Consider the following 57,671-nt stretch of genomic DNA (forward strand, 5'->3'; position numbering starts at 1 on the left):
CCATGTGAGAGTAAGTCATCGCCAGCTCATTATTCTAAACACCCCCTTCAATAGAAGGGGGTGTTTTTTTATATATATAAATTGAAATAAATAATCATATAGACGATAAATTTTATGTGTTGAACAGTTATAGCAACCTCTCTTATCCATCTGATGCTCAAATTCATAAAATATGATTAGTTTCTATTGGTACATCTGTGTACATAGAAAAATGATCGCCTAATCAATTGGTCGTGGTTGTCTTTTAATGCTTTAAATAATGAGTGACTAAAATGCATGCGAGATGCAATAGAGGCATTTACATAATAAAAAGTAAGAGTGAAAAATATATTACTTAATTACTCATGAACAGAAGTTGCTTGAGAGGTCATGATATAGTGAATTTAAAAGTTTTAAATCCGAATATATTTAAGGATACGTGATGACCAATTCAGAAAAAAAAATTGAGTGTGATTATTCTCTTTATGTTGCCTCTAAAGCATCCCAAACAGGTCAATGGCTTGAAGTAAAAGATAAATTTAGCCAAAAAATATTTGCCCGAGTAGCCTTAGCAGATGCAAATACTTTAGAAAAAGCAATCCAATCTGCAATTGATGCAGAACAGGCGATGGCAAAATTAGAACCATTTCAAAAGCAAAAGATTTTATTACATTGTGTCAAACGCTTTAGCGAAATGAGAGAGGAATTAACTGCAATTTTGATTGCAGAGGGTGGAAAGCCATTAAAAGCAGCTCAGGCTGAAGTTGAGCGTCTTATAAATACCTTTCAAATCGCTGCTGATGCTGTTACACAAATGGACGATGGGCGTTTAATGCCATTGGCTGTAACAGCTGCTGCACAGGGTTACACAGGTATGATTAAACATGTTCCGATTGGTGCTATATCATTAATTAGTCCTTTTAATTTTCCACTTAATTTAACTGCTCATAAAATTGCACCTGCAATTGCAGCAGGGTGTCCTTTCGTACTGAAACCTGCGTCACTTACACCAGTTTCTGCTCTAAAAATTGCAGAAGTGTTGGCTGAAACTGATTTACCTCAAGGTGCATTTTCAGTTTTACCTTGTCCTCGCGAACAGGCAGATATCTTGGTAACCGATGACCGATTCAAATTACTCAGTTTTACTGGATCGGATGAAGTCGGTTGGGATATGAAAGCACGTGCTGGTCGAAAAAAAGTCACCTTAGAGCTTGGTGGAAATGCTGCTGTTTTAATTGAACCTGATACTGAAATATCTGATGTGTTAATTGATCGTCTTATTGGGGGAGCTTATAACCATGCAGGTCAAGTTTGTATTAGTGTCCAAAGAATTTTAGTCCATGAAAATATTTATACTGATTTAAAGAAGAAATTAATTTCCAAAATTAAAAAAATCAAAGCGAGCGATCCAAATTCAGACTTGACCTTATGTGGCCCTATGATCAAGGAGGGAGAAGCTAAAAGGCTTAAAAAATGGGTCGATAAAGCGGTAAAGAAAGGCGCCAAAGTTTTAGTCGAAGGTCAGGTAAAAGGGGCTTTATTTGATCCAATATTGCTAGAAAATGTTGATACGTCTTTAGAAATTTATAAAGATGAAGCTTTTGGGCCAGTAGCTATTCTAGAGAAGTATAAAGATTTTGAAAAAGGCATTGCTACAATTAATCAAAGTCGATTTGGTCTGCAAGCTGGCGTTTATACACAAAGTCTGAATAAAATGATGTATGCGTGGAATCATTTACATGTAGGTGGTGTCATCATTAATGATATTCCATCATTCCGTGTGGATAACATGCCTTATGGTGGTGTTAAAGATTCAGGTCTAGGTCGAGAAGGGATTCAATCAGCAATTCGAGATATGCAAGAAGAGCGATTGCTTGTGATTAAACAAGGATAAATTATTATTTATGTTAAAAGGAGCATAACGCTCCTTTTAAATTATTTAGTTTAGATTAACGCTGTGATTTAAAAATAAACATATTGAGTTAAAAATTAATCAATAAGAATAAAAAAATGATGAAACACAGTTTTTTCCTGAATTAATTACAGAAAAATCTGATTAAAAGCGCTATTGTTGATTCATTAAACATCCTTTATTTCATCTTTCTTTAACCAAGAATATTAAATAAGGGGTGGTTTGTAATTCGAAAAAAATGCTCAAAAGGCCGTTTCTGATTCAAACAACAAAATTTTAATGGTATGCAATTACTTGCGAGATAACATCAACAATAGCAGTAAGCGTGTACCCATTTACGGATTAGGTACTATATGACAGCTTCACGTGAAAATTGGAGCGCCAGATCAGGTTTTATTATTGCAGCTATTGGTTCTGCAGTAGGTTTAGGCAATATTTGGCGTTTTCCCTATGTCGCATATGAAAATGGTGGCGGGGCATTTTTAATCCCTTATCTGGTTGCAATTTTTGCTGCCGGTCTTCCACTTTTATTTTTAGATTATGCAGTTGGACATAAATACCGTAAGGCCCCACCTACAGCTTACAAGAAGTTGATGAATGGTGAATCATTGGGTTGGTGGCAAGTCGCTGTGACATTAATTATTGGTATTTACTATGCCAGTGTATTGTCATGGGCGGGTAGTTATATGTTCTACTCATTTGGTCAACAGTGGGGAAGTGATACAGAAAAATTCTTTTTCACCACCTATCTTCAGAATGGCGAAGGCTTAGCATTTGGATTTGTTCCGACCTTATTTATAGGTTTGGTTGTCGTTTGGGCGATCGTTATGTTCATCCTGTATGGTGGGGTGAAGAAAGGCGTGGAATTGTCGAATAAGATCTTTATGCCATTATTGGTGGTTTTATTTACGATTCTCGTGATTCAAGCTATTCGTTTACCAGGTGCTGTCCAAGGTTTAAATGCATTCTTTACACCAAACTGGGAAGCAATGGGCAACTATAAAGTGTGGTTAGCTGCATTTGGCCATATCTTTTTCTCGTTATCCGTTGGTTTCGGGATTATGTTGACCTACGCTTCGTATTTGAAGAAAAAAACGAATTTAACTGGTTCTGGACTAGTCGTTGCTCTTGCAAATTCATCTTTTGAAATTTTAGCTGGTATTGGGGTATTTGCAGCATTAGGTTTCATGGCCTACAGTGCGGGTGCTTCAGTTGACGATGTTGTATCTGGTGGTATTGGTTTAGCTTTTATCGCTTTCCCTAAAATCATTTCAAGCATGGGGGCTGGCGGAGACTTATTTGGCTTCTTGTTCTTTGCATCTTTAACAGTTGCAGGGATTACATCCATGGTCAGTATTCTTCAAGTTCCAATCGCAGGTTTCCAAGACAAGTTAGGATGGTCTCGTAAGAAGGCTGTGACAATTATTGCAGGTGGTTCAGCAATTGTTTCAACTTTATTGTTCTCAACTCACAGCGCGATTACGTTTGTCGATATTATCGATTACTTTGCCAATAATATTGGTATTGTCGCGGGTGGCTTATTATCAATCGTATTGGTGTCATGGTTCCGTCGACCGTTGTTAAAGCAACTTCAAGAGCATGTAAATCAATATGCTAGTATTAAGCTAGGTGCTGGTTGGAACTTCATGTTGACTGTAGTTACGCCAATCTCATTGTTAGCTGCGCTATTGATGACCTTGAAGTCAATATTTACTGAAGGTTATGGCGGTTATCCAATTGAGATTCTATTGCCAATTGGTGGCGGTGTAGTTGCAATCTTTGTATTCTGTGCGGTTGTTTTTAGTCGTCTAAAAGACAATGGACCTGAGGAGAAATAAGATGAATACTTCTGCTTTAATGATGCTTATTATCTCAACAGTGCTGTTATGGGGTGGTCTTATTTTAGCCATGATTCATTTGGCAAAAAACCCAGATGAGCTTGAAGATTAAACTACTTCAGATCAATATTAAAAAAGCCATGACACGAGTCATGGCTTTTTTATATGTCGGTAAATTAGAAATAAACTATCTTAAAAAATAGCATTAAATCTTTTGAATTAAACAATAATAGAATCCATCACCATGACCTTGTTGTGGCAATAACTGACGGCCGTGGATTTGTTCAATTCCCCAATTTACATTTAATTTGATTTCTTGAGCATCTGCATGCGTGTTGAAGAAATCAATCATTTGGTGTTCATTTTCAGCTTTCAAAATCGAGCAGGTAATATAAAGCATTGATCCGCCAACTTTGAGTTGTAGCCACATGTGATTCAGAATTTGTTTTTGAAGTTCAACCGTTTGTTGAATATCGGTAGATTGGCGAAGTAAACGAATATCTGGATGACGTCGTACAACTCCAATAGCAGAACACGGTGCATCAAGAATAATACAGTCAGCCTGTTCAGGTGCAGACCATACCGTAGCATCAGCAGTGAGTATTTCCACTGGAGCATACTGATTAAGTGCAAGACGCTCTAAGTTTTCACTTACGCGGCTTAAACGCTTTGTGTCGTGATCGATCGCATACAGCTTTTTAGGACGATAACACTCTAAAATATGTGCTGTTTTTCCACCTGGAGCCGCACATGCATCAATTACGATCTTATCATCAAGATTCGGCAACAAGGTCGCGCAAAGTTGAGCATGTTCATCCTGAACAGAAAAACCACCTTCTTCAAAGCCAGGGAGGTGAGGAATATGCACGGATTGATCTAAGATAATGCCTACATCGGACCATTCACATGGATGAGCATCAATCCCTTCTTCATCAAGAATATCTAAATATTCCTCACGGCTTACTTGTCGTTCATTTACACGTAGTGTCAAAGGCGCAGCCAGTTTAAGCTCAGCTGAAAGCATTTGAAGATGCTCTGGCCAATCTTTTTTCAAGCGTTTAAATAGCCAACTAGGTAAACCATGGGCTTGGTCTAATGCTTCGCCGAATTCTTCAGTTTCACGTGAAACACGACGTAGAATCGCATTCACGACGCCACTTAAAGCTTCAAAACCAAGTTGTTTGGTGGCTGTTACCGTTTCTGAGATAGCCGCATGTGCTGGAATACGTGTGCAAAGCAGTTGATATAAACCTAAATATAGGCAGCTTTCAACGGTTTCATTGTTGAGCGGTTTAGTCAGAAGAGGGAGAGTAATTGCTTTAAGTGCATGCCATTGGCGTAAAGTGCCTAAAGTCAATTCATGAAATAAGGCCCGATCACGCTCACCAACCAATGAAAGATGTTGGGAAAGAACAGAGGTGAGGGATTGCCCATTCTGAACGGCCAGTAATGTTTTAATCACATGTCCGCGTAAATTTAAATGAGAAGATTGTTGGCTCATGCGAAGATCTGTCCTGGCTGCAATTTTTGACTTTGTAGAATTTGTGCAGCATTGAGCGCTTTACCGCCTGGCCACTGAAGTTGAGTGAGGCAAATCACTTGATGATCACCACACACAACGTGAACACCATCCTGATCGACAGCGATGATTTCACCGATTTGTTGAGTTGATGGAGTGAGGGGAGAAAGTTTCGAATTCCAAATGCGTAAATTGTTGGTTTCATCAATAGGTGTGAAAGCTACGGGCCAAGGATTGAAAGCACGGATATTACGATCAATCGTCACAGCATCATTTGCCCAGTTAATTTGAGCTTCAGCCTTCGACAGTTTATGAGCATACACTGTAAGTGATTCATCTTGAACTTCACGTGTATCTAAATAATGCTTTAAAGTGTCTTCACTTTCTAAAACAGCGAGAGTGGCTTCAGCCCCTTGTTGAGCCAGTTTATCATGTAAGGTTGCGGAAGTATCTTCAGCCGTAATAGGACACATCGTTTTAAACATCATGTCACCAGTGTCTAGACCAGCTGCCATTTTCATGATCGTAATACCTGTTTCAGTATCACCTGTCGCGATAGCACGTTGAATAGGGGCTGCACCTCGCCAGCGAGGCAATAAGGAACCATGAATATTCAAGCAGCCGTATTTAGGTGTATCCAAAACGACTTGAGGCAAGATTAAACCGTATGCTGCGACCACCATCACATCAGCATTGAAAGACTTGAGTTCAGCTTGAGCAGCCAAACCTTCCTCAGTCGACGATTTAAAATGTAAAGGTTGGTAAACAGGAATATTGTGCTCAAGCGCCAATTGCTTTACCGCTGACGCTGTCAGTTTTTGTCCACGTCCTGCTTTACGGTCTGGCTGCGTATACACAGCAACAATTTCATGAGAAGTCTTTAGCAAAGCTGCTAATGCACTCGCTGCAAATTCAGGGGTTCCCGCAAAGATGATTTTCACTCAGACACTTCCAAAACAATATAAAGAACATTATATGCCAAAAGCGATTTTCGCCCAAATAAGGTCGTAATTTGAAACGTTTTCATGTGCATTTTGTGCTTAAGGTGTGATTAATAAAATTTATGTATTTTTAAAAAAAGATTCATGAAAGTTTTGTATTACGATTTCAGATAAGGGTTTATAGTAGATCACATCTCTTACATCGATTTAGATCGTTGAGGGCAAATCAGACCTATACGAACAATTGCAAGCAATGGTTAACTGTTAATCAGAAAGCTGTCATAATAGAAGTAAGGTTCAACTGATTTAGCCTTATATTTCAGTATCATTTAGCCAGATTGAATACATATTCATCGAGCTCAGCTTAAGTTGGAAATAAAAATGCCTGACTATCGTTCGAAAACATCAACACACGGAAGAAATATGGCGGGTGCACGTGGCTTATGGCGTGCAACTGGAATGAAAGACGAAGATTTTGGCAAACCAATTATTGCAGTAGTCAACTCATTCACACAATTCGTACCGGGTCATGTGCATCTTAAAGACTTAGGTCAGCTTGTTGCACGTCAGATTGAACAAGCGGGTGGTGTAGCTAAAGAATTTAATACAATCGCAGTAGACGACGGTATTGCAATGGGTCACGACGGAATGTTGTATTCATTACCATCGCGTGACTTGATTGCTGACTCAGTTGAATACATGGTCAATGCACACTGTGCAGATGCAATGGTTTGTATCTCGAACTGCGACAAAATCACACCGGGAATGTTGATGGCGGCAATGCGCTTAAACATTCCTGTTGTGTTTGTTTCAGGCGGTCCAATGGAAGCTGGTAAAGTCCAAATTCGTGGTGGTGAACAAGCAATTGACCTTGTGGATGCCATGATTGTTGCTGCAGATGACAACTACACAGATGAAGAAGTAAAAGCATACGAACGTTCTGCATGCCCGACTTGCGGTTCATGTTCAGGGATGTTTACTGCAAACTCAATGAACTGTTTGACAGAAGCATTAGGTTTATCATTACCGGGTAATGGTTCAACACTTGCAACGCATGCCAACCGTAAAAAACTATTTGAGCGTGCGGGTCAGTTGATTGTTGAAATCACAAAACGCCATTACGAACAAAATGATTACAGCGTATTACCACGCAACATTGCCCCTAAAGCTGCTTATGAAAATGCCATGACTTTAGATATCGCGATGGGTGGTTCTACCAATACAGTACTTCACTTATTAGCGGCTGCGCATGAAGCAGAAGTTGATTTTACAATGGACGATATCGATCGTTTATCACGTAAAGTGCCTGTACTGTGTAAAGTTGCACCTGCGGTTAAAAATGTTCACATGGAAGATGTCCACCGTGCAGGCGGTATCATGTCGATCCTTGGCGAACTAGACCGTGCAGGTTTGTTAGATACTTCTGTACCAACCGTACACGAAAAAACATTAAAAGACGCTTTAGATAAGTGGGACATTATTCGTACTGAAAATGAAGAGGTATATAACTTCTATAAATCAGCACCGGGCGGTGTACCAACACAAACAGCATTCTCACAAGACCGTTACTACACACGTCTTGATGGCGACCGTGAAAATGGCGTGATTCGTAATGCAGAACATGCTTTCTCTAAAGACGGCGGTTTAGCAGTCCTTTACGGTAACATCGCACTTGATGGTTGTATCGTAAAAACGGCTGGTGTAGATGACTCGATTCTGAAATTCAACGGTACAGCACGCGTATTTGAAAGCCAAGATGATGCAGTAGAAGCAATCTTAGGCGGCAAAATCGTAGCAGGTGACGTGGTTCTGATTCGTTACGAAGGTCCACAAGGTGGTCCGGGTATGCAAGAAATGCTGTATCCAACAAGCTACTTAAAATCAAAAGGCTTAGGTAAAGACTGTGCGCTTGTGACTGATGGTCGTTTCTCGGGTGGTTCATCAGGTCTTTCAATTGGTCACGTGTCTCCAGAAGCGGCTGAAGGCGGTGCAATTGCTTTAGTTGAAGATGGCGACCGTATCGAAATTGATATTCCAAACCGTACGATTCACTTAGCAGTTGCTGATGATGTATTGGCTGCGCGCCGTGAAGTACAAGAAGCTAAAGGTTGGAAGCCTGCGAAAGAGCGTCCACGTAAAGTATCTAAAGCACTGAAAGCGTATGCAATGCATGCAACAAGTGCTGCAAAAGGTGCGGTACGTGATATCTAATCTGCTTATAAACTAGATCAATCATGATTAAAAAGCATCCTTTGGGATGCTTTTTTAATCACTAAAAGTTTGAATTTCATCTGAAAGCGTCAATTACATTAATGACAATATTTGATAGAAAGGTCATAAATATTGATCAATTCTCTTTGTCTTGATATAAGTTTTGCTCGCGTTCAAACTTTTTTAGTTTTAAAAAAAGCGATGAATTCGATACTTTGAGCACATAATTTACCAGTAAAATCATCTGAGGCACATCTCATGTCATTGTTACGCCGTTGGTTTGATCCGCTACGATCGAGTTGGTTTTATCAGAAACCAAATCGTCAAGAGGTCTTGTCAACTGAGCAGGGTTTAACGATCTATCTTCGTTTAGATGATGTGTATAGTTATCTTGCAGTCCAGCAATTGGCACAATTAAATGACATTTTAAAAGATGAAATTAAGCCTTTAAAAATTGTTATCTCAGATACTGCTGCTGAAGCTCCAAATGATATGAGTCCTGAAGAGTGGCAAGATTACAGTCTACGTGATGCCCAAATTTTAGCGTACCAGCATCGTTTCGGATTCGATAATGAAAAGCCTGAAATACCAAGTGCTGAAGCGATTCAACAGGCAGAAACGATTTTACGAAATACCCCATTAACAGGTGAAAATTTTCTCTATTTATTGGAAGATGTCTTCCATATGTTGTGGCAACAGCAGTATGGAAAATTACGTACTTTGTATGTCATGGCTAGTCGACATCGAAAAGAACAACAAATCGCTGAGCGAACTTTTGATCACACGCCAGTTTTAGCAAGTTTTTTTGAGCTCGGTAATCGTCGGTATCATGCGGTAGATGATTTATTAAGATTGACCCGCCGTTTAAAACAACAAAGACTCTTGACCGGTAATCCTATTTTTCTCATCAATCATATTGAGTGGCGGGAACACCTAATGAATGATGCTGAAGAATTATCTGAGATTCAGGCGATGAATCCTGAGTTAGACCTCTATATTGCATTAGAAGATCCGATCTCTTGGTTATTATTAGCTTATATTAAAGAGGAACTTGCCGATTATTACGATATCCAACTTACCGTTTATCCATTGCAATATCAGGGACGAGATTTATTTGATTGGAGTTTGGCAACGCGTTTATCTAAACGAACAGAAGTAAAATTTACGCCGTTTTGCCGACCGACTCAGCAGGCGACATATGAAATAGCACGATTGTTTTACAGTGTGCCTGAGGATCAACGTCTTGATGCAATGTATGAAATCTTGCAGGCTGTTTGGAGTAAAGGTAAAGATCTATCGTATCGACCTCATATTCAAGCCTTAAAACAGAGCTTGAATATCACGACGCTCACTGAAGAGTCGATCAGTCAAAAGTTAGAAGAAAATCAATTACTCTGTGAGATGAAATCACAACCTGATTTACCAGTGCTTGAGCTTCGTATCGATGGAAAGAGTTATGTGTTTAATAGCTTATATCGTGTATGGATGATTGAAAGTATTTTCAGTAATGTGTTAGAACAAAAGTACAAAAGTGAAAATGAATCTGAACACAGGGATACCGAATCAATTGAAAATCAATAAAGAAAAATGCGAAACCCTTCAGCAAGCTCGAGCACAAATAGATTCAATTGATCAAGCCATAACAGAATTAATTGGTTTACGCCAATATTACGTAGATCAGGCAGTGCGATTTAAAAGAACTATCCAAGATGTACAGTCACCTGAACGTGTTGAAATAGTGATTGAAAAAATACGTGAATTGGCTACAAAGAATGGTGTGGATCCATTACTGATGGAAAAAATATATCGAGAGATGATTCAACACTTTATTCAAAGAGAGTTAAAAGAAATACGACCATAATAGTCGGAATTCTAATAAGAATGAGGAACTTAGTTTCCTCTTTTATTCATTGAAATTTACAAAATATATAGCCGATTTGTGAACTGGTTCAACAAAGCTTAGTGTTACAAAAAATAATATTAAGTTAACATTTGGATACATCACTTTTTAGACTGACGGTCGAAGGCGCTATGGATACCCAGTTACAATTAGAAAAAATAGTCAAGGATCTTGAAAACTATAAAGTAGCCATTGATGCACATTCAATTGTAGCCATAACAGATGCACGTGGCGTCATTACTCATGTCAATGAGAAGTTTTGTAATATCTCACAGTATTCTTATGAAGAACTGGTCGGATCAACACATAAAATTATTAATTCAGGCTATCACCCGAGAAGTTTTTTTAAATATATGTGGAAAGCCATTTCGAGTGGAGAAATTTGGAAAGGCGAAATTTGTAACCGAGCTAAAAATGGTTCTATATATTGGGTTGAAACCACGATTGTGCCGCTTAAAGATAATAATGGCGTTTTACAAAACTATATCTCCATTCGAACTGATATCACACAGCTAAAAAATTCCGAAGACCATGCACGTTATATGGCATTACATGATGAATTAACGGGATTGCCTAACCGCCGTTTTATGCAAGAACGCATGTTGGAGGTGATTGAATCATGTAAACAAAATGGTACACATAGTGCACTCATGATGTTGGATTTGGATAACTTCAAAAATATTAATGACACGTTAGGACACGATCGTGGAGATGACCTACTCAAAATGGTCTCGGTGCGCCTTATGGAGTGTGTGGCACAGCAGAATGCAATTGTCCGTCTTGGTGGAGACGAATTTTTAATTATTCTTTCAGATTTAGATCCAGATGAAACGATTGCTAATCAAGCAGTGATGCAAATCGCTGATAAAGTTCGTGCTGCATTAAATGAGCCTTTCGTATTAAAGGATAATAAAATTCATACTAGCTCTAGTATCGGAATTTTTATTTTCCGTAATTCAAAATTGCCAAAAAATGAGTTGCTTAAGTACGCCGACATGGCGCTGTATCAAGCTAAAGAAAATGGTAAAAACTGCATATGTGTTTTTGATCCTGAAATGGAACAAAGTGTTATTGCTAAAGCTGCTTTATTAAATGATTTAAGATTAGCTTTATTACGAGATGAGTTCCAACTTTATTATCAGATTTTAGTAAATCGCGAAGAGGAAGTGATTGGGTATGAGGCCTTGCTACGTTGGAGTCATCCTGAACACGGTTTGATTTTACCAGGTCGATTTATTGAAGAAGTAGAGAAAACTGATCTCATACATGATGTTGGTAATCGTGTATTAGTATTAGCATGCCAACAGTTAAAAGATTGGAGCCAATACCCAGAATCTTCAAACTGGACGATTTCAGTCAATATTAGTGTCGAACAATTCCGTAAGACTGACTTTGATAAAAATGTGCTTCGGATTATTGATGAAGCGGGAATTGATCCAACATTATTACGTTTAGAACTCACTGAAAGTATGTTCTATACCGATATGCATAACTCAATTGAGAAAATGAAAAAGCTCATCGAGCGTGGATTAAGATTCTCTATGGATGATTTTGGAACAGGATATTCTTCATTGAATTACCTCAAAATGCTTCCACTGGATCAACTCAAAATTGATCGTTCATTTGTAGAAAATATTGTCGGTAATCCACGCGATATTGCTATTGTGAAAACGATTATTGATTTAGCACAGATTCTCGACCTGAATGTGGTGGCAGAGGGTGTAGAAACTGAAGAGCAGTTCCAAGTTCTGAAAGAAAATGGCTGTAATACGTTTCAAGGCTATTATTTTGGTCGACCTCAACCGATTGAAAAAAATCTTAAAATACTTAATTAGAATAAAAAATTAAAAAAGAGAGCATTGAGCTCTCTTTTTTTATATGCGATAGATTTTTAGTTAGACTTTCCACCTAAGCTAAAGAACCAATTCAGGAATAATGCAGCAAAGGTAGCCGTTCCAATACCACCTAAATTGAAGCTACCAAATTGAAGCGCAAAGTCACCAGTACCTAAGATCAGCGTGATCGCAGCAATCATGAGGTTTTTATTTTTAGAGAAATCGACACGATGTTCGATCCAAATTTTAGCACCAGCTATGGTAATTAAACCAAACACCACAATTGATGCACCTGCAAGAATCGCAGTTGGAATGGTTTGAATAATTGCACCAAATTTTGGTGATAAGCCAAGGAAAATTGCGAATACACCTGCGATGGCGAAAATAATCGTGGAATAGACACGTGTCACAGCCATCACGCCAATATTTTCCCCATAAGTGGTCATGCCTGGAGCACCTACACCACCGGCTAATGATGTTGCAACACCATCGGCTACAAACGCTTTACCAATATGTGGGTCTAGATTTTCACCAGTCATGGCAGAGACTGCTTTGATGTGACCTAAGTTTTCAGCCACTAAAATTAAAGCTACAGGAGCAATGATGAGCATCGCGTTCGTACTGAACTCAGGAGCATGAAAGTTAGGCAGACCAAACCATGCAGCTTGTGTAATCGGCGTGAAGTTAATTGGAGTACCGTAACCCATGATATTCGTAATAACAAAGTATACGATATAAGACAGCACCAAACCCACAAGTAAAAGTAGGCGTTGTAGCATCCCTTTGGTGAATACTGCAATTGAAGCCATACACATGACAGTAATCAATGCCATCCACATATTAAATGGATTACCCGCGACACTTTTTACCGTTACCGGTGCAAGATGCAGACCGATGATCATGACCACAGAACCTGTTACTACAGGAGGCATGAGCTTTTCAATCCATCGAGTACCTGTTGCCATCACCAGAAAACCAATTAAGGCATAAAGTACACCACAGGCAATAATTCCCCCAGCAGCTAATGCAATATTCGCATTTGATCCAGCACCGGTATAGCCCGTTGCCGCGATGACTACACCAATAAAAGCAAAGCTTGAGCCTAAATAACTGGGCACTCGACCGCCAGTGATGAGGAAAAATAACAGGGTACAAATACCTGACATTAATATGGCAAGATTAGGATCAAAACCCATTAATAATGGTGCTAAAACTGTCGCACCAAACATGGCAAAAGCATGTTGAATGCCAAGAACTACACTTTGCGCAGGAGGTAAATATTCGGTCGTGCCAACAGGACGCGTATCAATATCATCCGTGAAGGGACGCCATTTAGGAAACCAACTGGTCATAAAGTGAGCACTCAATAGTTAAATTGTGCACATCATACGCCTGTTTTACGAGAAATCATCTGTTTCTTGAAAAATTATTAAAACTAATAGTCTGACTTTTATTGAATTTTTACCCATTGGTAAAAAAAATATGTTTTAAAAATAAAGTAAAATCAGCCTATTGCAATTCAGCTATATCAAAAAAATCTATATCCATATTGAGTAAAAAATTTATAGGTGCTTTGTTGTCATTACTGAAAATTAGAATAAAGTCTCTAAATTGCTCAAGCCCATAAAGGTACTTGAGCATAGACAGTCGTGAAATCAACCCGTATTACGTAATCCAGCAGCAATACCTGCGATACTTACCATTAATGCATGGTCAACCTCAGTTTGTTCGACAGTTCGTTCAGCTAAATATTCGCGACGTCTTTTCATGAGTTCTGCTTGTAACAGGTGTAATGGAAGAAGATAGGGTTTACGAATCTTCATGGCTTGATCAAGAACCTCATTAGAACTGAGTAATTTAGATTCACCTTTCATTGCCAATAAAGTTTGTACTGCGTCATGTAAGCGTTGGCGTAGTTCCGCACCCAATACTTTAAGATTTTCATCTTGGGTGAGATGAGATTCATAATACAATGCGACATTGCTATCTGATTTAGATAGCACCATCTCCAACATATCAATTAAAGTTTGGAAATAAGGCCATTGTTCTAACATTTCATCTAGCTCAGCTTTGTGACCTTCTGAAATGACTTGATTGATGGCTGCACCAGTACCTAACCATGCTGGAAGCATTAATCGAATTTGAGTCCATGCAAATACCCATGGAATTGCACGTAAGGATTCAATACCACCGCTGATTTTTCGTTTCGCTGGTCTTGAACCCAAAGGTAGCATCTGTAATTCAAGCTCTGGCGTCACGGTTCTTAAATATTGGACAAAATGAGGGTTTTCGCGGACTGTTTGACGGTAAACATTCACAGAGAGTTCCGTCATCTTGTGCATCAACTCGCGCCATGCTGCCTTGGGTTCTGGTGGTGGCAGTAAAGTCGCTTCAAGGGTAGCTGCGGTATAAATCTCTAAATTTTGCAGTGCGATTTCTTCTAATCCAAATTTGAATCGGATCATTTCGCCTTGTTCAGTCACACGGATTGCACCTGAGATTGAGCCAGGTGGTTGTGAAAATAGTGCTTGTTGGGTTGGAGCACCACCACGACTAATTGAGCCACCACGACCATGGAACAAAGTGAGTTGTATACCATGTTGTTTGGCAATAGCTGTTAACTCTTCTTGTGCACGGTACTGAGCCCAATTTGCAGACATGAAACCTGCATCTTTTGCTGAGTCAGAGTAACCAATCATGACCTCGTGCTTGTTTTGAATATGTTGTTTGTACCAATGCATACTGAATAAAGTATTCATGGTCGAAGCTGCGCCATCTAAATCTTTTAGCGTTTCAAATAATGGAACTACACGCAGAGGTTGCTTAATACCTGCTTCTTTTTGGAGTAATAGAACCGCCAAAACGTCACTTGGATATTCCGCCATTGAAATAATATAAGCACCTAGACTTTCAGCAGGTTGTTCTGCCAAAGTTCGCATGGTAGCGAATACTTCTTGAACATCAGGATGCTCAATAAGACTTTGAGCAGATTCATTAAGATGCTTAGGAAGTAAAGGGCGTTTGCTTTGCAGTTCTTGTAATAAGAAGTTTTGACGGGCTTGTTCAGTCCATGTCTCAAAATTGCCAAGTCCAAGATACTCAGTAATCGCTGAAATTGCTTGACGATGACGACCTGACTCTTGGCGAATATCTAGTTTTAATAACTCAATACCGAAACAATTCACGCGATAAATAAAATCGAGTAACTTTCCTTGAGCAATACCGGAAAGGTTTGAATCGACTAATGAGCGATAACATAACAATAATGGCAGCAACAACTCATCTTTGTGATGAATAATCTGGCTACGATCCACATCAGAATGTTGACCTTGTAATTTTGCAGTGAGCCATTCTCTTGTAATTTTTAAGCGTTCACGTGTTGTTCTTAAATATTCACGATAAGGCTCTGGATGAGGCTGACCTAAGGCAGTCTTTAGTTCATCACTGCACGCCTGAACAGAAAGCTCCCAACGTAAATCTTCAATATCTCGGAGGTAGAGATCCGCGGCTTTCCATCGCGATAACCATAAAACTTCTTGAGTCACTTTGTGTGTGACATTTGGGTTTCCATCTCGGTCACCACCCATCCAAGATGCAAACCGCACAGGTGCAATATCTAAAGGTAAAGCTTGAGAACAATGCTCTTGAACCAATTGATTCAATTCACGGACAAACTTAGGAATAGCGTTCCATAAAGTTTGCTCAATGGTAGTAAAACCCCATTTTGCTTCATCAATTGGGGTTGGACGATGTTGGCGAATTTCATCGGTTTGCCATGCTGAACAAACCAATTGTTTTAATTCAGAAAGAACTTGAGCGCGCTGTTTGGGGGTCAGCTTTTGCTGATCAAACTTAGATAAACACTCGTTGATCCCATCATATTTTTGGATCAAGGTGCGACGACTAACTTCCGTAGGATGTGCGGTGAGTACAAGCTCAATATTTAGCTCACAAATTTGTTGATAAAGGGTTTCCGCTGAAATCAGCTGTTGTTGAAATTTTTCAAAAAGGGGAATAAGGACATTCGCTGCAGCGCCGTTTTTATCAAACTCATTTTGGCGACGGCTACGTACCACATGATATTGTTCTGCAATATTGGCAAAGTTCAGAAAATGTGAAAAAGCGCGTGTCAGTGGAAGAATCTCATCATCTTTTAAACTTAAAAATAAACTTTCTAATTGTTTTTCAGCTTCACTATCACCATCACGTGCACCTTTCGCGAGTGCACGAATTTGTTCAACTTGATTAAACAAATCTTGTCCAGCTTGTTCTTTTAAAGTCTCTCCTAAAAGATTACCGAGTAAGCGTACGTCTTCACGTAATGGAGCATCAATTTGTTGAATCATTTTTTTCTCCTTTTCTTGTTCTTTTGACTATACCGCTTATTCATGACATGCCAAGCGATTGCAAAATAATTTAAAGAAAATTAGGTGAAAAATACGCCATTTAAGAATGGAGAGAGCTATTTTTTGTATTTCAGCATAAATAATTCGATGGCTTGATGAATAATTTCATCACATTCTGCTTCACTGGGAACCTGACGAACACCTAACAATACTTCATGATGTCGATGCCCTAAGAGTAAAGAAAGGAGCAAATGTGTTTGCTTTTCAGCATCATCTTTCTGGATAAATCCGTGCTCAATCGCTTGAGCAAAAAAATCAGTCCAAACCACAAATAACCGCTTATGAGATGCATTATAAAAAGGTTCAGCCAAAGGATTTTGCTCTGCTGCCAATTCTAATAATAAATGCTCAAGCTTAATGGCTTCAGGAAGATTGACAATTTGCAGCGCTAAACTACACACCTGATAGAAGTCTTCTAAAAAATTGGATTCAGGGTGTAATTGGATTCGCCGAGCATTGATTGATTCTTCGCACGTTTCTGCAATTGCATAGGTAAATAACGATTCTTTATCTTGAAAATGGTTATACACCGTCAGTTTAGTCACGCCAGCTTCTTTGGCAATTTGATTCATGCTTGAACCATGAAAGCCCTGTTTTAGAAACAAACGTTTAGCTGCCTCTAATATTTGTTTCTTTTTAACTAAATCCTTAGGACGTCCAATATTCATTTGCACAAAAAAATCCAAAAAAAACAGTTTAGGTCATACCTTGAAAAATGATTTTTAATTACTGTACCATGCGGTATATTAATTAAAAAATAATCAAATTAATATCCCTAATTTGATTTGCCTAAAAATTGACATAAGAGCAGTGCACATGAGTCTTCAAAAATTTGCCACATACAGTCTAATGCTCATTTGTAGCGTGATACTCACCGCGTGTAGTAAGGATAAACCCACAGAGGAACAAATTCCATTTGTGATGGTTGCCCAGCCGAATACTTCCCAAGATGAACTGAAAAGTTATGCAGGAGAAGTTCAGGCGAGACAGCAAACGGCATTGGCTTTCCGTGTTGGAGGACAAATTACTGAACGCTATGTTGATGTAGGGGATCGAGTCAAAGTCGGGCAAGTCTTAGCAAAATTAGATGTGAAAGATGCTCAACTGCAGTTAAATGCTTCAAAAGCTCAGTTAGAAAGCGCGCAATCTGCAGCCAAAATTGCCGAAGAAGAATACAAACGCTTTAAGCAGTTATTACCTATTAATGCGGTGAGTCGTTCGCAATATGATGCCGTAGAAAATCAATATAAATCGGCTATGTCCAATTTAAAACAAGCACAATCAAATTATGCAGTGAGTAGTAATCAGACGGGATATAACCAACTCATTGCCAATAAAAATGGCGTCATCACTGAGCGTAGTATTGAAGTTGGTCAAGTGATCGCAGCAGGGCAGGCAGCATATCAACTGGCGATAGATGGTGATCGTGAAGTGGTGATTGGTGTGCCAGAACAAGCAGTATCAGAAATTAAAACAGGTCAAAAAGCTTGGGTTACGCTATGGTCAAAACCAGAGGAGCGTTTCGCCGCATATGTGCGTGAAATTTCACCTGCTGCCGACCAATCTAGAACATTTAGTGTCAAAGTTGCTTTGACTGAAGGGCGTTCAACAATTCAACTTGGACAAAGTGCGCGAGTATTTTTTTCAAATACCAGTTCAAATGTGATTAATGTTCCTTTGACCAGTGTATCTGCAACAGAAGATCAGCCTTATGTTTGGGTTGTGAATCCAGATCACAGTATCCGTAAGGTGAATGTTCAAATAGGTGCTTATGGTCGTGATACGGTACCTGTGACTCAAGGTTTAAAAGCTTCTGATTGGGTCGTGGTTGGCGGTGTACACTTACTGCGAGATAAACAAAAAATTAATCCGATTGACCGTCAAAACCGTGCAGTGAATGTGAAAGCAGGACAAGTTGGAGCGAAAATATGAACTTTAACTTGTCAGAATGGGCGTTAAAAAATAAGGGACTGATCCTTTATTTCATGATTTTGATGGGAATATTGGGTGTTTATTCCTACTCAAAACTATCACAAAGTGAAGACCCTCCATTTAGTTTCAAAGTAATGGTCGTTCAAACCTATTGGCCAGGTGCGACAGCGGAAGAAGTTTCATTACAAGTAACTGATCGCATTGAAAAAGAATTAATGAGTACGGGGCTCTATGATCGTATTGCAGCCTATTCTCGTCCTGGTGAATCAATGGTGACCTTTGTTGCCAAAGACTCGCTGCGTTCTCATGAATTACCGAATGTTTGGTATCAGGTTAGAAAAAAAATTGGAGATATCAAACACCAACTTCCTAGCGGTGTTCAAGGTCCATTCTTTAACGATGAATTTGGTGACACCTTTGGGAATATTTATGTCTTAACGGGTGATGATTTTGATTATGCCGTGATGAAGGAATATGCCGATCGCTTACAGCTGCAACTACAACGTGTACAAGATGTTGGTAAGGTTGATTTAGTTGGCTTGCAAGATCAAAAAATTTGGATAGAAATTTCAAATACGAAAACCGCTCAATTGGGTATTCCAGTTTCTGCAATTCAAGAAGCACTACAAAAACAAAATACCATGGCGAGCGCAGGTTTCTTTGAAACAAGCTCAGATCGTATTCAAGTGCGTGTCAGCGGACAATTGAAATCAGTCGAAGATCTCAAGAACATGCCATTACTGGTTGGTGATAAGACCATTCAATTGGGCGATGTGGCTGAGGTTTACCGTGGCTTTAGTGAGCCAGCTCAACCACGTATGCGCTTTATGGGCAAAAATGGTATTGGTATTGCGGTGTCTATGCGTAAGGGTGGTGACATCATTGCGCTAGGGAAAAATCTAGAAAAGACCTTTAATGATCTACAACAAACTTTACCTTTAGGGATGGAACTTAAAAAAGTTTCAGATCAGCCTGTAGCGGTGCAACGCAGTATTCACGAATTTATCAAAGTGCTCGCAGAGGCCGTGATTATTGTCTTATTGGTCAGCTTCTTCTCTTTAGGTTTCCGTACAGGATTAGTGGTCGCTTTCTCTATTCCCTTGGTCTTGTCAATGACGTTCGCAGGCATGAATTTCTTTGATGTTGGACTGCACAAGATTTCTTTAGGCGCGTTAATTTTAGCACTTGGACTTTTGGTTGATGACGCCATCATTGCAGTTGAAATGATGGCCATTAAAATGGAACAAGGATATAGCAGATTAAAAGCCGCAGGTTTTGCTTGGAAGTCGACCGCATTTCCAATGTTAACGGGGACGCTGATCACTGCAGCTGGATTCTTGCCGATTGCCACTGCTGCGTCGAGCACAGGTGAATATACTCGCTCAATCTTCCAAGTTGTAACCATTGCTTTAGTGGTGTCATGGTTTGCAGCGGTACTATTTGTTCCTTATTTAGGTGACAAATTACTGCCTGATTTTAATCAAATGAATCAGAAAGCTCCGTGGTATCAACGCTTATGGGCAAGATTACGTCAACAACCAGAGCCACAACCCGTCGTTCAACACCATGGTGAGCATCACGATCCATATCAAACTAAGATGTATCAAAAATTTAGATCTTGGGTTGAGTTATGTATTACTTATCGTAAAACCGTCATTGCTGCGACGGTTGCGATATTTGTATTGTCAATTTTGATGTTTAAATTTGTTCCACAACAATTTTTCCCACCATCAAACCGTGCTGAAATATTAGTGGATCTAAAACTAGAGGAAGGTGCTTCTCTAACAGCGACAGAAAATGCGGTTAAAAAAGTAGAAAAATTCTTGTCGACTCAAAAAGGGATCGATAATTACGTCGCTTATGTTGGTACAGGTTCTCCACGTTTCTATTTACCACTTGATCAACAATTGCCTCAGGCGAGTTTTGCACAATTTGTGGTTTTGGCTTCCTCATTAGATGAGCGAGATGAGATTAGAAAGAATCTGAGTGAAGAAATTAGTAAGTTATTGCCTGAAGTACGGACACGTGTATCGCTATTGGAAAATGGGCCACCAGTCGGTTATCCAATTCAATACCGTGTTTCTGGTGAAGATTTAAATACTGTTCGCCAACGAGCACAATTAGTGTCACAAGCAATCAGTGAAAATCCAAATACCGCCAATGTTCATTTAGATTGGGGTGAGCCGAGTAAAATTATTTCACTTGAAATTGATCAAGATCGTGCGCGTCAGTTAGGCGTATCTAGCTTAGATTTGGCGAATTTCTTAAATAGTTCAATAACAGGCGCTGCGATTAATCAGTATCGTGAGAAACGGGAGTTAATTGATATTCGTTTACGTGGCGATCAAGCGGAACGTGTTGATGTAGCATCGTTACAAAGTCTCGCTGTACCGACGAGTCAAGGTACAACAGTTCCATTGGCACAGATTGCGAATATTCAATATAAGTTTGAAGATGGTCTGATTTGGCATCGTAACCGTTTGCCGACGATTACTGTACGCGCAGATATTCGGACTAAACTCCAACCAGCTACTGTGGTTGGTGAATTAACTGAATCTATTGAGAAAATTCGTGCCGAACTTCCAAGTGGTTATCTGGTAGAAGTGGGAGGCACTGTGGAGGAATCTGCACGTGGGCAAACTTCAGTAAATGCTGGCATGCCGTTATTTTTGGCTGTGGTCTTTACCTTGCTCATGATTCAGCTCAAGAGTATTTCACGTTCGTTTATTGTTTTCTTGACCGCGCCTTTGGGTTTAATTGGCGTGGTATTGTTCCTGTTAATATTCAATAAGCCTTTCGGGTTTGTGGCGATGCTAGGTACCATTGCTTTATCTGGAATGATTATGCGTAATTCGCTTATCTTGATTGATCAGATCGAGCAAGATATCAAAGCGGGTCATTCTCAATGGGAAGCGATTTTAGAAGCGACAGTACGCCGTGCCCGTCCAATTATTTTGACTGCATTGGCTGCTGTGTTGGCGATGATTCCGCTTTCACGCAGTATCTTCTTTGGTCCAATGGCGGTAGCAATTATGGGTGGACTCATTATCGCAACATTATTAACGCTGTTCTTCTTGCCAGCACTCTATGCGGCATGGTTTAAAGTAAAAAAAGAGTCAAAAACCGCGTAGTTTTATGTGAATACTAGGTGCGAAGCATTGAAAAATTCAATATAGTAGTCCCTAGTTTTTAACACAAAATAACACAGTGGGCTGAGTACATAAAAAAACTGAATGTGCACTCGGTTGAGGTATAAAAAAGCATCCATGGGGCGAGACAATTTAACAAGACATCGTCGATTAATTACGATGTCTTATGTATTCATGTTTCTTGCATTGTTCACTGGTATCAGTGCTGCAATCGCCTATTTTTTAGCGCAAAAAGTGGCTCAAGCGCAAGACGCTGAAGTCTGGATCCATGCTCAAGCATTATGGATTGCACGAAATGTTGTGCTATTTATGATGATGGCCGCATTTGCTGCTCTTTGGTTTATTCCTGCCTGCTTTATCTATTGGGATAGTGTGTTATGGGTGAAAGGGTGTACGGTGATTGGTGTCATTTTTACCACAATTGCATGGCTATTTCTCCTAAATGCATGGCTTAAAGGCTTAGTGAAATATCTCCAGAAAAAAGCCGCTTTTTAAAATAATGATTTAATTTACTTGTAATCTCGGAATATAACCCCAACATATTCCGCAGAGAAGTCATATCAAATTTTTTTGTGGAGCATCGCCAGACATGGCTAAACGTGATTATTATGAGGTTTTAGGGGTTTCTAAAACAGCTAGTGATGATGAAATTAAAAAAGCCTACCGTAAGTTGGCGATGAAATATCATCCAGACCGTAACCCTGATAATGCTGAAGCAGAAGAAAAATTCAAAGAAGCTGCTGAAGCGTATGAAGTTTTATCTGATAGTGAAAAACGCAGCATGTATGACCGCATGGGACATAATGCGTTTGAAGGCGGCTTCGGTGGCGGAGGCGGTGGTTTCGGTGGCGGTTTTAGCGCTGAAGACATTTTTAGTCAGTTTGGTGACATTTTCGGTGGTGCGTTTGGTGGAGGCGGTCGCCAACAGCGTCAAAGACGTGGTTCAGACTTACGTTATGTGCTTGAGCTCAGCTTAGAAGAAGCTGTACGTGGCGTAAAGAAAACAATTACTTTTACTGCGCCAGCACCATGTGAAGTGTGTGATGGTAAAGGTTCTAAAAATCCGAATGATGTTGAAACTTGTAAGACTTGTCACGGAGCTGGTCAAGTCCGCATGCAGCAAGGTTTCTTCTCAGTTCAGCAAACGTGTAGCACATGTCGTGGTCAAGGTAAGATTATTAAAAATCCTTGTGGCACTTGTCATGGTTCAGGTGTTAAAGATCGTCAACAAACACTTGAAGTTACCATTCCTGCAGGCGTGGATAATGGCGATCGCGTTCGTTTAACTGGAAAAGGTGAAGCGATTCGTGATGGTCAGTCAGGTGATCTATACGTAGAAGTTAATGTTCGTGAACATGAAATCTTCCAACGTGATGGCGCGGACTTGTATATGGATGTGCCGATTAGTATCGCTGATGCTGCATTGGGTAAAGAAATTGAGATTCCAACCCTTGATGGTCGTGTGAACTTGAAAGTACCTGAGGGAACTCAAACTGGTAAAATGTTCCGTCTACGTGGCAAGGGTGTAAAACCAGTACGCACAAGTATGCAAGGTGATTTACTTTGCCGTATCGTGATTGAAACACCAGTCAACTTAACTGCACGTCAACGTGAACTTTTAAAAGAGTTACAAGAATCTTTAGATGGTGCGGACAGTAAATCTTCACCTAAAAAGAAATCATTCTTCGATCGTTTATTTGACTGATCAGAATGAAATAAAAGCCCGACATTATTGTCGGGTTTTTATTAAGTTATAAATACTTAAGACGCTTAAAGCAAAGTAAGTGATACTACCATTAGATAATTTCTTAGTTTATGGGTGTATTCAAAAGTTGTTGAGACTTATTTGTTTAAGCTTTTTAAAATCTAAAGGTAAATTTTTTAATAGGTTTTGTTAGAACTATAATTTAAAAAAAGAGGATCTGACGATCCTCATCATGTAATTTTGAAAAAACTAATCCTGAGCATCAATACTCTGACCATTCATACCTATACTGTCTTCGCCCATTAAATATAAATAAGCTGGCATGATTTGTTCAGGCGTTGCCAATACTTTCGGATCTTCATCAGGATATGCTTTAGCACGCATAGCTGTTCGTGTTGCACCAGGATTAATGCAGTTATAACGGATATTTGGATAGACATTTTCTTTTGCAAAAATTTGACTGACCGCTTCAATGGCAATTTTTGAAACTGAGTATGCGCCCCATTTCGCACGTGCTTCACGACCGACACCTGAGCTTGCAAAAACAACAGAGGCATTTTGAGATTTTTCTAATAATGGAAGTAAATGTTGAGTAAGAACAAAAGGTGCTCTTAAATTTACAGCCATTACATCATCCCACACTTCAGCAGGGTAGTGGGCCAATTCAACGCGCTCACCTAAAATCCCAGCATTGTGCAAAATCCCATCTAAACGACCAAATTGTTGGTCAAGCGTTTCCACAAGACGTTCGTAATCATATGCTGTTGCAGTAGAAAGTTGCAGTGGCAAAATTGCAGGTTGAGGAGCACCTAAACTTTCAATTTCGTCATAGATCACTTCTAACTTGTTCAGCGTTCTACCATGAAGAACGACGGTCGCACCATGTAAAGCATAGCTCAACGCTGCTGCGCGTCCAATGCCATCACCTGCACCCGTAATTAAAATTACTTTATCTTTCAATAAATCTGGGCGAGGTTGATATTCTGAATATTTCATGTGCGACCTCCTTCATTGTTCTAATTAAGCTGTTTTTTGGTGAGATTCGATCAATTCGATTAAGTGTTGATGTAATTCTTGTACATCATTCACTATACAATCTGCCTGCCAAGAATCTAAGTCATCTTTGTGTTCTAATGGTAAATATCCGTAAGCAGCCAAAATCGTGTACATATTTGCGCTTCGACCTGCATCAATATCACGTGGATGATCACCAACATAAATGCATTGTTCAGCTGGAACATTAATTTGTTGAGCAGCGAGATACATTGGTTCTGGGTCAGGTTTAGTGTGCTTAACATCTTCTGGGCATACGAGAACGGCACAACGTTCAGTTAAGTTTAAGGCTTGAAGTAGTGCCTCACTCAGCCAACGAGGTTTGTTTGTCACAATTCCCCATGGAATATCCCGTTGTTCCAAGTCCTCAATTAAAGGATACATTCCTGCAAAAAGATCTGTATCCACAGCAATATCAGCACCATAGATATCTAGAAAGCGCTGACGATGTGCAAGGAAAATAGGATCATCAACCTGTAATTCAGGATAAACCAATTTCACCATCGCCCGAGCCCCCTCGGAGACCTGAGTTCGGATCAGGGCTGCATCTACGATCTCTCGACCTTCTTCACGACACATTGCTTGAATAATACGAATAAAATCCGCAGCAGTGTCAATTAAAGTCCCATCTAGGTCGAAAAGTACGGCCTTCATTCATTCACCTCATTATGGGTGTAAACCATATAGTTCACATCGACATTTGGGGCTAACCAATAATGTTTAGTTAATGGGTTGTAATGTAAGCCTGTCATATCTTTAAGTTTTAAACCTGCGTTACGAATATCATGCGCTAATTCAGAAGGTTTAATAAATTTATGATAGTCATGAGTTCCTTTTTTCAAAAGACGTAACACATACTCTGCACCGATAATCGCAAATAAATATGATTTTGGATTACGGTTAATTGTGGAGAAGAATACATGACCGTTTGGTTTCACCAGTTTTTGGCATGCTTGAATGATTGACGCTGGATCTGGTACATGTTCCAACATTTCCATACAAGTTACGACATCGTATTGACCAGCTTGTTCTTCAGCCAATTGCTCAACTGGAATTTGACGATATTCGATATTGGTTACGTTTTCTTGTTCTGCATGCAGACGTGCGACATTTAATGGTGCTGCGCCCATATCGATACCGAGGACATCGGCACCACGGCGTGCCATACTTTCAGCCAAAATACCGCCGCCACATCCCACATCTAGGACTTTTTTGCCACTAAGACCACCTGCATGTTCATCAATCCAATTCAATCGTAATGGATTGATTTGATGGAGAGGGCGAAACTCAGAGTGTTGATCCCACCATACTGCAGCAAGTGCTTCAAATTTAGCAATTTCTTGTGGGTCAACATTCAGTTGAGTCATTACAGCCACCTTAGCAAAGTTCGTTTTAATGGGTAGAATTTATATCAGATCTTAGTGTATCGCTAATTCCAAAAAAAGCGATAAATCTTGTAAAAAAGTTCACAGAATCAAAACGATTTTCTCATATTTGTTTTATAGTGAAACCATATGCTAATCAGAATGATTTAGAGGATAAAAACTTAATGAAAAAGGTGGTTTTTAGTGGCGTTGCCGCTGCGGTGCTGATGGCACTTTCAACAGGTGCAATGGCGAACTTTGTTGAAGGCAAAGATTATACGGTCGTGCAAAACCCAGGAAAGGTTGATGTCGCTGGTAAATTGGAAGTACGTGAGTTCTTTTGGTATGGCTGTGGTCATTGCTTTACTTTAGAACCTCATATGCAATCTTGGTTACGTAAAATTCCAAAAGATGTGAATTTTGTCCGTACACCTGCTGCAATGAACAAAGTATGGGAACAGAATGCACGTGGCTACTACGTTTCTGAAGCACTTGGTGTTCGTAAACGTACACATTTGCCTTTATTCCACGCGATCCATGACAAAGGTCAGCAGATTTTTGACCAAAAATCACAAGCGCAATTCTTTACGAAGTATGGTATCCCAGAAGCGAAATTCAATAGTTTATATAATTCTTTCGCAATTACTGCCAAAGTCTCTCAAGCAAATAAATTAGCGCAACAATATCAATTGACGGGTGTGCCAGCTGTTGTAGTAAATGGGAAGTATGTCGTACAAGGTGATAATGGCCGCGTGTTACAAGTGGTTGATTATCTATTGGATAAAGAGCGCAAAGCTAAATAATAAAAAACCCGCATTGAGCGGGTTTTTTTATGCCTCAGTAGTATTCCAATTCAAAATCCCTTTAAAGATTAATCGTATTTGGGTAATGGACTGTTTTTTGAGTACTAATTTTTGTAATTCAAGCTCCATACCTGAATATTGACGACCTAAGCTAATCCAAGACATTGCCCATGTGAAACATAAATTAATTAAAATATTCGACAACATTTTTAGGTCATCAGCATGATGAAAATTTTGTACGATTTCGAATTTTTGTAGGTCATTGGCCAAATCAGAATTTAGAAACTCAATTTCACGAGCAATCGCACGTCTTACCACTTCAGAGCCACCCCAGCGCTCTGCGATCATAAAAATCCAAGGTTGGGTATTTAAATCGATGGCTTCAAAAAAAAGTTCCATGCTAGTTTCGGCTTTAGCATCAGGGTGGGCTAAACCTTGACCGAGCTGATGAAGTACGGTTTTCAAATATAACGCGACTTGATCCACTAACTCTTGGCCTAATTCATCCATATCTTGAAAATGTCGATAAAAGGCTGTTGGCACCAAACCAACCTCACGTGCAACTTCACGCAGACTAATACTGCTAAATGAACGGCCAGATGTGCTTAAGCGCAAAGCGGCATCCAGTAAAGCCTGACGACTTTGTTGTTTACGTTCATCGCGTATAGACATCTTAAAACCTGAGAAGTGAAGTCGAGATGAGTCTATCAAAAAAATATAAAAATTAAACGACGAATGTCAGTGAACATGTGTTGACTCAATTTTAAAATCAATATAGTGTACACATGTTCACTATTAGAACACTTGTTCACTCAATTAAATTGAAATACAAAAGAGGAACGTTTGAGATGAGTAGTTATCTGTCATATCGTCCTGAATGGATTCGAGAAGATTTCGTCGATTTTATCGCTGAAAAAATACATCCCACTTTGGCTTGGAAAAAAGTCAAAGCATCGCTCGTGAGTCGTCAGGCACTTAGTCACGATTTCTATGAGATTCATTTATGTCCAAATCACAATTTCGATTTTCAACAGATTGAGGCAGGGCAAAGTGTTTTAGTGACAGTCGTAATTGCAGGCGTGCGTCTACAACGTAGTTATTCGATTGTGGAAATTTCTGCGACAGGTAATCTGGTGATTGCTGTCCGAGCTCAAGGAGTAGTGTCGAATTGTTTAAGCCAATTGGCGATAGGTTCTGTTGTGGAAATTTCTCAAGCGCAAGGTGAATTTACGCTTGAGCCGACTCAACAGCCAATTGTGTTATTGGCGTCGGGGAGTGGCATTACCGCCATTTATGCATTGCTTACGAAGGCTTTAAACACATTATCTGTACCTATCTATTTGATTTATTTCTGTCGAGATGACGCGTTCCACGTGAAACTACAACAGCTCGCTTCAAAACATGATCATTTTAATTATCACTATTTTAATACAGGCCAACATAAACAATATCTGACATTGGCGTTGTTAGAGCAGTTAATGCCAAGTTTTAGGCAAGCACAGATTTATGCATGCGGTGCAACTTCGATGATGCAAGCTGTAAATCAAATTTGTCATGAAGAGGGGATCAGCAATCAGCTCAAACAAGAGCTTTTTCAAATCCGTGTAGATGAAGAAATTGAAAAACAATCTGTCACGTTTATCCGCAGTCAGAAATCGTTTGAAGCTCAAAAAAGTTTATTGGTGAGTGCTGAAGAGGCTGGATTAAGACCCGCTCATGGATGCCGAATGGGTATTTGTAATGCATGTGTCTGTAACAAAGTGAGTGGCGCTACTAAAAATATGCTCACAGGTGAAATTGAACATGAGCCAAATCGACAAGTTAAATTATGTATTAGTCAGGCAGTAAGCCCTGTTGTGATTAATTTGTAATTTAACGGTATCGTATAAGACTGGAGAAAAATAATGAATATGTCACTTAATACAATATGGCAATCAAAATCTAAACATCTGACCGCTGAGCAAATTGAAGCATTTGGACAACGCGTTGAGCAGATCCGACTCAGTATTATGAATGATTTGGGTGAACAAGATGCCAAATATATTTATAAGATTCGCAACTTTGTTCGCTATAGCGAGATTGGCTCACGTGCATTGCTGATGTTTGGTGGTTGGATTCCACCTGTTTGGTTGGTGGGTACAGGATTACTGGGCGTGTCCAAAATTGTTGAGAATATGGAGCTTGGACATAATGTGATGCATGGTCAATTTGACTGGTTGAATGATCCTAGTTTAAACGGTGCGACATATGACTGGGACACCATTTCAACAGGCGATGACTGGAAATATACCCATAACTATGTACATCACACCTATACCAATATTGTGGGTATGGATCATGATGTAGGTTATGGTCTACTTCGTGTTTCAGCATCTCAAACGTGGGAACCAAGATTTTTGTTTAATATTCCCTTAGCGATTCAATTGATGGTGTTTTTTGAATGGTATGTCGGTGTTCAAAACCTACACTTGGAAGACGCGCTTGTTTATAAAACGAAATCTTGGAAACAAGTGTGGAAAGATGCTGAAAAATTAAGAAAAAAAGTACGACGTCAGGTAGTGAAAGATTATGTCTTTTTCCCCCTTATCGCTGGTCCAAATGCGCTTCCTGTCTTCGTAGGAAATGCAGTTGCAAATGTGATTCGAAGTCTGTGGTCATCTGCAGTGATTTTTAATGGTCATTTTACTGAAGATGCAGAAACATTTGAGATGGATAATACCGAAAACGAAACGCGAGCAGAATGGTATTTACGTCAAATTCGAGGTTCAAGTAACTTTACCGGAACATCATGGCTGCATATTTTGAGTGGTAATTTGAGTCATCAAATCGAGCATCATTTATTCCCTGATATGCCTGCAAATCGCTATGCAGAAGCTGCGCCAAAAATTAAAGCATTATGTGAGGAATATGGCATTCACTATAATGAAGCTAACTTTATGAAACAATTCTGGAGCGTTTGGGTTCGTTTAGCTAAATGTTCTTTACCAAATGATAAAACAGCTAAAATTTCTCAATCTATAAGAAAATTAAGAGGAATATTTGCCTGACTATCACTATTTAGTTTAATTCATTAAAGACGTGAAGCATTAATCAAAGTTTTAAGCTTGGAACGTGAAGAGTCAACAAAAAAGCCCGATTGGTGGGGATCGGGCTTTTGAATCAAATAAAGGTACTTAAATTAAAAAACGGGTATTACGTTAATTGTAAGAAATCTAAAGTTATTCAGAAGACAAAAATATTATTCCAACATCTAGTTGTTCTAACTTACTAGGATCAGAATTAGAAACTTGTTCATGAAGTTTTTCAGAATAATCATATATTTTCGTTCTAAAACCAGGAAATTGAATATAAATATGTGCAGCACTCTTATTCCAATCTTTTAAACTTGGTTTTATCAAATAATATTTTAGTGTTTCAGGAGAAATTTTAAACTTACCTTTGCTATCGGTTGTAATAGAATTATGACTATCTCTAGCTGTATCATATCCAATATAACCATGATAATTGGCAATAGGTTTTTTACTTTCAATACTATATATATAGCCTGTAGTTTCAGGAGTTAAATATAAAGTCTTTTGAGTGCAAGCTACTAAAAAAGTGGATATAAATATTATAAGCAAATGACTAAAAAAAAAATTCATTTTGTAATTCCAGAAATAAATAAAAGCCCAGCTACGTCTTCTTGACTTGATACAGATCGTTCATGAAATAGAGTTATACTATTTCATTGCTTGGTGAATCTTTTGAATATCATCTTGGGAAAGCTTTTTTAGCTGCTCTTCTGGCAGTTCATGCAAAAAATAGGGCTAGTCATGCTAGATCCAATTATTCTAATTTAATAAAGAATAACAAAATACACAGTGAAGAAAAAGTTCAAAATGTAATCACACATTATCAAGAATAGTGATCATTTTACATATGGGCGTTATACGAAGTCTGATCATTTTTTATGTCAATTCAGTTCAAACCAATGCATGTTTTTAAATGCAACAGCAATTTTAAAACACGGACTTATAACAAAGTCAGATGCCATCAATCTGCTATAATGTGCCCAATCTTTTTTTAAGTAAAAATTAGGACGTATTATGCGTATTGACCAGCGTGCATTAGACCAGTTACGTGACGTTAAAATTACTCGAAACTATACACGTTATGCAGAAGGTTCAGTTTTAGTTGAATTTGGTCATACCAAAGTTCTTTGTACTGCCAGTGTTGATAATTCAGTACCGCGCTTCTTGAAAGGAAAAGGCCAAGGTTGGGTGACTGCTGAATATGGCATGTTGCCACGTTCAACCCATACACGCAGTGACCGTGAGGCAGCTCGTGGTAAACAAAGTGGACGTACTCAAGAAATTCAACGCTTAATCGGTCGTAGCTTACGTGCTATGGTGGATTTGAAGAAATTGGGTGAGAACACGATTACAATCGACTGTGATGTTATTCAAGCCGATGGTGGTACACGTACAGCGTCTATTACAGGTGCTGCTGTAGCCTTGATTGATGCTATGAATTCATTACTTGAGAAAAAGAAAATCAAACAAGATCCACTCAAAGGTTTGGTGGCTGCAATTTCTGTTGGTATCTATCAAGACGAAGTACTACTCGACTTATGTTATGAAGAAGATTCAAACTGCCAAACAGACTTGAATGTGGTGATGACTCAGGGGGGGGAGTTTATTGAAATTCAAGGTACTGCAGAAGATAAACCGTTCACGCGTACGCAATGTAACGCAATGCTTGAAATGGCTGAGAAAGGCATTCAAGAGTTAATTCAAAAGCAACAACAAGCACTAGGCTGGTAATTCGCATCTGATAGCATGCGTTAATTGCAAAAAAGCACCTTGATAGAGGTGCTTTTTTTATTTCATAGATTTGCAATTGAAGTTTCATTACAGCGTCACGAAAAAAGCGTATCACTGAGTTCGCATAAAACGAGAAGGATAACTACATGCGAGCTTATTTTTTTATATTCATTCTTACACCGAGTATTTTGTTAACAGCTTGTGGGGGAGATGATGATCACCAAACATCCAAACCGCAACCTTCAGATCCAAGCTGTGAAATCCACTGTGCTCCATAACCATAACAAGAATAAAAATAGGATAAATGTATGAACCGTCGTGACTTTATTTTAAATTCGACCAAGACATTATTGGGTGCATCTGCATTAGCAAGTTTTCCGCTGAGTATTCAAAAAGCTTTAGCAATTGATGCAAAAGTGGAAACTGGCACTATTCAGGATGTGAAACATGTGGTGATTTTGACTCAAGAAAATCGTTCTTTTGATAACTATTTTGGAACATTCAAAGGAGTACGTGGTTTTGGTGATCGATTCACCATTCCATTGAGTGGTAAAAGAGCGGTGTGGGAACAGTATGACGCCAACAAAAATAAAATTTTGCCTTATCACCTAGACAGTTCATTGGGCAATGCTCAACGTGTTTCGGGCACACCTCATTCATGGAAGGATGGTCAAGCTGCTTGGGATTGTGGGCGTATGGGCAATTGGGTGGAACATAAACAACCTCAATCCATGGGTTATTTTAAGAAACAAGAGCTCGAGTTCCAGTTTGCACTAGCGGAAGCATTTACTTTATGTGATGCCTATCATTGCGCTATGCACGCGGGAACTAATCCCAATCGTAAATTTATTTGGACAGGGACCAATGGGCCAACTGCTGCAGGTGTCGCGAGTGTAGTCAACGAGTTTGATAGTATTGGCTCATCAATGATCGGTTACGACTGGACCACGTATCCTGAACGCTTACAGCAGGCTGGGATCAGTTGGAAGGTTTATCAAAATATGCCCGATAATTTTACGGATAATCCTTTGGCTGGATTTAAGCAATATCGCAAAGCCAATGAATTATCTGGTCAGCCAGTTAGCCATGCCAATATTTTGTCACCTGAATATGATGAGCGTATTGATCAACGACAACCTCTCTATAAGGGTATTGCCAATACGATGCCTAAGGACGGCGGTTTATTAGGACAATTTAAACAAGATATCTTAGAGGGTAAATTGCCACAGGTGAGCTGGGTGGTCGCACCGGCAGCGTATAGTGAACATCCGGGACCATCAAGTCCTGTTCAAGGCGCGTGGTACATTCAAGAACTGTTAAACACTTTAACGGCAGATCCAGAGTTATGGAGTCAGACGGTTTTACTGGTCAATTTTGATGAAAATGATGGTTTCTTTGATCATGTACCATCGCCATCTGCACCATCAAGAGAAATCAATGAAGCAGGTGATATCGTTAAAGTTCATGGTAAAACCACGTTATCAGAACAAGAGATATCATATGAATATTTCAATCACCCACGTGTATCAGGTTCGATAGCACAGCCTGAATTAAAATTTAAAAATGGTAAGAATGAAAACTTCTGGCATGGTGTGTATGGTCCAGGAGTACGTGTTCCTATGTATATCATTTCACCATGGAGTCGTGGGGGATGGGTCAACTCTCAGGTATTTGATCATACTTCAATTATTCAATTTCTCGAGCAACGTTTTGGCGTGCAAGAGCCTAATATTAGCCCTTATCGTAGAGCGGTCTGTGGTGACCTTACGTCGGCGTTTGACTTTAAGACACCTAACTTTAATGTTCTGCCAACACTCCATGGGCAAAGAACAAAACAAGAAGCTGACAATACGCGTCGTTCGCAAGAGCAACTTAGTAAGGTTCCAGTCCCAGCAAATCAACAATTTCCTCTGCAAGAAACTGGAATACGTCATTCTCGAGCATTACCTTATTTATTACATACCAGCGCGCGCGTACAGGTTGCAACCCGAAATATTCAACTGATTTTCGCAAATGGTGGGGAACAAGGTGCGGTTTTCCATGTCTATGACAAACTAGATTTAAATGCTATTCCTCGACGTTTTATGGTGGAGGCAGGGAAACAGCTTGAGAATGTTTGGGAGCTAGTAGATGATCAATATGATCTTTGGGTACTTGGACCAAACGGTTATCATCGAGCATTTAAAGGAAATCTTCACCATCAAATTGAAAGAGATCATTTGCCAGAAATTCGAATTTGCTATGAAGCTTGTAAACCTAAAATAATTTTAAAAATACGGCATGATGGTGCTGAAGCCGTGGAGATGATGGTCAAGGACAATGCGTACTACAATCAAAAAATGTGGACTGTCAAAACTCAAGCGAATGAGGCTGAACTTCATCTCGATTTAACGGAGTCTTGGGGATGGTACGATTTTAATGTTGTGATCGCCCAACAGCAGGGAGAGCAGGCTTATGAACGTCGATTTGCTGGACGTATTGAAACAGGGCAGCATACATGTACTGATCCTATGATGGGATTATTGAAAGCTAAATCTTAAACACGAAGTAAAAAAGCCGTGAATGTTCACGGCTTTTTTCAGAATTGAAAAATTCAGGTATTAAGACAGTTGAAATGAATTAGAGATCCAACCCTTCGGAAGTTGAGGCATTATAAGCTCCTCAGGGCGATTTGGATCTTCATCCAGTTGTTTACCACCATAAATGACATCATTGATCTGTCCATTTTGATTTTGATAGGTTAACCAAGGATAGGTTTTACCAAACCCAACAGGATCTTGGGTGTAATCACAAACACCATCTGGAAAAACTTTTTGTAATCGAGTCCATTGCTCATCTGTAAAGTTAATATTGGGGTAAAGACGACGTGTGAGTGGTTGTAGTTTACATTTATTGGCGTAGGTACTAATTTGATCACCTGCTACCATTCGCGGTGTTTTATAGACCGGTACACGAAGGTTATTGCAGAACCCAGATCTTCGAATCGTTCCTAATGTGATACATGAGTCGTTAAGATTTACTTTATTGCGAGTGAGTTTCTGTGGCAGAGGTAAATTGCTTGTATCATTTTTTACGCGATCCAACCATTGGTTCATATCATCGAAACTGATTTCTAAACATTTAAGATCGCCAATCATAATGGTATCACCTCCATAAAGAAGCTGATTGTTATGATGTCCGTGTGCTTTGTCTAAACGTGCTCTAATCGCGAATGCTCGGTAAGCATCATGGAAGATCGCTGGATCTGGACCACGACAATCAATAATCGCCACTTGATCTAAATTATTGGCAACATTGATTAAACCAGTTCGATAAGCATTTTTTAAACCTTGCTCCGTGGCATATAACCGTTCGGGAATTGGATTAATATCAATATCAACTCCACCGAGGCGTTCATTTAATAAAACAAATTTTTCAGCATTAATCACACCATCAAATAAGGTTTGAAGCCCGTATTGCACACCGACATTATCAATTGGCAGGTTTGCAAACCCGACATTGCGTTGATTTTCGACGGGACTCCAAATTTGTCTAAGCTGTTGTGTATTTGGATCAACTTCAGTTGGATTTCTGAGACCCAACAAATTTACAGCAGCCTCTTGAATTGAACAGCGTATCCCATTCGGATTTGAGGTAGCATTGTACAGTTGTGTTTCTGATATTCCGCTACAAATTGTATTTGGTCGAGCAACATCGAATTGCGCAAGTTCACTGACATAACCATTAATCTCAGAAATATGACCTTGAATATGGTTAATTTGATGAGGGAGGAAAGAGCGGCCTTCTGCTGTTTTAAAATAATTGATCATAATATGATAATCAGCAAACTGAGACGCTGTACTCCATGCATCAGGGAAGGAGCACGTTACTAACAAACCTTGGTATACACCTGGATAAGCGTTAGCTACCCATTGAGATGCGAGCGCGCCACCTGAACAGCCTTGTCCAATCGTGTAGTCTAAAGTGCCGTATTGTTCGATAAAACGTTCTTTGGCCATAATGATTGATTCAGCTTGAACCGCCAAATTACAGTTATGTCCACTGTTGGATAGCGCCGTAGACATGACGCCATAACCTTTGCCTAAAGCCTTGATGGTAATATCTGGCAAAATAGAAGTTGATGTCGCAACCACGGTAGGCGCGGTTGCAGACTGATAATCATTACCGCAACTTTGCCCATGGGTTACTAACAGCTTATTATTAAATTGGGGCTGTGGATTCAGCGCAGTCCAAGGCTGATTAGGATTAAACAATACAGCAAACCGATATTCATCACGATTTTGATAGCCGACCTCCTCTCGAATGATAAATGGCACTTCTACACCTGTATCGGTCTTAATTTTGGAAATCAGGCCCGCCGAAGGTGGTTTCTCAGGATTATAGGTTTGTAAAGTTCCGACCAAATTCCGATAGTAGTAATTATATTGAACAGGTTTACGACAAAATAAATCAGTCGAGCCGTTGGTACAGGTCCATGGATTAATTTGAGGTCCAGATAAAAGAGGGCCTGTGGTACTGAAATTTTTTAAATATAAATTTTGAATTTCATTTGGTGTTTCAATTTTAAGTAGATTTTCCCCTAACTGTAATCCATCTAATAGCACTCTATTCTGAGCATTAGAAAAGCGAGATTTGATGTCCTGTCCATTTAAATGAATGCTTATATTTGAGTCATTAAAATTAATCGATGGGTCTAATTCGATCAATACATCATTATCTGTCACAAGATCGGGGCGAGTTGATAAAACAGTCACGAATTCTTTTTCAAGTTTATTCGTTGGATTGTCAGGATCAGTTGGATTGGTCGGAGTTGGCTGTGATCCATTACCACCGCCTGAATTCCCCCCAGATTCGCTGGAGCTTTTACAACCGACGAGTAAGCTGCTACTAATCGCGACGCTTAAAAGCGTATAGATCATTTGCGTTTTCATGTGATTTCCCTAATGTACAACATGGTGGATGCAATCGATCCGATGACTGCATTTCTTTTTATTTATTCACTGACATTCAGCATGGTCTATGCGTTGACACCCTCCTATTATTTAGACAATGCGAACTCATGGTTTAATTGTATTTATTGGCTTCACTATGAATGAAAATTAGGCAGCATTCCATGACAGAAAATTGAATAATTGTAAAATTAAGGCGAATAAATAGTTGAAATTTAATGATTTAATTTGCATTCTATGGATTTAGCATGATTTTGATTAAAAAATAATCTTAAAGCGTGGAAGGTATCAACTAGGACCATATAAATTCAAATTTTTTTGTATTCTTGCGATAAAGTTAATGTAGCATCACAGTTTTAAGCAAATAAAAAAAGGAGCAAAGCCCCTTTTTTATTGAGAGATAGGATTGAATCAATTAAGCGTTAAAGCGCATAGATAAATCGATGGCTTTGACATCTTTAGTCAGTACACCCATGGAAATAAAGTCGACGCCTGAAGTAGCAACTTCACGTAAGTTCTCGATGGTAATATTACCTGAAGCTTCTAATTTACAACGACCAGCCACATGCTTGACTGCATCAATCATTTGTTGTTGGCTGAAATTATCTAACATAACGATATCCGCACCAGCATCTAAAGCTTGGTTTAACTCATCCCAAGTTTCAACTTCGACTTCCACAGGTTTACCTGGTGCAATGGCATGCGCTTTGTCGATTGCTTGCTGAATACCACCTGCAGCCATAATATGGTTTTCTTTAATTAAAAAAGCATCGAATAAACCTAAACGATGGTTTTGACCACCACCTACACCCACCGCATATTTTTGCGCAATACGTAAGCCTGGTAATGTTTTACGTGTATCCAGTAGTTTGGTATTTAAACCTTCTAAATGTTTCACATATTCAGCCGTTTTTGTAGCAACAGCAGAAAGGGTTTGTACAAAATTAAGTGCTGGGCGTTCAACGGTTAACAGACTGCGTGCTGAGCCTGCAAGTTTTAAAAATACCTCATTGGCTTGAACTTGATCGCCATCTTGCTTTAACCAAATCACATCAACGCTTGGATCATAGGCTTTAATTAAAGCATTCACCCACGGTTGCCCTGCAAGAATCATCGTTTCGCGACTGATAATGGTTGCTGTTGCTTGTTCATCTTCAGGTGTCAGCAATGCGGTGATATCACGCTCACCAATATCCTCTTGCAATGCTTGTTGGATATTGATTTGAATTGATTGTTCAAGCAAAGATTGCGGTATGCTCATAAAATCCCTATTGTAGGCACCAGAAAAATGAGCAATATATTACCATTGCACCTCAAGTAATGGTGCTGTTTTTTTCGTCCAAGTCTTTTCCAAAGATGAGCGTGGATGAATTGTCATAAGTTGCAAACACGGATTGAGATCACACATGTCGAATGTACCCAAGCTTCAAGTGGTAGATGGTGTATTACAAGGTGCAAGATTTATTGCTTCACCAAATTTTAATCAAAGACCAGACCATACTGACATTCAACTGGTGGTCATCCACAATATTAGCTTACCGCCCTCACAGTTTGGAGGAGGCTATATTGAGCAGTTTTTCCAAAATAAATTAGATTGGAATGCACACCCTTATTTTAAAACCATTGAAGGGATGCAGGTCTCAGCACATTTATTGATTTTAAGGTCAGGCGAAATTTTACAGTTTGTTAATTTTAAAGACCGTGCTTGGCATGCAGGACGCTCTACGTACATGGCATATCCAGAATGCAATGATTATTCGATTGGCATTGAACTAGAGGGCTGTGATGATCAAGATTTTACGGAACAACAATACCAAGCTTTAGTTGAGGTCGTGGCAACACTTCAACACGCTTATCCTAAAATTAAAAGTCATATCGCAGGGCATTCAGATATTGCACCTGGACGAAAGACCGATCCAGGACCGCATTTTCAATGGTGTTATTTTAGAGATCAATTAAAACAACGAAAAATATGATGCTTTGTCGAATGAAATAACAATTTAAAAGCGAAGTTTTATTACAATATCGTCAATCTTTTTAAGTGGTGAATATGATGGCGCTTTGGCGATCCACCTTTATTGTTAGTGCAATGACCATGTTGTCTCGTGTCATGGGGCTTATTCGAGACATGGTGCTGTTAAATGTGTTCGGGGCAGGGAAAGACTTCGATACTTTTGTCGTAGCGTTTCGTATTCCCAACTTTTTTAGGCGTCTTTTTGCCGAAGGTGCATTTTCCCAAGCATTTATTCCTGTTCTCACAGAATATAAAACCACCAAACTCCATGCTGAAGTTCAGATCCTAATTAGTCGGGTATTTGGATGTTTGCTTACCGTGATGACTGCATTAACTTTGCTGTGTATGATTGTTGCACCTGCGATATTGTATGTTTATGCGCCAGGATTTCATGCCGATGCAGCCAAATTTGATTTATCAGTCGACTTATTCCGTCTCACCATTCCCTACCTGATGTTTATGTCGCTGACGGCATTTGCCAGCAGTATCTTAAACAGCTATGGCTCATTTACCACACCCGCATTTGCGCCAGTATTGTTGAATATTGCAATGATTGCAGGGGCTTTGTGGCTGTCTCCACATATGGAAACACCCATTATGGCATTGGGTTGGGCAGTGGTGTTTGCTGGCATTTTGCAATTAGCCCTACAAATTCCGGAACTGTGGCGCAAAAAACTCCTGATCCCACCCAAAGTTGATTTTAAGCACGAAGGTGTCGAGCGCATTTTAAAATTAATGTTGCCTGCACTGTTTGGGGTTTCAGTCACACAAATTAATTTGCTGCTCAATACCATTTGGGCGTCTTTTATGCAAAATGGTTCTGTGTCATGGCTTTATACAGCAGAACGGATGACCGAATTGCCTTTAGGCTTAATTGGTGTAGCCATCGGAACGGTGATTCTGCCTGCACTCTCTGCGCGTAAAGCTGAACAGGATCAAACTAAATTTAAGGCTATGTTAGATTGGGCTGCACGTGTCATCGTATTTGCTGGTATCCCAGCCAGTATCGCTTTATTTATGTTGTCTACACCGATTATTCAAGCGCTGTTCCAACACGGTGCTTTTGATGCACGAGCGACAGAAATGACCGCTTTGGCATTACAATGTATGAGTGGTGGTGTCTTGGCATTTATGTTGATTAAAGTCTTTGCTCCTGGATTTTATGCGATTCAAGATACCAAAACCCCAGTACGTGTTGGCCTAATGGCAGTTGCAGCCAATGCCATTCTCAATGTGGTTTTTATTGGCATCTTCAAATGGATGGGCTGGGAAGAACTCCATATGGCATTGGCGTTGTCATCTACAGGTTCTGCTTTAGTCAATGCCGGGATGCTATATTTCTATTTACACAAACGTGAAATATTCCGATTTGGTCCGCACTGGAAAAAGTTATTTTTCCAATTTATGGTGGGTAACGCCGTGATGATCGCAGCCCTATGGTATGGCCTAAGCTGGTATAACCCAGATGTAGCGCCGTGGATTCGTGTATTTGAAGTGCTTGCTCTTTGTGTATTAGGTGTGGTTGCCTATGTATTGGGTTTATTTGCGACTGGCTTTAGACCAAGACAATTAAAACATGGCTAGTGCTTTAAACAGACCCTAAATAAAACAAAAAAACATCGCTTACGCGATGTTTTTTATAAGTCATGTGAACATTAAGGCAAAACTTTTAAAAGTTCGACATCAAAGATTAAGGTGCTGTTCGGCTCAATCGCATCGCCCGAACCGATCTCACCATAGGCCAAATCAGCAGGAATAAAGAAGCGGTATTTAGCACCTTCCTTCATGAGTTGTAAGCCTTCAGTCCAACCCGGAATGACTTGACTCACTTGGAATTCCACCGCTTGACTACGCGCGATCGAACTATCGAATACCGTGCCATCGATTAAACGCCCTTCATAATGAACTTTCACTTTTGACGTCGCTTTAGGCGTTTTGCCTTGACCTTGCTGAATCACTTGATATTGCAGACCTGTTGGTCGTGTGACAATACCTGCTTTTTTGGCATTCTCTTGTAAAAATTGTTGCCCAGATTTTAAATTTTCTGCAGCTAATTTTTGAAATTCAATCAGCTGTTTAGATTCGCTTTGCTTTTTGTATTTGGTTAAAGCCTGCGCCATTTCTTGATCGGTTAAACTCGATTTTTGACCGGTTGAGCCTTGTTTCAATCCTTCAATAAAAGCATCCAAATTAATATCTTTTAATGTATCCGCATTAGTACGTCCCATTACGTAGCCATAGCTATATCCGAGCTGATCTTTTTCAGTACTTTTATTGCTAATGTTTGCCGCAAATGAGCCAGAGCTGAGGATCAGCAGACTGCTTAATATAGAGATTTTTTTCATCATTCAAATCCAAAAAAGGAGAGCTGAAGGCTCTCCTTTTGATTAATTTATTTGACTTCGATTAATTCAACATCAAAAATGAGTGTGCTGTTTGGTGGAATCGTACCAGGAACGCCCTGTTCACCATAAGCCAGATTCGATGGAATGTATAAGGTTGCTTTACCGCCTTCCTTCATCAATTGTAGGCCTTCGGTCCAACCAGGGATGACCTGATTCAACGGAAATTCAATCGGTTCACCACGTTCAACCGAGCTATCGAAGACTTTGCCATCAAGTAATTTACCGGTGTAATGCACTTTAACCACGGAGTTTGCAGCAGGTTGTTTGCCTGTACCTTCTTTGCTGACGAGATACTGCAAACCAGAAGCAGTTGTTTTAACATTCGGTTTTTTTGCATTTTCAGCAAGGAAGCTATTGCTTTGTGCATTGGCAGCTTTAGAGTCTTCGACTTTCTTTTCTTCTAATTCTTTTTGTAAAGCCACATAGGCAGTTTGCAGTTCTTCATCGGTATAGGCACGTTCTTTTTTAGCATGCGCTTCACGGACACCGACAATAAACGGATCAATGGCAACTTCAGGAGGAGTTTGGCTGGCAACTTCATAACCGAGTGCATAACTGATTTTATCAATCGGTTTTGCATCTGCAGTCATGCTAGAAACTGTCGCAGATGTTGGATGTTGACTTGCATAATAAACAGGGACGAGCGCAGCACCGCCTAAAACGACAGCAACAGCGATGGGTAAAGCTTTACTCATGAGATTTCCAATTATTTTCAATTCTATGTGCGACATTCTAAAATCGCGGAACCAAAACAGCATAGCGTCAATTCACTTTCAGCGATATAGAATTTCAATGAAATCAACAAAATTTCACAAATATACAGTGCTTGATCGGCATAAAAAAAGCCTGAATAGATCAGGCTTTTATTCAACAATAATTAATCATTGTCCTTTGAAGCTTTATATGCATACGCATAGTTATAACCATAGCCATAACCCGCTGCATTACGTTGAATGTCATTTAGAATAAAGCCATTTACTTTAACACCGGCTTGTTCGAAACGATTGACTGTGATTTCGAGTTCTTTCATTTGTGTCTTCGCATAGCGAGCAATGACAATATTCACACCTGCATATTGCGAAATGATAATACCATCAGTCACCGCAAGTATAGGTGGTGTGTCAATGATCACATGATCAAACTGTGTTGAAAGCTGTTCAAGCAACTGTTTGAATTTTTCAGAACTCAGCATTTCAGACGGATTAGTCGGACTCTTACCACGAGTGATCACACTTAAACCAGCGACTTCAGTGTCTCGAATAATATTTTGTAGAGAGTGCTGATCAGTCATGTAATCAGTCAAACCTGGCTGTGTTTCAATATTGAAATATTTGTGTAGATAACCACGACGTAAGTCAGCATCAATAATCAAAACACGTTTGTCGGCTTGCGCTAATATTGTTGCTAAATTGGTTGAAATAAATGATTTACCCACTTCAGGTGCAGGACCAGAAATCATAATCACATTATTTCGAGCTGAACTCAGCGCAAAATGAATCGCCGTGCGCATACTGCGTAAACTTTCAATCGCAATATCATCGCTATTCTTAATGGCAAGAATTGGGATTTTCTTATGCTTTTTCAGCATCTTAATTCGGCTTTCTTGCACTGGAGAACGCGGTACCGTTGCATAAACCGGCAGATCCAATTCATTTTCAATTTGACTTGAGTCTTTAATGCCTGAACGCATCATATTACGTAACAGCGCCAGAAGTGTCCCGAGGAAACCGCCGACAAATATTGATAAAACTAAAACAATAAGTTTCTTAGGTTTAATCGGTTCAATCGGTTCTACGGCAGTATCAACAATTCGAACATTACCAATTTCACCCGCTTTCGCAATTCGAAGTTGTTGGTACGAATTAAGTAAAGCTGTATATAACTGTTGTTTGACTTCAACTTCGCGGAATAACTGTAGATAGCGACGTTGCAAGTCAGGGAGTTGTTTTAATGTGCCATCCAATTCATTAATTTTTTTATTGATCGCGCCAAGTTGAGCGTTCATTTGTTGCATGATTGGATGTTCATTGGTGTATTTCGCACCCGCTTCAGCGACTTTTTGCTCAAGTTCTGCTTTTTGTGTTTCTAAGGCAACACTTTGCGTAAGATACAATTCAGATTCTTTGGTGACATCAACCGTATTAAAGCCTTGACGGAATTTGTTAAATTCACGTTCGGCGACATCCAGTTGTTGTTTTAGTTCTGGGAGTTGTTCATCCAAGAATTTGAGCGTTTGCGCAGTTTCGGCAGAACGTCGCTCTACATTTTGCTGACTATACGCATTTAAAATCGTATTCAGGACTTTTGTAATATGCTCTTTATCTTGACCTTGATAGTTTAATCCTAAAACACCAGTCATTTTCCCTTTTTCAGCCACTGAATAGTTAGCCAAAAGTGATTTCATCGCAGCAGGCAAAGACTGTTTGGTGATGAGATACCGGTCATTCAATTGATCTTGTGTACGAATCTCAACTTTCCATACGCCATCACGGGTAGAGCTTTGATTGAGTTGGTTTACTGAACCTTTTAGCACCACTTCTTCGGTTTTTATATCCGTCAGGGTAAATTGTTTCTCAGTAAAATTAAGTGCCAATGCACGGTCACGAAATTTCTGAGGAACATGGAAATGGGGAATCGCAAAAGATTGTTCGTCATCGTTAAAAATCACAGATTGACGTGAATAATTGGTCGAATAGTCATGTGGTGCAAACAACCGATCGAAAAATGAGTTTTGAGTACCTTCAATTTTTAAATCAAGATTCAATTGATTGATTACTGAACCGAGGACTAATCGAGATTTCAAGATTTCAATTTCTGCTTGAGCGGGTTGTTTCTGCTCAATCATACTTGAGAGATCACCCAAAAGTGCAGCTGATGTACCTTTACTTTCTTCAACTTGGACCAAAGCATCAACAGAGTAGGTATCTGGTGTTGTACGCAAGTAGAGTAGGGCACAGACCAGACTCAAAATCACACACAAGGCAATCAGTTTCCATTGTGCGATTAATGAAAAAAATAATTCTTTTAAATCAATTGTATCTTCGGTATTCGCGGTTTGACTCATAATCTTTATTCAAAATATTAAAGGTGTTTTTTCCAATCAGCGATACAATCCTGAATCAACTGACAGGTGTCATTAAAGAATGCTTGATCGTGTTGGTAAGGATCCGCAATATTTTTTTCACGCCAGTGCCCCAAGCGAAAGGTTTTTCCTTTTGCGTATGGCCATGTTTGTTCGATATGCTTCTGTTGGTTCTGGCTCATGACAAGAATCAAATCCGCATTTTTGACCAATTCAGCATTCAGTTTGCGCGCCACATGATCTTGCATATTTATACCGAAATTTTGCATACATTGTAATGCTTTATCATCTGCAGGATGACCAACTAGACCAGAAATCCCAGCAGAGTGTATGTTTCGATCAGGGTACACATCTTTTAGGAAATATTCTGCCATGGGGCTTCGACAGATATTTCCAATACATACCACTAAAATATTTTGAAAATTCATCAATTCCCCAAACGATCTAAATTATATAAAGCATTGGAGAAAGGAATAACCTGGTTGACCACACGTTGCCAGCGCGTTAGACCCGTTGCATCGACATAAACAATATCATTACTTTGCATTTTAAACTGATTAGCGAGACCAAAATTAGCAATGCTAGACAGATCCATATGAAAGATTTCAGTCATAGGTGAGTCACTTTGACTTCTAACGACGTAAATTTTACTGCTGCTTGCTGACAATGGATTCAGGCCTAAGCTCTCCCCAATCACATCACTCAAAGTCATGCCTTGATCACGCATCGGCAGGGACTGGTTTTTACCTGACTCACCCATGACATAGATTTTTTGGTTTTCGCGAGAGTTGACATAAATCGTATCGTTAGCTTGCACCAAAAGATTGTGTAGCGAAAACCCTGCTTTCTCAAGTTCAATCGAATTTAAATTATAAGTTTGACCATTTCGAACGAGGCTAATCGATGTATTCGCACCAAATTGTGTGTTGACGCCACCAGCTAAGCCAAGCGCCGTATAGATACTGGTGGGTTGATCATTTAGTGTATATTGACCACCTTTCATGACATTGCCCTGTACTGAATAACGTTGACCTTGGTAAGACAAAACTCGAGCGATGACATCAGGTGTTTTTAAATAACGGGCAAGTAACTGACGAAGTTCTTGATTCACTTGATCTAAACTTTTGCCAGCCGCTTTATAACGTCCAATAATCGGAAATTGAATATACCCACGAGAGTCGATTTGATAGCCATTGGATTTAATGGCTTCTTCATTATTAATGGTATTGGTGGGCGGTGTAATTTCTGGATATGCCCATAGATAAATGGATAATACGTCACCAGCACTGAGTAGATATTGTTTTTGATTTTGTAGAAACAAATGTCCCAAATCTTGGTGAACATTGACTTGTGCAGGTTGAACAGCAAAAAGGGACTCTTGAGTGAGTTTGATGACATTGACTTGAGTGCCCAAATCCGTCTGAAAAACACCTTCTTCAGGTAAGTCATAGGTTTGAAGACCTGAGGTAACAGCACATCCTGTAAAGCTTAAACTTAATGCCAACAGCAAACTATAACGATAGTGACTCACTCGTATTCCTATATTGTATACATTTATGATTATTCAAAAATTAATCTTAACTTAACTATATAAAGTTAAGCGACATTTTATACCAATTAAAACAATAAATATATCTTACCCAAGCTATCTTTATGTTTTAAATGCAGAAAGTATAACTTCTCTGACTTAAAGGAGTTTAATAAGAGTAATTTTTATCAAACTATTAATGATGTAGAATATCCATTTTAGAGCATATATAAGGCTTCAGAGATGTATGATCTCTATAATCTAAAAATTGCCATTATCGGATTGGGTTACGTCGGTTTACCGCTCGCTGTTGAGTTTGGTAAAAAAGTTCCTGTCGTGGGCTTTGATATCCATCAAAAACGCATTGATGAGTTGCGTAAGGGGCATGACTATACATTAGAGGTTTCATCAGAAGAGTTAGCGCAGTCTACGCAGTTGATTTATAGTGCGAATTTAGAAGATCTAAAAGACTGTAATTTATATATTGTCACAGTGCCCACACCAATTGATGAATATAAACAGCCAGATCTTATCCCACTTGTTAAAGCATCGCAAAGTATTGGGCAAGTTCTGAAAAAAGGCGATGTGGTGGTCTATGAATCTACGGTATACCCAGGTGCGACAGAAGAAATCTGTATTCCTGAACTAGAAAAAGCATCAGGTCTTAAATTTAACCAAGACTTCTTTGCAGGTTATAGTCCTGAGCGTATTAACCCAGGTGATAAATTGCACCGTGTCACCAATATTTTAAAAATCACTTCAGGTTCAACGCCAGAAGTCGCTGAATTTGTCGATGAAGTTTATAACTTGATTATTGAAGCTGGTACCCATAAAGCAGCGAGTATCAAAGTCGCTGAAGCAGCTAAAGTGATTGAAAACACCCAACGTGACGTGAACATCGCGCTGATCAATGAGCTTGCAGTGATCTTTAATAAAATGGGCATTGATACCGAAGCGGTGCTGCAAGCGGCTGGCACGAAATGGAATTTCTTACCTTTCCGTCCGGGTCTAGTGGGTGGTCACTGTATCGGTGTGGATCCGTACTATTTAACCCATAAAGCCCAAGCGATTGGCTATCATCCTGAAATTATTTTGGCAGGTCGTCGTCTCAATGATGGCATGGGTGCGTATGTGGTGACTCAGCTTGTGAAAGCCATGCTAAAAAAACGCATTCAGGTGGAAGATGCCAAAGTCCTGATTTTGGGTCTCAGCTTTAAAGAAAACTGCCCCGATATTCGCAATACCCGCATCATTGATATCGTGAATGAACTCAAAGAATATCATATTGATGCCGATGTCTATGACCCATGGATTGATGCTCAAGAAGCTAAGCATGAATATGGCATTCAGCCAATTTCGACTTTAGAAAATGGCAAATATGATGCCGTGATTTTAGCGGTGGCACATGATCAGTTTAAAGCGATGGGTGCAGATGCTATCCGTGCTTTGGGTAAATCTGAACATGTATTGTATGACTTGAAATATGTGTTATCTCAAGCCGAATCTGATTTGCGTTTGTAAGAGGACATATTTTTCATGAATCAATATCAACAGGTATGTGAGCAACTGAAAGTACAGCCAAAAACATGGCTGGTGACAGGCGTTGCAGGTTTTATCGGCTCAAACCTTTTAGAAACTTTACTCAAGCTTGATCAAACTGTGGTGGGTTTAGATAACTTTGCTACAGGTCATCAGTATAATTTAGATGAAGTGCAAGCATCTGTGACCACAGAGCAGTGGGCGAAATTCAGCTTTATTGAAGGTGACATCCGTCAATTTGCCGATTGTCAAAAAGCCTGTGCCGGTGTGGATTATGTTTTGCATCAAGCGGCTCTGGGTTCAGTACCACGTTCAATTGCAGACCCGATCACCACCAATGAAACCAATATCAGTGGTTTCCTCAATATGCTGACTGCGGCACGTGATGCCGCTGTTGCAAGCTTTACTTATGCGGCAAGTAGCTCAACCTATGGCGATCATCCTGCATTGCCAAAAGTCGAAGAAAATATTGGCAATCCATTGTCACCTTATGCGGTGACTAAATATGTGAATGAGCTGTATGCCGATGTATTTGCTCGGAGCTACGGCTTTAAAGCCATTGGTTTACGTTACTTCAACGTGTTTGGTAAACGCCAAGATCCAAACGGTGCTTATGCGGCAGTGATTCCAAAATGGACGGCATCGATGATTGATGGTGAAGATGTCTTCATCAATGGCGATGGTGAAACCAGTCGTGATTTCTGTTTTATCGACAATACAGTACAAGCCAATATTTTGGCAGCAACTGCATCCGATGAGGCGAAAAATCAGGTCTATAACGTGGCTGTGGGTGATCGTACTACGCTCAATGACTTGTACCGTGCGATTCAATTAGCACTTGCGGAAAATGATGTGCATTTTGAACGTGATCCGGTGTACCGTGATTTCCGTGCTGGTGATGTCCGTCATTCACAAGCGAGTATTGCCAAAATTCAGCAATATTTGGGCTATGCACCTGAATTTAAAATTGCCGAAGGCATTCAACTGGCGATGCGTTGGTACGTCAATAACTTAAAATGATCTTGAGCAGATGATTGCGAAACTATTCGCAAAGTATCAGTCGATTGGGCTGATCACCTTAAGTTTATTGGCAGGTGCGATAATGACATTTATCGCACTTCCTCTTTTAACGCGCCTATATTCTGTTGCGGACTTTGGTGCATACGGCATTGCTTTAGCGATTGTTAGTGTTTTATCCACGGTGGCGAATTTACGTCTGGATCAAGCTTTATTGGTCGCTGAGGAACAGGATAAAAAAAGCCTGATTTTTGAAGGGGCGGTGTTCTCAACGGTCATTGCCATTATCAGTGGCATTGTCATTAGTTTTATTTTAAATGTTGAAATGGCCGGGGCTGTCGCGACTGGTGTGCTTGCCAATACCCTGATTCAAAGTATGTATAACTATCAATTTTCCGCACACAAAGAATATTTCTGTGCAGGTTTAAATATTTTCCGCAGTGCGATTGTGGTGGCGGTGCAACTGTCTTTACCGCTTGTCATGCAAATCAGTTTGGTGAACAGTTATAACATCAGCTCGATTCTCATGATTGTGGCGGTGTTGGTTTATTTGCTGAAGTATCAACTGTATCAAGTCAGTTGGCAGGCATTTAAACATTACAAAGATTTCATTTATAGCAATACCCCACATGCCTTGCTGAATAGTTTCTCGCATAATTTACCCTACTATGTGTTGTCGCATTTTGTCGGTGTGCAGGCGATGGGTTTTTATGCCATTGTCGAGCGGACTTTACGTGTGCCGATCAATCTGATTTCGCAAACCTTGCGTCAGTTCTTTATTCGCAAATTTAAAACCACAGAATCCAATCAAAGTGCTTTAAAGGCGAGTGTACTGCTCAGTCTGGTTTCACTACCTTTATTTGCCATTTTCTTTATCTTGCCTGAATCTCTATATTTATGGGTTTTTGGCAGTGCATGGGTCGGGATCTCAAGCTATTTCCAAATTTTAGCCTTGGGCTATTGGGCGATTTTCTGTAATCCACCTAGCTCGGCTTTTTTAATTGCTAAGCGCAACAGCCAAGTTTTATTTAAACTGCAAATCGTTGAACTGATTATCAAGTTCGCATTATTTGTAGGCTTATATGTTTTATTTGACGATAAAATTTATATGCTGTTAGCGGTGCCTGTGGCACTGATTATCTATAACTTTGCCATTTTATATGTGGTGTGGAGAAGCAAAAACTGATGTTTTTTAAATTCTTAAAACTGATGAATTGGTTCACTGCACAATGTCGTCAGCAATTTTATAACGTGGCGTTTGGCACGAAGTTTCGCTATTTCGGCAAGGGCTGTACGGTTGATATCAGTGGAACAGTGAAGATCGGCAACAATGTTTATATTGGCGATCATGTCAGTCTCATTGTTGAAAATGGTGCAGTGCTTGAGATTGCCGACAATAGCTTTATTGGTGAAAACTGCTATATCAAATGCTTTGGTGGCAAAGTCATGATTGGCAAAGATGTCAGCATCAATTCTAAGTCCTATATCAATGGCTGTGGCGGTGTGACCATTGGCGATAACACCCGTATTGGCACGCAAGGTATTATAATTGCCAGTAATCATAAATTTGGTGAGCCTGATCTTTTGGTCAAAGATGCGATTACCAAACTCGGTGTCAGCCTTGGTGAAAATATTTGGCTAGGCGCGCGCGTGACCGTTTTAGATGGTGTCACCATTCCAAGCAACAGCGTCATTGGTGCCTGTAGTTTAGTGTCTAAACCATTGGATGATGCTGGGGTTTATGTCGGTAGCCCCGTCAAGAAAATCAAAGCGCTTTAAGGCAAGTTTCATGTGTCTTTGACACGCATATCTTCAAGTGCATTTTCAGCGTAAAATATTCAGAGATTTTTCCCTCTTGTGAAACCTGACATAGGTCATGTATATGGCATACATTGTTTCTGCTTTTCGACAGCTGTTTGATTTGGCTTATTTTATGGCCAAAGGCAGTGTGGCATATGCACGTAAAAAAGGGGTCAAAGTGGGTGAAAACTGCCGAATTTATATTAAAAATTGGGGCTCAGAACCGTTTTTAGTCTCCATCGGTGATCATGTCACGGTCACTTCAGGCGTGAAGTTTATTACCCATGATGGCAGTACCTGTTTGGTCAAAGATGCTCAAGGTAAACGCTATCAACGTTTTGCTCCGATTCAGGTCGGCTCACACGTGTTTATTGGCGTGAATAGTATTATTATGCCGGGCGTGAGCATTGGCTCCAATGTGGTGATTGGCGCAGGTTCGGTGGTGACCAAAGATATTCCTGACAATAGCGTCGCCATTGGCGTGCCGGCCAAAGTGGTGTCGAGCTTTGCTGATTATCAAGCCAGAATTCAAAGCACTTGTGCCAGTGACAGTGAACTCGTTGGCATTATTGATTACCGCGCACGTGTTGAACGTGCCATGGTGATTCAAGCCTCAAAACTCTCAGATTAATACGTTCCCATTTCATGTTATTTAGGTCATATTATGTTGAATAAAGTCATGTTCTTTTTGCCAAGCTTAGGTGGTGGCGGTGCAGAACGTACAGTCATTCAACTCGCCAATAGTTTTGCTGAACAAGGGCTGAGGATCCATTTGGGTGTGTGTGATCTAAATGGTGAAAAAGGGAAGCTGTTGCCTGAAGTGAGCCCTAAAATTGAATTGGTGAATTTCAATTGTGGTCGGGTGATAAATAGCATCACTGCATTAAAAATCAAAATGAAAACCGAGCATTACGATTGCTTAGTGGCCACCCAAACCCATACCAATATTGTCGCCGGCATTGCCAAGAAGTTAGGAGGCGTCAAGACACGGTTGATCTTTCGTGAGGTGTCGACGCCGTCAAAAAATATAAAGTTGCAAGGCATCGCCAAATTTGTACTGAAAACCTTGGTGAATTGGACGTATCCGATGGCACAGCAAGTGGTCTGTGTCTCTAAAGGTGTCGAAACTGATTTTCGTGAATATTACAGCTATAAGAAAAATAACATCAACACCATTTATAATCCTGTTTTAGATGATGCTTATTTCGAAAAGCTCAAAGCACCTGTGACACATCATTTTTTTAATAACAGTAATCAAGTCATTCTGGCCGTTGGGCGTTTGACTGAAGCTAAGAACTTTGGCTTCCTGATTCGTTCCTTTAAAGCTTTACATGATCAGCATGCCGATACACGTCTGATTATTTTAGGTGAAGGTGGGCTACGTGGCGAGTTTGAAGCCTTGGTGGCTGAGTTAGGCTTAAATGATGTCGTAGATTTACCCGGTTTTGATGCCAATCCCTATGCTTATTTTAAATATTCATCGTTGTTTGTTTTGAGTTCAAATTGGGAAGGTTTGCCGGGCGTTTTGATTCAAGCCTTGGCATCCAAAGTCAAAGTGGTCAGTACGGATTGTCCAAGTGGTCCGATGGAAATTTTAGACCACGCCAAGTTTGGCTTATTGGTCGAATGTAATGATCAAACAGGTCTAACCCAAGCGATGCAAAAAGCGATTTTTGCCGACTATGTACATTACTCAGATGCCGATTTTGGCACGCATATTCAGCAGTTCCATAAACAAACCGTGCTGAAACAGTATATGCACATGATGGAGTCTGCATCATGAGTAAACCTTTAATGGTGCATGTGATTACCAACTTTGCAGGGGTGGGTGGTGCTGAAATGATGTTGGCACGCTTGATTCAATATACGGAAGATCATTATCAGCATGTCATTATTGCTTTGATGAAAACATCGGAGGTGTATCAAAGCACCCTTGATCGTTGCCATTCATATTATGCGCTCAGTTGGAATGGCATAAATACACTTGGAATCATCAAAAAACTGCGTGGACTACTCAAACAACTACAACCTAAAACCGTACAATGTTGGATGTACCATGCCAATGCGTTGACGAGTTTAAGTGTCATCGGTTTAGCCCACAAACCGAATGTCGTGTGGGGTATTCATCACTCGCTTGCATCACCGAAAGATGAATCGATCAGCACCAAAATTGCACTCGGTTTAAGTCAAATTTTATCGAAACAGCCAAGTGCCATTATTTACTGTGCACATTCATCGAAACAGCAACATACTGGTTTTGGTTTTAAAAATGCTCAACAGCATGTGATTGCAAATGGCGTATTTCTTGATAAATTTCAGCCGAATTTACAGCTCAATCAGCCAACGGTGATTGGGTTTGCTGGTAATTATCGACATGCCAAAGGTTATCCGTATTTGTTTGAAACTATGGGCTTGCTAAAAGATGAAAACATCATCTTTAAAATTGCGGGTGGTGGGGCAAGTTTAGAGAATCCTGACGTTAAAGCTTTATTTGAACAATATCAGTTAGATGCTAAAAAGGTTCATCTGCTTGATCAAATCTCCGATATGCCTGCCTTTTATCAATCGATTGATGCATTCCTGATGACCTCAATTACTGAAGGTTTCCCGAATGTGTTGGTCGAAGCGATGGCATCAGGTTTGCCGTGTATCAGTACAGATGTCGGCGATGCTAAATACATTGTACAGGATTTAGGCAGTATTGTTCCGCCACGTAATGCCCAAGCGTTGGCAGAGGCGATTTTACAATATGCACAAAAAACTGAAGTAGAAAAACAAGCTTTAAAACAAGCAACCCGTGAACGTGTTGAACAGAATTTCAGTATTGCGACCGTCAGCCGTCAATATATGCAGGTGTGGAGCCAACAGGCATGAAATTTTTAATGATCAGTAGTTTTTTGCCGTCGGTGCTGAATTTTCGTGGCAAATTATTGGAAGCGCTTTCTGCCCAAGGCTATGAGATTCATATCATGGCACCTGAGTTTGCCAACTTTCCGGAAGAACAGCAAAAATTACAGGCTTTGAGGTATTACTTGCATGAAATTCCAATGCAACGTACGGGTACGAATCCGCTTGCTGATCTCAAACTATTAAAAAACTTGTATCAACAAATCCGTCATATTCAGCCTGATTATGTATTGTCGTATACCATTAAACCGGTGATTTACGGCACGCTCGCATCATGGCTTGCCAAAGTCCCGCATCGTTTTGCGTTAATTACCGGTCTTGGTTATGCCTTTCAAAATGTGGAATCGGGCAAGCGCAGTCTGTTCCAAAAAATGGTGCATGGCTTATATGCCCAAGCCTTAAAACATAGCGACAAAGTCTTTTTCCAAAATCCTGATGATTTACAACTGTTCCAAGACATGCACTTGCTCGAAGCCAATAAACCCACTGTGGTGGTGAATGGGTCAGGCGTAAATGTGCAAGATTTTGATGTCATGCCATTACCGAAAAATGCACAGGGGCAGGTCAAAGCATCCTTCTTACTGATTGCTCGTTTATTGGGTGACAAAGGCGTACGTGAATATGCTGAATCGGCACGCATCATCAAAGAAAAGCATCCTGAAGCAGAATTTCATTTGGTCGGTTGGATTGACGATAATCCATCTGCGATTGCTCAAGCAGAACTCGATGAGTGGATCGCTGAAGGTCTCCTAAAATATTGGGGTAAACTCAGTGATGTGCGTCCTGTGATTGCGGAAAGCTCGGTCTATGTATTGCCCTCCTATCGTGAAGGTACACCTCGTACCGTATTAGAAGCCATGGCAATGGGGCGCGCAATCATTACCACCGATGCGCCAGGTTGTCGTGAAACGGTATCACACGGTATCAATGGCTATTTGGTCGGGGTAAAATCAGTCGATGATTTGGTGCAGAGCATGCAGTATTTTATTGAAGATCCAAAACTCATCGAGTTGATGGGGCAACGCTCCCGTGAGATGGCTTTAAATAAATATGATGTGCATCAGGTGAATAAACATATGCTTGGTGAAATGGGAATCATCGATATCAATTTAGAGTCTGGCGCATGTTGATTAAATATATCAAAAGCGATTTATATCGTTATACGGGAAAAGTCAGTTTTAAATTGTTTGTTAAAAACTACCTATTTAATCGTGGCTTTAATTTTTCATTTTGGTTACGCATTGCCAGTTCAAAAACGTTTTTAGCAAAACTCGCTTATCCCATTTATTATTATAAAAGAAAGCAATATGGGATCGATATTCATACTACGACTAAAATTGGCTATGGTCTATATATTGGGCATGGTGGTCCTTTGGTGATTAATCCAACCGCTAAAATTGGCAATAACGTTAATCTTTCGCAATTTACGACGATTGGTGCCAATGGTGGACGTCAAGCCGCACAAATTGGCGATAATGTTTATATTGGCCCTAATGTTTGCATTATTGAAGATGTTAAAATTGGCGACAATGCGACGATTGGTGCAGGAAGTGTCGTTACTAAAGATATTCCTGCCAATGCTACTGCCGCAGGAAACTACGCTAAAGTGATTAGTATGAATAATGTAGGTGGTTTAGTAAATAGACGTTGGACAGATCTTGAGTAAGGGGCAGAGGAATTCAATGTTAAAACGTATTATTGATATCACCATTGCTTCCACGGCTTTAATTCTGCTGTCACCGGTGTATTTTATTGTGGCACGTAAGGTGAAAAAGAATTTAGGTTCACCAGTGTTATTTCGTCAGGTGCGTCCGGGTTTACATGGCAAACCATTTGAAATGATCAAGTTTCGCACCATGAAAGATGCACTGGATGCTGAAGGCAATCCATTACCCGACAGTGAGCGTTTAACGCCATTTGGTAAAATGCTGCGTGCCACCAGTCTCGATGAAATGCCTGAACTGTGGAACGTGATTAAAGGTGATATGAGCATTGTCGGTCCACGTCCATTACTGATGGAATATCTGCCCCTATATAATGAAGAACAAGCCAAACGTCATAACGTGCGTCCAGGCATCACCGGTTATGCGCAAGTGAATGGGCGTAATGCCATTTCATGGGAAAAGAAATTTGAGCTTGATACATGGTATGTTGAAAACCAATCGCTGTGGCTCGATTTTAAAATCATGCTGAAAACAATAAAAAAAGTCATTGCCAAGGATGATATTAGTGCCGAAGGCGAGGCAACCACGACGAAATTTACCGGTACACCGGAACAAAAAAAATGACAACACTTTATGCAATTTATGGTGCTTCAGGTTGCGGGCGCAGTTTAATGCCTGTGGCGCGTCAGCAATTATTACGTGAAAAAAAAGAGGCTGAAATTGTCTTTATTGATGATGCCTTAACAGAAATCGGTTCGGTGAATGGTCATCGTGCCATGAACTATCAAGCTTTTTTAAATGAATCACCATCAAAAAAGTACGTACAAATTGCGATAGCCAATAGTCGTGTACGCGAAAAAATCGCCCAGCGTTTAGAAGCCGATGGCATTGGGCTTTGGTCGATCTCTGCCGATAACGTTATTTTCATGGATGAAGTACACATCGCAGAAGGTTCAGCCTTAAGTCCATTTGTCACCATCACCTCCAATATTAAAATTGGCAAATGCTTCCATGCCAATTTATATAGCTATGTTGAGCATGATTGTGTGATTGGGGATTTCGTTACTTTCGCACCAGGCGTAAAATGCAATGGCAATATTCATATTCATGACCATGCCTATATTGGCGCAGGTGCCATGATTAAGCAGGGCACTCCTGATCAGCCTTTGGTAATTGGCAAAGGTGCGATTGTAGGCATGGGCACCGTGGTCACCAAAAGTGTGCCGGCAGGTGTAACAGTGGTCGGTAATCCTGCACGGATTGTCACCACTTCACAGCAATAAGTTTTAGGAAAATTCCATGTTAAACAGTGCATTTGAGCCTTGGCCAAGCTTTACCCAAGCAGAAGCCGATGCGGTGTCTAAGGTCCTTTTGTCCAATAAAGTGAATTATTGGACAGGTCAGGAATGCCGTGAATTTGAAAAGGAATTTGCACAGTTTGCAGGAACCCAATATGCTGTTGCCGTGGCAAATGGCACAGTGGCACTGGATTTAGCCCTCAAAGCTCTGGGTGTGGGTGCGGGCGATGATGTGATTGTCACTTCACGGACGTTCTTGGCTTCAGCAAGCTCGATTGTGACTGCAGGTGCCAATCCTATTTTTGCTGATGTGGAACTCGATTCACAAAATATCTCACGTCGTACCATTGAAGCGGTGCTGACCCCGAATACCAAAGCCATTATTTGTGTGCATTTGGCAGGTTGGATGTGTGATATGGATCCGATCATGCAATTGGCTGAGGAAAAAGGCATCTTCGTGATTGAAGACTGCGCCCAAGCACATGGTGCGATGTATAAAGGTAAATCCGCAGGTTCAATTGGTCATATTGGCGCATGGTCCTTCTGCCAAGACAAGATTATGACCACAGGCGGTGAAGGTGGTATGGTCACCACCAATGATGAAAGTCTATGGAAAAAAATGTGGTCATACAAAGATCACGGCAAAAACTTCGATAGCGTCTATAACAAACAACATCCCCCGGGTTTCCGTTGGTTGCATGATTCATTTGGCACCAACTGGCGCATGATGGAAATGCAAGCGGTGATTGGTCGTTTGCAACTGCAACAAATGCCGGAATGGACTGCAAAGCGTCATGCCAATATGGTACGTATCCAAGCGGTATTTGAAGATAGTCCTTATTTTAAAGTGCCTAAACCATCGGCTGATTATGTGCATGCAAGTTATAAATGCTATGTTCAAGTTAATGCAGAAGCATTACCTGAAAGTTGGTCACGTGATCGTATTATGCAAGAGATTAATACGCTTGGAGTGCCTTGTTTTAGTGGTTCTTGTTCCGAAGTTTACTTAGAAAAAGCGTTCGATAATACGCCGTGGCGTCCTGAAAAATCATTGGAAAATGCCAAAAAACTAGGTGAAACGAGTCTGATGTTCTTGGTGCATCCAACATTGTCTGAACAAAGTCTGCAAAAAATGGTAGATGCCATTCAAAGCGTGATTGCAAAGATTCAAGGCTAAAACAGCGTATAATCACAGCGTGCTTTTTCAGCCAAGATAACTGAGCTCCAATGAAAGATTTTATTCGTTCCATTGCATCTTTACCGCGTCGCCAAAAACAAGTGGTTTTGGTGACCATGGACATGTGCATGTTGCCACTGATGATGTGGCTGGCTTATGCTATTCGTTTAGCACGTCCAAATGTAACCGTGATGCAAGGGCTTGAGGCTTGGTATATTTACGTTGCGATTGCAGGTGTACTGATTTTCGCTTTGCTCGGGATTTACCGTGCCATTGTACGTTCATTTAACGAAGATTATTTACTGCGCATTTCAATTGGGACATTTATTCAAATTGTGGCGCTATACGCTATTAAAAAATTAGATGTTGCTTTTATTCCGATGAGTATTCCACTCATGTACGGCTTTATGCTGTTTTCCTACATGTGGTGGAGTCGCGCGGTGATTCGTTATGCGACACTTAAAACCTTTGCCAAAAAACAAACCCGTAAACGCGTGGCGATTTATGGGGCAGGACTTGCAGGACAGCAAATCGCTGCCGCCTTAAACCGTTCCGATGATTATTTACCAGTCTGTTTTATTGATGATAAAAAATCACTGAAAGGGCAGTCTTTAAGTGGTTTAAAGATTTATTCCTCAAAAAAAGCGCAAAAGAAACTCGGAAAATTTGGCATTGAAGAAGTGTTACTTGCCATGCCCTCAGTCGGACGTGCACGTAAAAAGGAAATTATTGAATCCTTTGAAGCCACTGATGTCAAAATCATGGAATTACCGGGTGTGACCCAACTGGTCGATGGTAAAGTCAAAGTCTCTGATATCCGTGAAGTGGATATTATTGATTTGCTTGGCCGCGATCCTGTACCACCGAAGCCTGAGCTTTTAGAAAAAAATATTAAAGATAAAGTCGTGATGGTGACTGGGGCAGGGGGCTCCATTGGCTCTG

General features: G+C 40.0%; 48 protein-coding genes (1 of these 48 running past the window's edge). 31 read left to right on the forward strand and 17 right to left on the reverse strand.

Annotation, left to right across the window (positions count from 1 at the left end; all coding sequences use genetic code 11):
• Positions 1-421: 421 nt before the first annotated feature.
• The 3 genes from AC1M9J_RS11510 (at position 422) to AC1M9J_RS11520 (ending at position 3,841) form a co-directional block, all read left to right on the forward strand.
• Positions 422-1,873 (forward strand): aldehyde dehydrogenase family protein, encoded by a 1,452-nt coding sequence (locus AC1M9J_RS11510; RefSeq protein WP_481587761.1) that lies wholly within the window; start codon positions 422-424, stop codon positions 1,871-1,873.
• A gap of 371 nt (positions 1,874-2,244) precedes the next feature.
• The gene (locus AC1M9J_RS11515; RefSeq protein WP_481587760.1) at positions 2,245-3,729 is read left to right on the forward strand and encodes a sodium-dependent transporter; all 1,485 of its coding nucleotides are present in this window, start codon (positions 2,245-2,247) and stop codon (positions 3,727-3,729) included.
• A 1-nt stretch (position 3,730) separates the two neighbouring features.
• Positions 3,731-3,841 (forward strand): methionine/alanine import family NSS transporter small subunit, encoded by a 111-nt coding sequence (locus AC1M9J_RS11520; RefSeq protein WP_081403317.1) that lies wholly within the window; start codon positions 3,731-3,733, stop codon positions 3,839-3,841.
• Positions 3,842-3,934: 93 nt separating this feature from the next.
• Here AC1M9J_RS11520 and rsmB read toward each other — a convergent pair whose 3' ends face one another.
• Complete coding sequence (gene rsmB / locus AC1M9J_RS11525) at positions 3,935-5,230, reverse strand: 16S rRNA (cytosine(967)-C(5))-methyltransferase RsmB (protein WP_481587759.1); 1,296 nt, start codon at positions 5,228-5,230, stop codon at positions 3,935-3,937.
• Complete coding sequence (gene fmt, locus AC1M9J_RS11530; protein WP_481596482.1) at positions 5,227-6,189, reverse strand: methionyl-tRNA formyltransferase; 963 nt, start codon at positions 6,187-6,189, stop codon at positions 5,227-5,229. The genes rsmB and fmt overlap by 4 nt, the downstream gene beginning before the upstream one ends.
• 381 nt (positions 6,190-6,570) lie before the next feature.
• Here fmt and ilvD point away from each other — a divergent pair, with 381 nt between their 5' ends.
• The 4 genes from ilvD (at position 6,571) to AC1M9J_RS11550 (ending at position 12,135) form a co-directional block, all read left to right on the forward strand.
• Positions 6,571-8,400 carry a dihydroxy-acid dehydratase gene (ilvD, locus tag AC1M9J_RS11535; protein WP_081403313.1) on the forward strand — a complete coding sequence of 610 codons (1,830 nt, stop codon included), beginning with the start codon at positions 6,571-6,573 and terminating at the stop codon, positions 8,398-8,400.
• A 258-nt stretch (positions 8,401-8,658) separates the two neighbouring features.
• Positions 8,659-9,981: a hypothetical protein gene (locus AC1M9J_RS11540; protein WP_180028931.1), complete on the forward strand. Its 1,323-nt coding sequence runs from the start codon at positions 8,659-8,661 to the stop codon at positions 9,979-9,981.
• Positions 9,974-10,261 carry a chorismate mutase gene (locus tag AC1M9J_RS11545; protein WP_035270424.1) on the forward strand — a complete coding sequence of 96 codons (288 nt, stop codon included), beginning with the start codon at positions 9,974-9,976 and terminating at the stop codon, positions 10,259-10,261. Before AC1M9J_RS11540 ends, AC1M9J_RS11545 begins: the two co-directional genes overlap by 8 nt.
• A gap of 170 nt (positions 10,262-10,431) precedes the next feature.
• A complete protein-coding gene (locus AC1M9J_RS11550; protein WP_481952349.1) occupies positions 10,432-12,135 on the forward strand; it encodes a putative bifunctional diguanylate cyclase/phosphodiesterase in 1,704 nt (567 codons plus the stop codon).
• Between the two features lie 56 nt (positions 12,136-12,191).
• Here AC1M9J_RS11550 and AC1M9J_RS11555 read toward each other — a convergent pair whose 3' ends face one another.
• The 3 genes from AC1M9J_RS11555 to AC1M9J_RS11565 all read right to left on the reverse strand — a co-directional run bounded on the left by AC1M9J_RS11555 (position 12,192) and on the right by AC1M9J_RS11565 (position 17,215).
• On the reverse strand, positions 12,192-13,487 hold the full coding sequence (locus AC1M9J_RS11555; RefSeq protein WP_481596480.1) for a solute carrier family 23 protein: 1,296 nt from the start codon (positions 13,485-13,487) through the stop codon (positions 12,192-12,194).
• A gap of 303 nt (positions 13,488-13,790) precedes the next feature.
• A complete protein-coding gene (ppc, locus tag AC1M9J_RS11560; RefSeq protein ID WP_481952350.1) occupies positions 13,791-16,481 on the reverse strand; it encodes a phosphoenolpyruvate carboxylase in 2,691 nt (896 codons plus the stop codon).
• A gap of 116 nt (positions 16,482-16,597) precedes the next feature.
• Entirely contained in the window at positions 16,598-17,215 is a 618-nt protein-coding gene (locus AC1M9J_RS11565; RefSeq protein ID WP_035268797.1) for a TetR/AcrR family transcriptional regulator, read from the reverse strand.
• Between the two features lie 142 nt (positions 17,216-17,357).
• Between AC1M9J_RS11565 and AC1M9J_RS11570 the strand changes: the two genes are divergently transcribed.
• The 4 genes from AC1M9J_RS11570 (at position 17,358) to dnaJ (ending at position 23,327) form a co-directional block, all read left to right on the forward strand.
• Positions 17,358-18,473: an efflux RND transporter periplasmic adaptor subunit gene (locus AC1M9J_RS11570; RefSeq protein ID WP_481596478.1), complete on the forward strand. Its 1,116-nt coding sequence runs from the start codon at positions 17,358-17,360 to the stop codon at positions 18,471-18,473.
• Entirely contained in the window at positions 18,470-21,604 is a 3,135-nt protein-coding gene (locus tag AC1M9J_RS11575; RefSeq protein WP_481952351.1) for an efflux RND transporter permease subunit, read from the forward strand. Before AC1M9J_RS11570 ends, AC1M9J_RS11575 begins: the two co-directional genes overlap by 4 nt.
• A gap of 135 nt (positions 21,605-21,739) precedes the next feature.
• Complete coding sequence (locus tag AC1M9J_RS11580; protein WP_035268802.1) at positions 21,740-22,117, forward strand: hypothetical protein; 378 nt, start codon at positions 21,740-21,742, stop codon at positions 22,115-22,117.
• A 94-nt stretch (positions 22,118-22,211) separates the two neighbouring features.
• Positions 22,212-23,327 (forward strand): molecular chaperone DnaJ, encoded by a 1,116-nt coding sequence (gene dnaJ / locus AC1M9J_RS11585; RefSeq protein ID WP_035268804.1) that lies wholly within the window; start codon positions 22,212-22,214, stop codon positions 23,325-23,327.
• Positions 23,328-23,576: 249 nt separating this feature from the next.
• Here dnaJ and AC1M9J_RS11590 read toward each other — a convergent pair whose 3' ends face one another.
• From AC1M9J_RS11590 to ubiG, 3 genes are read right to left on the reverse strand one after another with little or no spacing between them, the layout of a single operon-like run.
• Positions 23,577-24,323: a YciK family oxidoreductase gene (locus AC1M9J_RS11590; RefSeq protein WP_035268812.1), complete on the reverse strand. Its 747-nt coding sequence runs from the start codon at positions 24,321-24,323 to the stop codon at positions 23,577-23,579.
• 24 nt (positions 24,324-24,347) lie between these two features.
• A complete protein-coding gene (locus tag AC1M9J_RS11595; RefSeq protein WP_035268813.1) occupies positions 24,348-25,034 on the reverse strand; it encodes an HAD family hydrolase in 687 nt (228 codons plus the stop codon).
• A complete protein-coding gene (gene ubiG / locus AC1M9J_RS11600; RefSeq protein ID WP_035268814.1) occupies positions 25,031-25,747 on the reverse strand; it encodes a bifunctional 2-polyprenyl-6-hydroxyphenol methylase/3-demethylubiquinol 3-O-methyltransferase UbiG in 717 nt (238 codons plus the stop codon). The genes AC1M9J_RS11595 and ubiG overlap by 4 nt, the downstream gene beginning before the upstream one ends.
• Before the next feature lie 182 nt (positions 25,748-25,929).
• On the opposite strand from ubiG, the gene AC1M9J_RS11605 reads away from it, so the two are divergent.
• Positions 25,930-26,547, forward strand: coding sequence for a thiol:disulfide interchange protein DsbA/DsbL (locus AC1M9J_RS11605; RefSeq protein WP_180000355.1), 618 nt, complete (start codon positions 25,930-25,932; stop codon positions 26,545-26,547).
• 27 nt (positions 26,548-26,574) lie between these two features.
• Here the strand turns inward: AC1M9J_RS11605 and AC1M9J_RS11610 are convergent, their stop codons facing one another.
• A complete protein-coding gene (locus AC1M9J_RS11610; RefSeq protein ID WP_180028924.1) occupies positions 26,575-27,219 on the reverse strand; it encodes a TetR family transcriptional regulator in 645 nt (214 codons plus the stop codon).
• 176 nt (positions 27,220-27,395) lie between these two features.
• On the opposite strand from AC1M9J_RS11610, the gene AC1M9J_RS11615 reads away from it, so the two are divergent.
• Together AC1M9J_RS11615 and AC1M9J_RS11620 are read left to right on the forward strand one after the other, a co-directional pair.
• On the forward strand, positions 27,396-28,418 hold the full coding sequence (locus AC1M9J_RS11615; protein ID WP_481952352.1) for a flavin reductase family protein: 1,023 nt from the start codon (positions 27,396-27,398) through the stop codon (positions 28,416-28,418).
• 33 nt (positions 28,419-28,451) lie between these two features.
• Positions 28,452-29,594: a fatty acid desaturase family protein gene (locus AC1M9J_RS11620; RefSeq protein ID WP_481952353.1), complete on the forward strand. Its 1,143-nt coding sequence runs from the start codon at positions 28,452-28,454 to the stop codon at positions 29,592-29,594.
• A gap of 171 nt (positions 29,595-29,765) precedes the next feature.
• Here AC1M9J_RS11620 and AC1M9J_RS11625 read toward each other — a convergent pair whose 3' ends face one another.
• Positions 29,766-30,188, reverse strand: a complete 423-nt coding sequence (locus AC1M9J_RS11625; RefSeq protein ID WP_481614249.1) for a hypothetical protein — start codon at positions 30,186-30,188, stop codon at positions 29,766-29,768.
• 444 nt (positions 30,189-30,632) lie between these two features.
• Here AC1M9J_RS11625 and rph point away from each other — a divergent pair, with 444 nt between their 5' ends.
• On the forward strand, positions 30,633-31,349 hold the full coding sequence (rph, locus tag AC1M9J_RS11630) for a ribonuclease PH (protein ID WP_481592138.1): 717 nt from the start codon (positions 30,633-30,635) through the stop codon (positions 31,347-31,349).
• Positions 31,350-31,657: 308 nt separating this feature from the next.
• Positions 31,658-33,889, forward strand: coding sequence for a phosphocholine-specific phospholipase C (locus AC1M9J_RS11635; protein WP_481952354.1), 2,232 nt, complete (start codon positions 31,658-31,660; stop codon positions 33,887-33,889).
• A 60-nt stretch (positions 33,890-33,949) separates the two neighbouring features.
• Here AC1M9J_RS11635 and AC1M9J_RS11640 read toward each other — a convergent pair whose 3' ends face one another.
• Both AC1M9J_RS11640 and nadC read right to left on the reverse strand, forming a co-directional pair.
• Entirely contained in the window at positions 33,950-36,280 is a 2,331-nt protein-coding gene (locus AC1M9J_RS11640; protein ID WP_481952355.1) for a DUF6351 family protein, read from the reverse strand.
• Positions 36,281-36,713: 433 nt separating this feature from the next.
• Positions 36,714-37,559, reverse strand: a complete 846-nt coding sequence (gene nadC / locus AC1M9J_RS11645; RefSeq protein WP_481952356.1) for a carboxylating nicotinate-nucleotide diphosphorylase — start codon at positions 37,557-37,559, stop codon at positions 36,714-36,716.
• A 145-nt stretch (positions 37,560-37,704) separates the two neighbouring features.
• Between nadC and ampD the strand changes: the two genes are divergently transcribed.
• Positions 37,705-38,274, forward strand: coding sequence for a 1,6-anhydro-N-acetylmuramyl-L-alanine amidase AmpD (ampD, locus tag AC1M9J_RS11650; RefSeq protein WP_481596470.1), 570 nt, complete (start codon positions 37,705-37,707; stop codon positions 38,272-38,274).
• A gap of 68 nt (positions 38,275-38,342) precedes the next feature.
• A complete protein-coding gene (gene murJ, locus AC1M9J_RS11655; RefSeq protein ID WP_481596483.1) occupies positions 38,343-39,896 on the forward strand; it encodes a murein biosynthesis integral membrane protein MurJ in 1,554 nt (517 codons plus the stop codon).
• A 71-nt stretch (positions 39,897-39,967) separates the two neighbouring features.
• Here murJ and bamJ (AC1M9J_RS11660) read toward each other — a convergent pair whose 3' ends face one another.
• The 5 genes from bamJ (AC1M9J_RS11660) to AC1M9J_RS11680 all read right to left on the reverse strand — a co-directional run bounded on the left by bamJ (AC1M9J_RS11660) (position 39,968) and on the right by AC1M9J_RS11680 (position 45,330).
• Complete coding sequence (bamJ, locus tag AC1M9J_RS11660) at positions 39,968-40,657, reverse strand: BamJ family beta-barrel-assembly machinery protein (RefSeq protein WP_481596469.1); 690 nt, start codon at positions 40,655-40,657, stop codon at positions 39,968-39,970.
• Between the two features lie 47 nt (positions 40,658-40,704).
• On the reverse strand, positions 40,705-41,412 hold the full coding sequence (gene bamJ, locus AC1M9J_RS11665; protein ID WP_035267750.1) for a BamJ family beta-barrel-assembly machinery protein: 708 nt from the start codon (positions 41,410-41,412) through the stop codon (positions 40,705-40,707).
• A gap of 182 nt (positions 41,413-41,594) precedes the next feature.
• Positions 41,595-43,781, reverse strand: coding sequence for a polysaccharide biosynthesis tyrosine autokinase (locus tag AC1M9J_RS11670; protein WP_481596468.1), 2,187 nt, complete (start codon positions 43,779-43,781; stop codon positions 41,595-41,597).
• Positions 43,782-43,798: 17 nt separating this feature from the next.
• Positions 43,799-44,227 (reverse strand): low molecular weight protein-tyrosine-phosphatase, encoded by a 429-nt coding sequence (locus AC1M9J_RS11675; RefSeq protein ID WP_481596467.1) that lies wholly within the window; start codon positions 44,225-44,227, stop codon positions 43,799-43,801.
• Complete coding sequence (locus tag AC1M9J_RS11680) at positions 44,227-45,330, reverse strand: polysaccharide biosynthesis/export family protein (RefSeq protein ID WP_481590662.1); 1,104 nt, start codon at positions 45,328-45,330, stop codon at positions 44,227-44,229. Before AC1M9J_RS11680 ends, AC1M9J_RS11675 begins: the two co-directional genes overlap by 1 nt.
• A gap of 240 nt (positions 45,331-45,570) precedes the next feature.
• On the opposite strand from AC1M9J_RS11680, the gene tviB reads away from it, so the two are divergent.
• The 13 genes from tviB to AC1M9J_RS11745 form a co-directional block, all read left to right on the forward strand.
• On the forward strand, positions 45,571-46,848 hold the full coding sequence (gene tviB, locus AC1M9J_RS11685) for a Vi polysaccharide biosynthesis UDP-N-acetylglucosamine C-6 dehydrogenase TviB (RefSeq protein ID WP_481596466.1): 1,278 nt from the start codon (positions 45,571-45,573) through the stop codon (positions 46,846-46,848).
• A gap of 15 nt (positions 46,849-46,863) precedes the next feature.
• Positions 46,864-47,886, forward strand: a complete 1,023-nt coding sequence (locus tag AC1M9J_RS11690; RefSeq protein ID WP_481596465.1) for an NAD-dependent epimerase/dehydratase family protein — start codon at positions 46,864-46,866, stop codon at positions 47,884-47,886.
• A gap of 10 nt (positions 47,887-47,896) precedes the next feature.
• On the forward strand, positions 47,897-49,069 hold the full coding sequence (locus tag AC1M9J_RS11695; RefSeq protein ID WP_481596464.1) for a lipopolysaccharide biosynthesis protein: 1,173 nt from the start codon (positions 47,897-47,899) through the stop codon (positions 49,067-49,069).
• The gene (locus AC1M9J_RS11700) at positions 49,069-49,662 is read left to right on the forward strand and encodes an acyltransferase (protein WP_481952357.1); all 594 of its coding nucleotides are present in this window, start codon (positions 49,069-49,071) and stop codon (positions 49,660-49,662) included. The genes AC1M9J_RS11695 and AC1M9J_RS11700 overlap by 1 nt, the downstream gene beginning before the upstream one ends.
• 103 nt (positions 49,663-49,765) lie before the next feature.
• Entirely contained in the window at positions 49,766-50,314 is a 549-nt protein-coding gene (locus AC1M9J_RS11705; RefSeq protein WP_481952358.1) for an acyltransferase, read from the forward strand.
• A 33-nt stretch (positions 50,315-50,347) separates the two neighbouring features.
• Positions 50,348-51,466, forward strand: coding sequence for a glycosyltransferase (locus AC1M9J_RS11710; RefSeq protein ID WP_481596461.1), 1,119 nt, complete (start codon positions 50,348-50,350; stop codon positions 51,464-51,466).
• Positions 51,463-52,557 (forward strand): glycosyltransferase, encoded by a 1,095-nt coding sequence (locus AC1M9J_RS11715; protein ID WP_481614247.1) that lies wholly within the window; start codon positions 51,463-51,465, stop codon positions 52,555-52,557. Before AC1M9J_RS11710 ends, AC1M9J_RS11715 begins: the two co-directional genes overlap by 4 nt.
• On the forward strand, positions 52,554-53,720 hold the full coding sequence (locus tag AC1M9J_RS11720) for a glycosyltransferase family 4 protein (RefSeq protein ID WP_481952359.1): 1,167 nt from the start codon (positions 52,554-52,556) through the stop codon (positions 53,718-53,720). Before AC1M9J_RS11715 ends, AC1M9J_RS11720 begins: the two co-directional genes overlap by 4 nt.
• Positions 53,714-54,256 (forward strand): serine O-acetyltransferase, encoded by a 543-nt coding sequence (locus AC1M9J_RS11725; protein ID WP_481952360.1) that lies wholly within the window; start codon positions 53,714-53,716, stop codon positions 54,254-54,256. The genes AC1M9J_RS11720 and AC1M9J_RS11725 overlap by 7 nt, the downstream gene beginning before the upstream one ends.
• A gap of 16 nt (positions 54,257-54,272) precedes the next feature.
• On the forward strand, positions 54,273-54,878 hold the full coding sequence (locus tag AC1M9J_RS11730; RefSeq protein ID WP_481952390.1) for a sugar transferase: 606 nt from the start codon (positions 54,273-54,275) through the stop codon (positions 54,876-54,878).
• Positions 54,875-55,537 carry an acetyltransferase gene (locus AC1M9J_RS11735; RefSeq protein WP_481952361.1) on the forward strand — a complete coding sequence of 221 codons (663 nt, stop codon included), beginning with the start codon at positions 54,875-54,877 and terminating at the stop codon, positions 55,535-55,537. Before AC1M9J_RS11730 ends, AC1M9J_RS11735 begins: the two co-directional genes overlap by 4 nt.
• Before the next feature lie 16 nt (positions 55,538-55,553).
• Positions 55,554-56,729, forward strand: coding sequence for a DegT/DnrJ/EryC1/StrS family aminotransferase (locus AC1M9J_RS11740; protein ID WP_481952362.1), 1,176 nt, complete (start codon positions 55,554-55,556; stop codon positions 56,727-56,729).
• 50 nt (positions 56,730-56,779) lie between these two features.
• A protein-coding gene (locus tag AC1M9J_RS11745) for a polysaccharide biosynthesis protein (protein ID WP_481952363.1) crosses the window boundary here: on the forward strand, positions 56,780-57,671 show its 5' portion. 986 nt of this gene lie beyond the right edge of the window; only the first 892 of its 1,878 coding nucleotides appear in the window; it begins with the start codon at positions 56,780-56,782; its stop codon lies off the right edge, out of view.

The sequence above is a fragment of the Acinetobacter sp. ANC_7588 genome (assembly GCF_056783995.1).

Coding starts and splice junctions, on each gene's coding strand:
- AC1M9J_RS11595 (WP_035268813.1), bottom strand. CDS start 25,034: ATGAAGGCCGTACTTTTCGACCTAGATGGGACTTTAATTGACACTGCT.
- AC1M9J_RS11575 (WP_481952351.1), top strand. CDS start 18,470: ATGAACTTTAACTTGTCAGAATGGGCGTTAAAAAATAAGGGACTGATC.
- AC1M9J_RS11740 (WP_481952362.1), top strand. CDS start 55,554: ATGTTAAACAGTGCATTTGAGCCTTGGCCAAGCTTTACCCAAGCAGAA.
- tviB (WP_481596466.1), top strand. CDS start 45,571: ATGTATGATCTCTATAATCTAAAAATTGCCATTATCGGATTGGGTTAC.
- nadC (WP_481952356.1), bottom strand. CDS start 37,559: ATGAGCATACCGCAATCTTTGCTTGAACAATCAATTCAAATCAATATC.
- AC1M9J_RS11710 (WP_481596461.1), top strand. CDS start 50,348: ATGTTGAATAAAGTCATGTTCTTTTTGCCAAGCTTAGGTGGTGGCGGT.
- AC1M9J_RS11675 (WP_481596467.1), bottom strand. CDS start 44,227: ATGAATTTTCAAAATATTTTAGTGGTATGTATTGGAAATATCTGTCGA.
- AC1M9J_RS11605 (WP_180000355.1), top strand. CDS start 25,930: ATGAAAAAGGTGGTTTTTAGTGGCGTTGCCGCTGCGGTGCTGATGGCA.
- AC1M9J_RS11510 (WP_481587761.1), top strand. CDS start 422: ATGACCAATTCAGAAAAAAAAATTGAGTGTGATTATTCTCTTTATGTT.
- AC1M9J_RS11700 (WP_481952357.1), top strand. CDS start 49,069: ATGTTTTTTAAATTCTTAAAACTGATGAATTGGTTCACTGCACAATGT.
- AC1M9J_RS11625 (WP_481614249.1), bottom strand. CDS start 30,188: ATGAATTTTTTTTTTAGTCATTTGCTTATAATATTTATATCCACTTTT.
- AC1M9J_RS11515 (WP_481587760.1), top strand. CDS start 2,245: ATGACAGCTTCACGTGAAAATTGGAGCGCCAGATCAGGTTTTATTATT.
- AC1M9J_RS11520 (WP_081403317.1), top strand. CDS start 3,731: ATGAATACTTCTGCTTTAATGATGCTTATTATCTCAACAGTGCTGTTA.
- AC1M9J_RS11635 (WP_481952354.1), top strand. CDS start 31,658: ATGAACCGTCGTGACTTTATTTTAAATTCGACCAAGACATTATTGGGT.
- AC1M9J_RS11730 (WP_481952390.1), top strand. CDS start 54,273: ATGTTAAAACGTATTATTGATATCACCATTGCTTCCACGGCTTTAATT.
- ampD (WP_481596470.1), top strand. CDS start 37,705: ATGTCGAATGTACCCAAGCTTCAAGTGGTAGATGGTGTATTACAAGGT.
- ilvD (WP_081403313.1), top strand. CDS start 6,571: ATGCCTGACTATCGTTCGAAAACATCAACACACGGAAGAAATATGGCG.
- AC1M9J_RS11690 (WP_481596465.1), top strand. CDS start 46,864: ATGAATCAATATCAACAGGTATGTGAGCAACTGAAAGTACAGCCAAAA.
- rph (WP_481592138.1), top strand. CDS start 30,633: ATGCGTATTGACCAGCGTGCATTAGACCAGTTACGTGACGTTAAAATT.
- AC1M9J_RS11725 (WP_481952360.1), top strand. CDS start 53,714: ATGTTGATTAAATATATCAAAAGCGATTTATATCGTTATACGGGAAAA.
- AC1M9J_RS11615 (WP_481952352.1), top strand. CDS start 27,396: ATGAGTAGTTATCTGTCATATCGTCCTGAATGGATTCGAGAAGATTTC.
- AC1M9J_RS11720 (WP_481952359.1), top strand. CDS start 52,554: ATGAAATTTTTAATGATCAGTAGTTTTTTGCCGTCGGTGCTGAATTTT.
- AC1M9J_RS11735 (WP_481952361.1), top strand. CDS start 54,875: ATGACAACACTTTATGCAATTTATGGTGCTTCAGGTTGCGGGCGCAGT.
- bamJ (WP_481596469.1), bottom strand. CDS start 40,657: ATGAAAAAAATCTCTATATTAAGCAGTCTGCTGATCCTCAGCTCTGGC.
- AC1M9J_RS11640 (WP_481952355.1), bottom strand. CDS start 36,280: ATGAAAACGCAAATGATCTATACGCTTTTAAGCGTCGCGATTAGTAGC.
- AC1M9J_RS11555 (WP_481596480.1), bottom strand. CDS start 13,487: ATGACCAGTTGGTTTCCTAAATGGCGTCCCTTCACGGATGATATTGAT.
- AC1M9J_RS11670 (WP_481596468.1), bottom strand. CDS start 43,781: ATGAGTCAAACCGCGAATACCGAAGATACAATTGATTTAAAAGAATTA.
- ppc (WP_481952350.1), bottom strand. CDS start 16,481: ATGATTCAACAAATTGATGCTCCATTACGTGAAGACGTACGCTTACTC.
- AC1M9J_RS11620 (WP_481952353.1), top strand. CDS start 28,452: ATGAATATGTCACTTAATACAATATGGCAATCAAAATCTAAACATCTG.
- AC1M9J_RS11705 (WP_481952358.1), top strand. CDS start 49,766: ATGGCATACATTGTTTCTGCTTTTCGACAGCTGTTTGATTTGGCTTAT.
- AC1M9J_RS11715 (WP_481614247.1), top strand. CDS start 51,463: ATGAGTAAACCTTTAATGGTGCATGTGATTACCAACTTTGCAGGGGTG.
- AC1M9J_RS11610 (WP_180028924.1), bottom strand. CDS start 27,219: ATGTCTATACGCGATGAACGTAAACAACAAAGTCGTCAGGCTTTACTG.
- dnaJ (WP_035268804.1), top strand. CDS start 22,212: ATGGCTAAACGTGATTATTATGAGGTTTTAGGGGTTTCTAAAACAGCT.
- AC1M9J_RS11570 (WP_481596478.1), top strand. CDS start 17,358: ATGAGTCTTCAAAAATTTGCCACATACAGTCTAATGCTCATTTGTAGC.
- AC1M9J_RS11695 (WP_481596464.1), top strand. CDS start 47,897: ATGATTGCGAAACTATTCGCAAAGTATCAGTCGATTGGGCTGATCACC.
- AC1M9J_RS11580 (WP_035268802.1), top strand. CDS start 21,740: ATGGGGCGAGACAATTTAACAAGACATCGTCGATTAATTACGATGTCT.
- bamJ (WP_035267750.1), bottom strand. CDS start 41,412: ATGAGTAAAGCTTTACCCATCGCTGTTGCTGTCGTTTTAGGCGGTGCT.
- AC1M9J_RS11550 (WP_481952349.1), top strand. CDS start 10,432: ATGGATACCCAGTTACAATTAGAAAAAATAGTCAAGGATCTTGAAAAC.
- ubiG (WP_035268814.1), bottom strand. CDS start 25,747: ATGACTCAACTGAATGTTGACCCACAAGAAATTGCTAAATTTGAAGCA.
- AC1M9J_RS11540 (WP_180028931.1), top strand. CDS start 8,659: ATGTCATTGTTACGCCGTTGGTTTGATCCGCTACGATCGAGTTGGTTT.
- AC1M9J_RS11590 (WP_035268812.1), bottom strand. CDS start 24,323: ATGAAATATTCAGAATATCAACCTCGCCCAGATTTATTGAAAGATAAA.
- rsmB (WP_481587759.1), bottom strand. CDS start 5,230: ATGAGCCAACAATCTTCTCATTTAAATTTACGCGGACATGTGATTAAA.